At 56.4% G+C, this 43527-nt stretch carries 42 protein-coding genes and 2 tRNA genes; 16 read left to right on the top strand and 28 right to left on the bottom strand.

The genetic code is table 11. The features are described from left to right. Positions 1–148: 148 nt before the first annotated feature. Positions 149–709, bottom strand: a complete 561-nt coding sequence (locus tag AXE65_RS05605) for a peptidylprolyl isomerase (protein WP_068389274.1) — start codon at positions 707–709, stop codon at positions 149–151. A gap of 15 nt (positions 710–724) precedes the next feature. After that, positions 725–1624: a LysR family transcriptional regulator gene (locus tag AXE65_RS05600; RefSeq protein WP_068389271.1), complete on the bottom strand. Its 900-nt coding sequence runs from the start codon at positions 1622–1624 to the stop codon at positions 725–727. A 142-nt stretch (positions 1625–1766) separates the two neighbouring features. Here AXE65_RS05600 and fpr point away from each other — a divergent pair, with 142 nt between their 5' ends. Beyond that, complete coding sequence (gene fpr, locus AXE65_RS05595) at positions 1767–2546, top strand: ferredoxin-NADP reductase (RefSeq protein WP_068389269.1); 780 nt, start codon at positions 1767–1769, stop codon at positions 2544–2546. Here fpr and tsaA read toward each other — a convergent pair whose 3' ends face one another. Then, positions 2547–3284, bottom strand: coding sequence for a tRNA (N6-threonylcarbamoyladenosine(37)-N6)-methyltransferase TrmO (gene tsaA, locus AXE65_RS05590; protein WP_068389266.1), 738 nt, complete (start codon positions 3282–3284; stop codon positions 2547–2549). A gap of 56 nt (positions 3285–3340) precedes the next feature. Between tsaA and AXE65_RS05585 the strand changes: the two genes are divergently transcribed. From AXE65_RS05585 to AXE65_RS05570, 4 genes are read left to right on the top strand one after another with little or no spacing between them, the layout of a single operon-like run. Further along, positions 3341–4492 (top strand): serine hydrolase domain-containing protein, encoded by a 1152-nt coding sequence (locus AXE65_RS05585; protein WP_068389261.1) that lies wholly within the window; start codon positions 3341–3343, stop codon positions 4490–4492. Between the two features lie 18 nt (positions 4493–4510). Next, positions 4511–5146: an OmpA family protein gene (locus tag AXE65_RS05580; protein ID WP_068389258.1), complete on the top strand. Its 636-nt coding sequence runs from the start codon at positions 4511–4513 to the stop codon at positions 5144–5146. Positions 5147–5157: 11 nt separating this feature from the next. Beyond that, positions 5158–5817 (top strand): pyridoxamine 5'-phosphate oxidase, encoded by a 660-nt coding sequence (gene pdxH, locus AXE65_RS05575; protein WP_068389256.1) that lies wholly within the window; start codon positions 5158–5160, stop codon positions 5815–5817. A gap of 55 nt (positions 5818–5872) precedes the next feature. Continuing rightward, complete coding sequence (locus AXE65_RS05570; protein WP_068389254.1) at positions 5873–6346, top strand: outer membrane lipoprotein; 474 nt, start codon at positions 5873–5875, stop codon at positions 6344–6346. Positions 6347–6437: 91 nt separating this feature from the next. Here the strand turns inward: AXE65_RS05570 and AXE65_RS05565 are convergent, their stop codons facing one another. The 6 genes from AXE65_RS05565 to radA form a co-directional block, all read right to left on the bottom strand. Further along, positions 6438–6653: a bacterioferritin-associated ferredoxin gene (locus tag AXE65_RS05565; protein WP_068389252.1), complete on the bottom strand. Its 216-nt coding sequence runs from the start codon at positions 6651–6653 to the stop codon at positions 6438–6440. 117 nt (positions 6654–6770) lie between these two features. Continuing rightward, positions 6771–7403 (bottom strand): ribonuclease T, encoded by a 633-nt coding sequence (gene rnt / locus AXE65_RS05560; protein WP_239685035.1) that lies wholly within the window; start codon positions 7401–7403, stop codon positions 6771–6773. Further along, positions 7393–8445 carry a dihydroorotase gene (pyrC, locus tag AXE65_RS05555; protein ID WP_068389277.1) on the bottom strand — a complete coding sequence of 351 codons (1053 nt, stop codon included), beginning with the start codon at positions 8443–8445 and terminating at the stop codon, positions 7393–7395. Before pyrC ends, rnt begins: the two co-directional genes overlap by 11 nt. 70 nt (positions 8446–8515) lie before the next feature. Beyond that, a complete protein-coding gene (locus AXE65_RS05550; protein WP_068389248.1) occupies positions 8516–8719 on the bottom strand; it encodes a YbdD/YjiX family protein in 204 nt (67 codons plus the stop codon). Between the two features lies 1 nt (position 8720). Beyond that, positions 8721–10802, bottom strand: a complete 2082-nt coding sequence (locus AXE65_RS05545) for a carbon starvation CstA family protein (RefSeq protein WP_068389246.1) — start codon at positions 10800–10802, stop codon at positions 8721–8723. Between the two features lie 90 nt (positions 10803–10892). Continuing rightward, positions 10893–12263: a DNA repair protein RadA gene (radA, locus tag AXE65_RS05540; RefSeq protein WP_068389244.1), complete on the bottom strand. Its 1371-nt coding sequence runs from the start codon at positions 12261–12263 to the stop codon at positions 10893–10895. Positions 12264–12343: 80 nt separating this feature from the next. On the opposite strand from radA, the gene AXE65_RS05535 reads away from it, so the two are divergent. The 3 genes from AXE65_RS05535 to AXE65_RS05525 all read left to right on the top strand — a co-directional run bounded on the left by AXE65_RS05535 (position 12344) and on the right by AXE65_RS05525 (position 14016). Next, entirely contained in the window at positions 12344–12541 is a 198-nt protein-coding gene (locus tag AXE65_RS05535; RefSeq protein ID WP_068389241.1) for a hypothetical protein, read from the top strand. A 22-nt stretch (positions 12542–12563) separates the two neighbouring features. After that, positions 12564–13361, top strand: coding sequence for an enoyl-ACP reductase FabI (gene fabI / locus AXE65_RS05530; RefSeq protein ID WP_068389238.1), 798 nt, complete (start codon positions 12564–12566; stop codon positions 13359–13361). 109 nt (positions 13362–13470) lie between these two features. Continuing rightward, the gene (locus AXE65_RS05525; protein ID WP_068389235.1) at positions 13471–14016 is read left to right on the top strand and encodes a glutathione peroxidase; all 546 of its coding nucleotides are present in this window, start codon (positions 13471–13473) and stop codon (positions 14014–14016) included. Positions 14017–14064: 48 nt separating this feature from the next. On the opposite strand, the gene rne is transcribed toward AXE65_RS05525, so the two are convergent. Next, complete coding sequence (rne, locus tag AXE65_RS05520) at positions 14065–17007, bottom strand: ribonuclease E (protein ID WP_068389231.1); 2943 nt, start codon at positions 17005–17007, stop codon at positions 14065–14067. A 498-nt stretch (positions 17008–17505) separates the two neighbouring features. Here rne and rluC point away from each other — a divergent pair, with 498 nt between their 5' ends. From rluC to AXE65_RS05500, 4 genes are all read left to right on the top strand, one after another. After that, positions 17506–18486 carry a 23S rRNA pseudouridine(955/2504/2580) synthase RluC gene (gene rluC / locus AXE65_RS05515; RefSeq protein WP_068389229.1) on the top strand — a complete coding sequence of 327 codons (981 nt, stop codon included), beginning with the start codon at positions 17506–17508 and terminating at the stop codon, positions 18484–18486. A 54-nt stretch (positions 18487–18540) separates the two neighbouring features. Then, positions 18541–19536: a S49 family peptidase gene (locus AXE65_RS05510; RefSeq protein WP_068389227.1), complete on the top strand. Its 996-nt coding sequence runs from the start codon at positions 18541–18543 to the stop codon at positions 19534–19536. A 62-nt stretch (positions 19537–19598) separates the two neighbouring features. After that, complete coding sequence (ubiG, locus tag AXE65_RS05505; RefSeq protein WP_068389225.1) at positions 19599–20297, top strand: bifunctional 2-polyprenyl-6-hydroxyphenol methylase/3-demethylubiquinol 3-O-methyltransferase UbiG; 699 nt, start codon at positions 19599–19601, stop codon at positions 20295–20297. Beyond that, a complete protein-coding gene (locus AXE65_RS05500) occupies positions 20297–20956 on the top strand; it encodes an HAD-IA family hydrolase (protein WP_068389222.1) in 660 nt (219 codons plus the stop codon). Before ubiG ends, AXE65_RS05500 begins: the two co-directional genes overlap by 1 nt. 35 nt (positions 20957–20991) lie before the next feature. Here the strand turns inward: AXE65_RS05500 and AXE65_RS05495 are convergent. The 16 genes from AXE65_RS05495 to folM all read right to left on the bottom strand — a co-directional run bounded on the left by AXE65_RS05495 (position 20992) and on the right by folM (position 37718). Next, a tRNA-Asp gene (locus AXE65_RS05495) sits at positions 20992–21068 on the bottom strand. 12 nt (positions 21069–21080) lie between these two features. Continuing rightward, positions 21081–21156: transfer RNA gene (locus AXE65_RS05490), tRNA-Val, on the bottom strand. Positions 21157–21544: 388 nt separating this feature from the next. Beyond that, a complete protein-coding gene (gene lpdA, locus AXE65_RS05485; RefSeq protein ID WP_068389219.1) occupies positions 21545–22975 on the bottom strand; it encodes a dihydrolipoyl dehydrogenase in 1431 nt (476 codons plus the stop codon). A gap of 9 nt (positions 22976–22984) precedes the next feature. Continuing rightward, positions 22985–24205, bottom strand: coding sequence for a 2-oxoglutarate dehydrogenase complex dihydrolipoyllysine-residue succinyltransferase (gene odhB, locus AXE65_RS05480; RefSeq protein ID WP_068389209.1), 1221 nt, complete (start codon positions 24203–24205; stop codon positions 22985–22987). A 228-nt stretch (positions 24206–24433) separates the two neighbouring features. Beyond that, on the bottom strand, positions 24434–24751 hold the full coding sequence (locus AXE65_RS05475; protein ID WP_153015397.1) for a hypothetical protein: 318 nt from the start codon (positions 24749–24751) through the stop codon (positions 24434–24436). Between the two features lie 15 nt (positions 24752–24766). Then, positions 24767–27610 carry a 2-oxoglutarate dehydrogenase E1 component gene (locus tag AXE65_RS05470; RefSeq protein ID WP_068389203.1) on the bottom strand — a complete coding sequence of 948 codons (2844 nt, stop codon included), beginning with the start codon at positions 27608–27610 and terminating at the stop codon, positions 24767–24769. Between the two features lie 327 nt (positions 27611–27937). Continuing rightward, on the bottom strand, positions 27938–28309 hold the full coding sequence (locus AXE65_RS05465) for a hypothetical protein (RefSeq protein WP_068389201.1): 372 nt from the start codon (positions 28307–28309) through the stop codon (positions 27938–27940). A gap of 72 nt (positions 28310–28381) precedes the next feature. Next, entirely contained in the window at positions 28382–29104 is a 723-nt protein-coding gene (locus tag AXE65_RS05460; RefSeq protein WP_068389199.1) for a succinate dehydrogenase iron-sulfur subunit, read from the bottom strand. Between the two features lie 18 nt (positions 29105–29122). Then, on the bottom strand, positions 29123–30895 hold the full coding sequence (gene sdhA / locus AXE65_RS05455; RefSeq protein WP_068389197.1) for a succinate dehydrogenase flavoprotein subunit: 1773 nt from the start codon (positions 30893–30895) through the stop codon (positions 29123–29125). 3 nt (positions 30896–30898) lie between these two features. Continuing rightward, a complete protein-coding gene (gene sdhD / locus AXE65_RS05450) occupies positions 30899–31267 on the bottom strand; it encodes a succinate dehydrogenase, hydrophobic membrane anchor protein (protein ID WP_068389195.1) in 369 nt (122 codons plus the stop codon). Beyond that, positions 31261–31635, bottom strand: a complete 375-nt coding sequence (gene sdhC, locus AXE65_RS05445; RefSeq protein ID WP_068389192.1) for a succinate dehydrogenase, cytochrome b556 subunit — start codon at positions 31633–31635, stop codon at positions 31261–31263. The genes sdhD and sdhC overlap by 7 nt, the downstream gene beginning before the upstream one ends. Before the next feature lie 257 nt (positions 31636–31892). Next, complete coding sequence (locus AXE65_RS05440; protein ID WP_068389189.1) at positions 31893–33035, bottom strand: iron-containing alcohol dehydrogenase; 1143 nt, start codon at positions 33033–33035, stop codon at positions 31893–31895. Beyond that, positions 33035–34417, bottom strand: coding sequence for an aldehyde dehydrogenase family protein (locus AXE65_RS05435; protein ID WP_068389187.1), 1383 nt, complete (start codon positions 34415–34417; stop codon positions 33035–33037). Before AXE65_RS05435 ends, AXE65_RS05440 begins: the two co-directional genes overlap by 1 nt. A gap of 26 nt (positions 34418–34443) precedes the next feature. Beyond that, on the bottom strand, positions 34444–35811 hold the full coding sequence (locus AXE65_RS05430) for a glutamine synthetase family protein (protein ID WP_068389181.1): 1368 nt from the start codon (positions 35809–35811) through the stop codon (positions 34444–34446). 71 nt (positions 35812–35882) lie between these two features. Continuing rightward, positions 35883–36932: a TRAP transporter substrate-binding protein gene (locus AXE65_RS05425; RefSeq protein WP_068389179.1), complete on the bottom strand. Its 1050-nt coding sequence runs from the start codon at positions 36930–36932 to the stop codon at positions 35883–35885. A 99-nt stretch (positions 36933–37031) separates the two neighbouring features. Next, on the bottom strand, positions 37032–37718 hold the full coding sequence (folM, locus tag AXE65_RS05420; protein ID WP_068389177.1) for a dihydromonapterin reductase: 687 nt from the start codon (positions 37716–37718) through the stop codon (positions 37032–37034). 104 nt (positions 37719–37822) lie between these two features. Here folM and AXE65_RS05415 point away from each other — a divergent pair, with 104 nt between their 5' ends. Both AXE65_RS05415 and AXE65_RS05410 read left to right on the top strand, forming a co-directional pair. Further along, positions 37823–38203 carry an MAPEG family protein gene (locus tag AXE65_RS05415; RefSeq protein WP_204376521.1) on the top strand — a complete coding sequence of 127 codons (381 nt, stop codon included), beginning with the start codon at positions 37823–37825 and terminating at the stop codon, positions 38201–38203. Between the two features lie 132 nt (positions 38204–38335). After that, positions 38336–39706 carry a DUF1329 domain-containing protein gene (locus AXE65_RS05410; RefSeq protein WP_068389164.1) on the top strand — a complete coding sequence of 457 codons (1371 nt, stop codon included), beginning with the start codon at positions 38336–38338 and terminating at the stop codon, positions 39704–39706. Here the strand turns inward: AXE65_RS05410 and AXE65_RS05405 are convergent. Next, positions 39683–40411 carry a phosphatase PAP2 family protein gene (locus tag AXE65_RS05405; RefSeq protein ID WP_068389157.1) on the bottom strand — a complete coding sequence of 243 codons (729 nt, stop codon included), beginning with the start codon at positions 40409–40411 and terminating at the stop codon, positions 39683–39685. The genes AXE65_RS05410 and AXE65_RS05405 overlap by 24 nt on opposite strands. Then, positions 40408–42396 (bottom strand): LTA synthase family protein, encoded by a 1989-nt coding sequence (locus AXE65_RS05400; RefSeq protein WP_068389154.1) that lies wholly within the window; start codon positions 42394–42396, stop codon positions 40408–40410. Before AXE65_RS05400 ends, AXE65_RS05405 begins: the two co-directional genes overlap by 4 nt. 96 nt (positions 42397–42492) lie before the next feature. Between AXE65_RS05400 and AXE65_RS05395 the strand changes: the two genes are divergently transcribed. Further along, a complete protein-coding gene (locus tag AXE65_RS05395) occupies positions 42493–43158 on the top strand; it encodes a response regulator transcription factor (protein WP_068389149.1) in 666 nt (221 codons plus the stop codon). Then, positions 43158–43439, top strand: a complete 282-nt coding sequence (locus AXE65_RS05390) for a hypothetical protein (RefSeq protein WP_068389146.1) — start codon at positions 43158–43160, stop codon at positions 43437–43439. The genes AXE65_RS05395 and AXE65_RS05390 overlap by 1 nt, the downstream gene beginning before the upstream one ends. Positions 43440–43527: the final 88 nt, after the last annotated feature.

Genomic DNA, 43527 nt, shown 5'->3' with positions numbered 1-43527 from the left:
CGAACGTTTGAAGTACCTATTTTTACCAGTCATATCAGGAAGTTATCATGCCATAAAAACATGTTTGCTTCCTAAGACCCATTATTATTGTATTTAAAGACAGCTCTTCCCTCTCCCGCAAGCGGGAGAGGGCGTCAATCAATCCCGCTTATTGCAGCTTTTTTGCCGTGCGAATCAGCACGGTCTGGCTCGGTACGTCGGCCATGCCACTGCGCAAGCCGGTCGGCACTTTAGCGATTTTATCGACCACTTCCATACCGCGTATTACGCGACCAAATACCGTGTAACCCGGTTTGCCTGCTTTGCCATTGAGGTAGGCGTTATCGACCAGATTGATAAAGAACTGGCTGGTCGCTGAATGCGGGTCTGCGGTACGCGCATAGGCGATAGTGCCGCGTCGATTGGCAAGGCCGTTTTGGCTTTCATTTTGGATGGCGGCCAGCGCTTGCTTTGGTTGCAGGTTTTCGTCAAATCCGCCACCTTGCACCATAAACCCGGAGATAACGCGATGAAACTGCGTGCCCTGGTAAAAACCGCTGTCTACATAAGCCAGAAAATTGGCAACACTGATGGGCGCATCGGCGGCATTCAGTTCCAGTTCGATTTCGCCAAGGCTGGTGTCGAGCAGCACTCTGGGGTTTGCTGTGTCATCGGCAAAAGCGCTGAAGCCAAGCAGTAAAATAAGAGAAAACCATAGTTTTTTCAGCATGATAGATAGCCATTATCAGGGTGACGTAAGCGGATTGTTGCAGCTTTTAATCAGGCTGGCGAGGATTTGCGTGGCCGGCCCCAAGGTTTTGTCTTTGTGCGTGTAAAGGTAAAACAATTCCAGGTGGCTGCCACCTGCGACCAGTGGCAAGGGTTTGAGCAATCCGGCGGCGAGTTCGCCTTCAATTAAATGGTGCGGCAGCCAGGCAAAGCCAAGGCCATTGCTGACAAAAGCTTTTGCCGTGGCGAGGCTGCCCAGCGTCCAGCGTTGTTCCGCGCCCAGCCAACCGGCATCACGCGGGGCGGTGCTGCCGGTATCGCGGATAACCAGTTGCAGATGGCCTTCCAAATCCTGCGCACTGAGCGGGCGTTGTAATAAATGCAGCGGATGTTCGGGGTGGGCGACGGCGATAAATTCCACCGTGCCGATTTCCTCGCCCAGCCAGCCGGTGATGGCAACGCCGCTGATGGCAAGGTCGGCCATGCCTTCGCTTAGCACTTCTTCTACGCCGGAGAGCACTTCCTCGCGAAGCTTGACACGACAACCTCTGCTCTGCGGCATAAAGTCGCGCAGCACGCGCACCAGCGCGGCGAGCGGAAAGGCGGCATCGACCACCAGCCGAACTTCGGCCTCCCAGCCCTGCTCCATCTGCTGCGCCAGTTCTTCCAAGACACTGGCCTGTTTGACCAGTTGCCGCGAACGGCGCAACAGCATGGCACCGGCATCAGTCAACACGGCTTTGCGCCCTTCCAGGCGCAGCAGCGGCATGCCGAGCTGTTCTTGCAGCCTTGCCACGGTGTAACTCACGGAAGATTGCGAACGGTGCATCGCTTCAGCGGCTTGGGCAAAACCGCCCAAATCCACCACCGCTTGCAGGGTTCGCCATTGCTCAAGGGTGACGCGAGGGATTTTCATCGTTCAGGCAAGGATTTAAGTGTTATTCAAGATAGATATTCGCGTTATCATTAGCGTTCAGTTTTTTGGTGAACGCTGTGGATGCCAGCCGGATACTGTAAGTCCTACAATACCCTGTTTTTTTCAAAGAGAGTTTCCCTCTATGAGCAATATGAACGTTGAGCGCGTGCTGAGCGTGCACCATTGGAATGACACGCTGTTCAGCTTTACCTGCACACGCGACCCGGGCCTGCGTTTTGATAACGGTCAGTTTGTGATGATTGGTCTGCAACAAGAAAATGGCCGCCCGCTGATGCGTGCTTACTCGATTGCCAGCCCCAATTGGCAGGAGAATTTAGAGTTTTTCAGCATTAAAGTGCCAGACGGCCCTTTGACCTCGCGTTTGCAGCACCTCAAACCCGGCGATGAACTGATTATCAGTAAAAAGCCCACCGGCACGCTGGTGCTGGATGATTTAAACCCCGGCAAACGCCTGTATCTGCTCAGCACCGGCACCGGACTTGCGCCTTTTATGAGCGTGATTCAGGATCCGGAGACCTACGAGCGCTTTGAAAAAGTCATCCTCGTGCACGGCGTACGCTATGTGAACGAAGTGGCCTACCGCGAGTTCATCACCGAACACCTGCCGCAGAACGAATACTTCGGCGAGCAGCTTAAAGAGAAGCTGATCTATTACCCCACCGTGACCCGCGAGCCGTTTGAAAACCAAGGCCGCCTGACCGATTTAATGCGCAGCGGCAAACTGTTTGACGACATCGGCCTGCCGCCGATTAGCCCGGCCGAAGACCGCGCGATGATTTGCGGCAGCCCCAGCATGCTCGAAGAAACCAGCCAAGTGCTGGATGACTTTGGCCTTAAGATTTCCCCGCGCATGCGCGAGCCGGGTGACTATCTGATTGAACGCGCGTTTGTTGAGAAATAGTTAATCGTGACTCCCTCCCCCATCTGCGTCCGCGGGAGCGGGGGTGGGGAAAACCACTTCCAGCACGCAAATCAGCTCTGCCTCCGGATAGTGCCAGCGCACCTCCAAATCCCACAGCCGCACGCCGTAGCGCTGCGTGCTGAGTGGTTTTTGCCAAGCGGGTCTTGGATCTTGCGCAAGGCACTGCTCAATCAATTCGACGACCGGCTCAGCAAGGCGCAGCGCGTGCGCTTTAGCCTGTGCCAGCGCGGCGGCTGTCCATTCCACCGCAATCGCTTTGGGCGCGCTACTGGCGAGATGGTTGTAAACCGGCTCGCTGGGGCAGTCCGCCCAAGGCAAATAGGGCTTGATGTCCACCACCGGCGTGCCGTCGAGCAGGTCAATCGCCGACAAATACAGCCTTCCCGTCTCGATGCGCTCCAGTTTGACCAGCGACTGCCCGATACCATTCGGCCGCTGCGGTGCGCGGCTGGCAAATACGCCGATTTTCTTTTGTCCACCCAAACGCGGAGGACGAACGCGCAGATGGGTTTTGTCTTTAAGGCTTTGGTGGAATAAAAATAGCAGCCAAACATGGCTGACTTTTTGTAAGCCTTCGAGCGCACAAGGCGCGTTAAACGGCGGCAATAATTCCAGCACAGCACGTGCGGCTGGGGCGAGCTGCGGCTGTCTTGGGATTATTAAACGCTGCTTAAAAGCGCAGCGGATAAAGCCAATGGGCGCTATGCTGTACGACATTTTTAAGTATTTGCGGTAGATAAACGCCGCATGCTAACTCACTTAAGGAGTGCTAAGTGCAAGTCAAAGGCCGTTTGGACCTTCGTTTTGAACCGCTCAAACAAGCATTTGCCGAACTGTTTAATAACCCACAGGAACGCGGCGCGGCGCTCTGCGTACAAATCGGCGGGCAAAGCGTGCTCGATCTTTGGGCAGGCTTTGCCGATAAAGACCGCCGTCAGGATTGGGCCGAAGATACGCTGGTCAACCTGTTCTCTTGCAGCAAAACCTTCACCGCCGTCTGCGCATTGCAATTAGTCGCTGAAGGCAAGCTGGACCTAGACAGGCCTGTTGCCCACTACTGGCCGGAATTTGCCGCCGCCGGTAAAGAACACATCAGCTTGCGGCAAATCCTCTGTCATCGCGCAGGGCTTCCCGCACTGCGTGAACTACTGCCGCCCGAAGCGCTCTACGACTGGCACACGATGACCTCGCGAGTTGCCGCTGAAGCGCCTTGGTGGATACCCGGCAGCGCACAAGGCTACGCGGCCATTACTTATGGCTGGCTGGTCGGCGAACTGATCAGGCGAGTCGATGGACGCAGCCCAGGCCAATCCATTGGCGCACGGATTGCCCGCCCGCTGGGCCTGGATTTTTATCTGGGTACGCCTGCGCACGAATTTTCGCGCATTGCCCATGTTGCAAGAGCCAAAGGCAATCTGGGCGATGCCGCCGCGCAGCGCTTGCTTAAATGCATGATGACGCAGCCACAGGCGCTTTCCACCCGCGCCTTTGCCAATCCGCCGTCGATCATGACCAGCACCAACAAACCCGAGTGGCGGCGCATGGAGCAGCCCGCCGCCAACGGCCACGGCAACGCCCGCACGCTGGCGAGTTTTTTTAGCGCACTGCTCGATGATCGCCTGTTACCGGCTGAACTGCTCGCCGAAATGACCCGCGAGCACAGCCAAGGCGAAGATTTAACCTTGTTGACAGAAACCCGTTTTGCTCTGGGCTGCCTGCTCGACCAACCGATGCTGCCGAACGCCACCTATGGCGCGAGCAGCAAAGCCTTCGGCCACCCCGGCGCGGGCGGCAGCATCGGCTTTGCTGACCCTGAATATGAGCTTGGTTTTGGCTTTGTCTGCAATACCCTTGGCCCTTATATCCTGATGGATCCCAGAACACAGCAACTCGTTCGAGTGCTGATGGATTGTCTTCATTCCTAACTGAAAACGGAGTTTCTTTTGATTAACAAAACACTGCCTTTGGCACTGATTTGCGCCTTGCTGTTGGCGAGTTGCAGCAGCGGCCCCAGCGAAGAACAACTGGCCGCCGCCAGAGCCGCCGACGAGCAAGCGGCGCTGGCGCAATGGCGTTTGCTGGAACAACAGAAAACACGGACGTTTTTGGATGTCTACGAGCTGCGCTTGCGGCCACTGGTCAGTGAAAACGGTCTGGAACTGGAACGACGCGAAGAGTTGCTGTCCATCAGCATTCCGGTGGACAGCTACTTCAACGTCAAGCGGCAAGCCAATACCCTGCTGCCGGTTGCCTTGCCACGTATCAACGAGCTGGTGCGCCTGCTGCAAGAAGACGCAGAAAGCGGCGTATTGATTTTGGGGCATCTTGACCCCGAACAGGTCGAGAAAACCCCAAAACTGAGCGCCCAGCAGGCACAAGCGGTAGCGTCGATATTTCGCTTAAGCGGTTTTGGCCGCGGTCGGGCGCTGTTTAAAGGCGTAGGTGCGGACATGCCACGAGCCGCCAATGACGACTTGGAAGCGCGCAAACTCAACCGCCGGGTCGAGCTGCTGCTGACCCGGCAAAGCGTTTTGCCCCATATACTTCGCCAATACAGCCAATCCCAACTACTTGAATAAGGAACGCCGCCATGCCGCAGTCCCTCAAACCGTCCCTGGCCGACATGCGCCGCGACTACACCAAGGACGGCCTGAACGAAGCCGATGCACCCGCAGGGCCGCTCGCCCTGTTCCAGCAATGGTTTGACCAGGCTTGCAAAACCGAACAACTACCCATTGAGCCTAACGCGATGAGCCTTGCCACGGTGGACGCACAGGGCAGGCCGCACTGCCGCACCGTATTGCTTAAAGGCTTTGATAAAAAAGGCTTTAGCTTTTTTGGCAACTACCAAAGCGCCAAGGGGCAGCAACTTGTGGCAAATCCGCTGGCAGCGCTTTGCCTGTTTTGGCCGACACTGGAACGCCAAGTACGGATTGAAGGCCAGGTCGAGCGGCTAACGCCTGAGGAATCCGATGCGTATTTCCACAGCCGCCCGCTGGGCAGCCGCATTGGGGCTTGGGCTTCGCCGCAAAGCCAAATGATTGCCAGCCGCGAAGTCTTGCAAAGGCAACTGACCGAAACCGAGCAGCGCTTTGCCAGCGATGATCCACCACGCCCGCCGCATTGGGGCGGCTGGCGCTTGCTGCCTGACTGCATCGAATTCTGGCAAGGCCGCGCCAGCCGCCTGCACGACCGCCTGCGTTATCGCTTAAACGGCGAAAAGTGGCTGCGCGAAAGGCTTGCACCCTAGCGAACCAAAACGCCGATAGGCTTGTCTAATCCGCAACGTTTTAAGGAGAATTTCCATGCTTGGACTTCGCACATTAGCGGCTGGTTTTGTTGCACTACTCCTGATAACCGGCTGCCAATCCAATCTGGGTGGCGGCACGTACAGCCGAGATGACGCACGGCAGGTACAAAAAGTACAGATGGGCACCATCGTCGCCTTAAGGCCGGTAGAGATTGAAGGCACCAAAACGCCGATAGGCTCAGGTGCCGGTGCAGCCATTGGCGGTATTGGCGGCAGCACCTTGGGTGGCGGTCGTGGCAGTTTGGTGATGGCGGTTATCGGTGCAGTAGCGGGCGGTCTGTTGGGTGCAGCAGCAGAAGAAGGCTTAACCCGTGTGCACGGCGTAGAAATTACTGTGCGCGAGGACAACGGTGCAGTGCGAGCCTATGTGCAACAGGTCGAGAAAGACGAGATTTTCCGCGTCGGCGACCGCGTGCGCATCATGAGCGTGAACGGCAACAGCCGCGTGACTACGGAAGGCGCTTACTAGCTCCACCCGTCGCCCTTTTATGGAAGAAGGCAAGGTCTTAAAACGCAAAACGCCCGCTGCATGGCGGGCGTTTCAGTCTGTGACAAGTCCTTTAGGCAAGTGCAAAAAACAGGCTGCTGGAAGCCGATTGTTCGGCGGCGATTTCGCGTTGGGTTTCGCGCAGCAGCTGTTTGGCGCTGCGCGCACATTTGCCGCATTGGCTGGCAACGCCCAAGCGGCTACGCAGTTCACGAAAATTGGCGCAGCCTTGGTGCACCGCTTGGCGGATTTGGTTGTCGGTAACGCCTTGGCAGAGACAAACGTACATGGCAGTTCGCGGCTAACTAAACGGATAGCCGCGATACTAGTGATATTGCGAATGCTTGTCAAAGATTGTTTGATGCTGCTTCGTATTCTTTGCTTTGTTGTCGGTTATTGTGGTCGGTTATTCACCGTCCAGCCAGCCGCCCAATTCCTTCCAGCGATTGACCACCGCGCAGAACAGTTCGGCGGTTTTTTCCGTGTCGTAACGCGCCGAATGCGCTTGCTCTTTATCAAAAGCAATCCCCGCCGCTTCGCAGGCTTTGGCGAGCACGGTTTGCCCGTAGGCAAGACCGGCCAGGGTTGCGGTATCAAAGCTGGAAAACGGGTGAAACGGGTTACGCTTAATGGCGCAGCGCAAGACCGCCGCGTTGACGAAAGAGAGGTCAAAATGGCTGTTGTGACCGACCAAAATCGCGCGTTTACAGCCTGTGGATTTAACCGCTTTGCGCACGCTGCGAAATATCTCATTCAGCGCGTGCTCTTCGTCCACCGCCATGCGCAGCGGATGGCCTAAGCGAATACCGGTAAAGTCGAGCGCCGCCTGCTCGATATTGGCACCGGCAAAAGGCTCGACACGGAAAAACAAGCTGTGCGCCGGGCATAAAAAGCCGCTTTCGTCCATGTCCAGGCAAGTGGCGGCCACTTCTAAGAGTGCATCGGTTTGACTGTTAAAGCCGCCGGTTTCCACGTCCACCACGACCGGCAGATAGCCGCGAAAACGTGCGGCTATCGGCGATTTGAAGTCATCTGTCACAAGGCTGCTCCAACAAGCGCCAATTTAGGGTTTCCCCGGCACGCAGCGGGATAAGGCAATGGCTGTCAAAAGGCAGGATGGCGGGTGCCGTCCAGGGTTCGCGCACCAGTGTGATGGTTTGGCGATTGTGCGCCAAGCCGTAAAAATCCGCGCCAAAGCGGCTGGCAAAGCCTTCGAGCTTAGCCAGTGCAGCGCGCTGCTCAAACGCCTCGGCGTACAGTTCAATGGCCGCATAAGCCGTGTAGCAACCGGCGCAGCCGCAGGCGGTTTCTTTGGTGTGGCGGGCGTGCGGGGCAGAATCCGTGCCTAAAAAGAACTTCGGATTGCCGCTGGTCGCCGCATCCAGCAAAGCCTCTTGATGGACATTACGTTTTAATATCGGAAGGCAATAAAAGTGCGGGCGAATGCCGCCAGCGAGCATATGGTTACGGTTGTACAGCAGATGATGCGCGGTAATGGTCGCGCCGACCGTATCCGGCGCCGCGCGAACAAAAGCCGCCGCATCAGCCGTGGTGATATGTTCAAAAACGATTTTCAGGCCGGGAAAACGTTCAACCACGCGGCTTAACTGCTCGTCGATAAAGCGCTTTTCACGGTCAAAAATATCCACCTCAGCTCGGGTAACTTCACCGTGTAGCAACAGTGGCAGACCCACTTCGCTCATCACTTCCAGCACCGCAAAGATATGGTCGATTTGCGTGACACCAGCGGCGGAATGAGTGGTTGCGCCCGCCGGATAAAGCTTGGCGGCGTGGACAAAGCCGCTCGCCTTGGCGCTGCGGATTTCATCCGGCGAAGTGTTATCGGTGAGATAAAGCACCATCAGCGGCTCAAACGTACTGCCGGTGGGTCTTGCCGCCAAAATACGCTGCCGATAGGCCGCCGCCTGCTGCACAGTGCAGACCGGCGGCAGCAGATTGGGCATCACAATGGCACGGGCAAATACGCGGGCGGCATCAGCCACGGTAAAGGGCAGCAGTTCGCCGTCGCGCAGATGGATATGCCAATCATCCGGGCGCAGCAGGGTTAAGCGTTCGGTCACATCAATGATCTTAAGGCGAAAGCTACGCATGGTAGCGAAAAAGCCCCTGCTCGGGGCTTGTCCTGGATTTTTAGCAGCAACGAACTGGACTGCCCTTGCCGCCGCCGTAGCGTGCCTGCTGGCGTTCGCGGAAAAATGCCTCGCGGCTCATTACCGGCAGTTCCGGATGTTTTTCCGCCATATGCCGCAGATAGTTGTCGTAATCCGGCATGCCCACCATCAAATGCGCGGTTTGCTGTAAACCTTTGCTTAAGCTGTGCAGCAGTCCTGCCATATCAAACAGCCTCCGCTTGCGCCCGCCAAGGCAGCTCGCAATCACTGCGCTCGCTTTGCCTAAGCGCTTTGACCGAGGTTTTTACCGCGTAAATCAGCACAAACAGCACCACGGACAAAAACAGTACGGTCAATGCGGCGTTGGTGTAAGCGTTAAAAACGATGCTGTGCATTTGCGCCGCGTTCTTCGCCGGAGCGAGCAACAGGCCTTGCGACAGTGCCTCCTGGTATTTATGCGCGAGTGCGATAAAGCCCACGGCAGGATTAGTATCAAACAACTTGATCAATCCAGCGCTGCTGGTGCAAATCAACAGCCATAACGCGGGCAACGCAGTGACCCAAGCGTAGCGCTGGCGTTTGGCCTTAAACAGCAGCACAGTACCTAACATCAGCGCAATCGCCGCAAGCATCTGGTTGGAGATGCCAAACAGCGGCCACAGTGTATTGACCCCACCCAGCGGGTCGACCACGCCTTGATAGAGCAACCAGCCCCAAAGCCCGACACAACCGGCGGTCGCCAGCATATTGGCGAACCAGGATTCGGTATTGCGCAAGGCCGGAACAAAGTTGCCGAGCAAATCCTGCAACATAAAGCGTCCGGCGCGCGTGCCGGCGTCCACCGCCGTCAAAATAAACAGCGCCTCGAACAAAATGGCGAAGTGATACCAAAACGCCATGGTATTTTCCCCAGGCAGCACACTGTGGAAGATTTGCGCAATGCCTACCGCCAGTGTCGGCGCACCACCGGCGCGGGCTAGCACGGTGGTTTCGCCAATCTCGCGCGCGCTTTCAGTCAGTTGCTCTGGACTGATCACAAAGCCCCACTGGCTGATCGTTGCCGCAGCGCTGGTGACGTCCGCGCCGACCACGGCGGGCGGGCTGTTCATGGCAAAGTACAGCCCAGGCTCAATCACTGATGCAGCCACCATCGCCATAATGGCGACAAAGGACTCCATCAGCATGCCGCCGTAGCCGATGTAGGGCGCATCGCCTTCATTCGCCAGCATCTTCGGTGTCGTGCCGGAACTAATCAGCGCGTGAAAGCCCGATACCGCGCCGCAGGCAATGGTGATAAAGAGAAACGGAAACAGGCTGCCTTTCCACACAGGACCTGTGCCATCGACAAACTGGGTAAGCGCGGGCATTTTCATCTCGGGCATAACAATCAAAATGCCAATCGCCAAGCCCAAAATCGTGCCGACTTTCAAAAAGGTCGATAGGTAATCGCGCGGCGCCAAAATCAGCCAGACCGGCAGCACAGCGGCGACAAAGCCGTAACCTATCAGCATCCAGGTGATTTGCTCGCCGCTAAAGGTAAAGCGCGGCCCCCAGATGGGGTCTGCCGCCACCACGCCGCCCAGCCAGATGGAGGCAAGCAGCAGCGCAATGCCAATCAGCGAAATCTCGCCAATGCGCCCCGGCCGCAGCCAGCGCATATACAGCCCCATAAAGACCGCAATAGGTAAGGTGGCGATCACGGTAAACATGCCCCACGGGCTTTGCGCCAGCGCCTTGACCACAATCAGCGCGAGCACCGCAAGCAGCAGCACCATAATCATAAAGCAGCCAAACAGCGCGACCGTGCCGGGCACCCGCCCCATTTCCTCGCGCACCATATCGCCGAGCGAACGCGCATTACGGCGGCTGGAGAAAAACAACACGGTAAAGTCCTGCACTGCCCCTGCCAGCACTACGCCCGCAATCAGCCAGAGCGTGCCGGGCAGATAGCCCATTTGCGCGGCAAGTACCGGCCCCACCAACGGCCCGGCACCGGCAATCGCAGCAAAGTGATGACCAAACAGCACATGGCGATTGGTCGGCACATAGTCCAGCCCGTCATTGTTCAGCACAGCGGGCGTGGCGCGGGTCGGATCAATGCCCAGCACGCGCCGCGCGATAAATAACGCGTAATAACGGTAGGCGACGAGATAAATGCCGACCGCGGCAGTGACCAACCACAGCGCGTTAATCGGCTCGCCACGGCGCAAAGCAATCACACCAAGCGCTGCCCCGCCCATCAGGGCGAGCAACAACCAAGGCAGGTGATGGGTTAAGCGTTGCAGAAAACTGTTGTTTTGTTTCATAAGAGTTCTTAGGCAGAAGCAATAGATTTGTAAGGTTAATCAATCAGTTGATAAAAAACCAGCAAAGCAGGCGAACGAGCCGTGTCGCCCCTAGTCAAACAATGCTTCCAACGCCTCGCCAAGTCTTGTCACTGGTATCAGGGTAAAGCCTGGCGGGGCGGTTTTTGGCGCGTTGGCTTTGGGGATGATGGCGCGTTTAAAGCCGTGTTTGGCGGCTTCTTTTAAACGCTCCTGACCGCTTGGTACCGGGCGCACTTCACCGGATAAGCCGACTTCGCCGAACACCAGTAAATCCTGCGACAGCGGCTTAGCATGCAGGCTGGAAACCACGGCCGCGAGCAACGCCAAATCGGCGGCGGTTTCCAGCACTTTGACCCCGCCGACCACGTTTAAAAAAACGTCTTGGTCGTAGCTGGCAATGCCGCCGTGCCGGTGCAGTACGGCGAGCAACATGGCAAGGCGGTTGGGGTCTAGGCCAAGGCTGACCCGTCTGGGATTGCCCAAGTGACTGCTATCGACCAACGCCTGCACCTCGACCAACAGCGGGCGAGTGCCTTCCCAAGTCGCCATAACCACGCTGCCGGGCACATCGCCACCACTGCGCGTTAAAAAAATCGCCGATGGGTTGGCGACTTCTTTTAAGCCCTTGTCGGTCATGCCAAATACGCCCAATTCATTGACCGCGCCAAAGCGATTTTTTACCGCGCGCAACAGGCGCAGCCTGCCGTCCGCCTCGCCCTCAAAATAGAGCACGGTATCGACCATATGCTCAAGCACGCGCGGCCCGGCCAGTGCGCCCTCTTTAGTGACATGGCCGACCAAAAATATCGCCGTACCGCTTTGTTTGGCGTAGCGCACCAGCAGCGCGGTGCTTTCGCGCACTTGCGCAACGCCGCCGGGCGCGGACTGCAACTGTTCGGTAAAAATGGTCTGGATGGAGTCAATCACCATCACTCGCGGACGCTCGCGCTTGGCCGTTGCAATAATGGTTTCGATGCAGGTTTCGGTCATCACCTTAAGGCGCTCTTGTGGTAACTCCAGCCTGCGCGCGCGCATGGCGACCTGCTGCTGCGACTCTTCACCGGTGACATAGAGCGCCGCAAGCTGCTCAGCCAAAGCGCACAAGGTTTGCAGCAAGATGGTGGACTTGCCGATGCCCGGATCGCCACCAATCAGTACCACCGAACCATCCACCAAACCACCGCCCAACACGCGGTCAAGCTCCTTGGACTGGGTAGAAAATCGAGGCGTTTGTAGCACGCTGACTTCGGAAAGCGTCTTAACCTCAGCGACAGTGCCCGTCCAACCGCTGCGCTTGCCGCTGGCACCGCTTACCGGCGCGGACGTTTCCAAGGTTTCAACCAGCGTATTCCACGCACCACAATCGGGGCATTGCCCCGCCCATTTGGGAAAGGTTGAGCCGCATTCGCTACAGCCGTAAATACGTTTGGCCTTGGCCATCTTGTTTCTCAGGGATAAAAAAGGCACCAATCATAACAAGGCTGGCGTTCCCATCCTTTCTCTGCTCCCGTTTAAACGCTATGATGTGCGGCACTTTTTCTGATTTTTCGGCCAATCTCTATCAAAAAAGCAGCCGCCAGTGGGTTAAGCCCAACGCACCGACCACGCGCTTTGCGCGGGTTGCGGCGATCTCCTTGCTGGGCGGGCTGATGCTCGCCTGCATCCTTGTACTGATGCGCACTTGGTGGCGCGAAGTGACGACGCAAATTAAATCGTGAATTTAAAAAAGGAGTGTCCCTTATGGGTTTTTTAAGTGGTAAACGCATTTTGATTGTTGGCGTAGCCAGCAAACTGTCCATTGCCTCCGGCATTGCCGCCGCCATGCACCGCGAAGGTGCTGAGCTTGCCTTTACTTATCAAAACGACAAGCTCAAAGGTCGCGTGGAAGGGTTTGCCAGCGATTGGGGTTCTTCAGCAAACTTGTGCTTTCCCTGTGATGTAGCGAGCGACAGCGATATTGAGCAGGTATTTAAAGCCTTGTCGCAGCATTGGGACGGACTGGACGGCATCGTCCATTCAGTCGGCTTTGCCCCCGGCGACCAACTGGATGGAGACTTTACCGAAGTCACCAGCCGCGAAGGTTTTCGTATCGCGCACGACATCAGCAGCTATAGCTTTGTCGCCCTCGCTCGCGCCGGTCGTGATCTCATGCAAGGCAGAAACGGCAGCCTGCTGACGCTCTCCTATCTGGGCGCTGAGCGCACCATGCCCAACTACAACGTGATGGGGCTGGCCAAGGCGAGCTTGGAAGCAGGCGTGCGTTATCTCGCCAGCAGCCTTGGCCCTTCTGGCACGCGCGTCAATGCTATTTCCGCCGGCCCCATCCGCACGCTGGCGGCTTCCGGCATTAAAAACTTCCGCAAGATGCTGGCCGCCAACGAAGCGCAAACGCCGCTTAGGCGCAATGTCTCCATTGAAGAAGTCGGCAATGCCGGGGCTTTTCTCTGCTCCGATTTAGCCTCCGGCATCAGCGGCGAAATCCTCTACGTCGATGGCGGCTTTAACACGACGGCAATGGGACAAATCAGCGAGGAATAAAAGCACCCTCCCCTCGCCCATTTTTTATGGGCGAGGGCAAGCAAACCTGCTTGCCCTCGCCTTGCAGTCGGCGTAGGGTTGCCTTTTTCCTTCACACAAGAAAAAGGCCATGAAAATTCGCTCCCTGCTCGCCATGCTACTGGCCTCTATCGGCGGCCCGGTTTTTGGTGCAGACTGCCCAATTACCCTACAAGGCGAACTGCCCAAACTGCGCAGCAATGAACTCATTGACCTGTGCCAGTTTGCCGGTAAACCACTGCTTATCGTCAATACAGCAAGCCACTGCGGTTTTACCCCACAATTTGCAGGCTTGGAAGCGCTCTATCAAAAATACAAAGACCAAGGCTTGGAAGTGATTGGCGTACCGTCCAACGACTTTAACCAAGAAGACCCCGACCTTAACAAAACCGCCGAAGTTTGCTACGTCAACTACGGTGTTACCTTCACCATGACCGAACCGCAGCCCGTCACCGGCGAGTCAGCCACCCCATTGTTTAAGCAATTAACCGCACAAAGCAGCGCCCCGCGCTGGAACTTCTACAAATACGTGGTCAGTCCGCAAGGCAAGGTATTGGCGAGCTTCGCCAGCCGCACCAAGCCGGATGACGAAAAGTTGCAGCACGTGATTGAGCAGGCGATAGCGCTAAAGCCTTAGGGTCTGCTCCCCTCACCCGCTTGCGGGAGAGGGGTTGCCGGAGCGGCGCTACGATTTGACCGCTTCAGTCTCAACGCTAACCGGCATCTCAGCGGCTTCTGCCCGCACGGGTGCGGGTTCGCTGATGCTGTGCAGGGGTGGGCGGGCGCTGTCGATATGCAACACGGCTTCGGTAATCGCACGGGCCAGCGAGGCTTTTTCGGACGCTTGCAAGGGTGGCTTATTACCCTGCTCTTGGCTTAAGGAGGGGGTCGCCGGTGCATGGACGGCCTGCTTTTTGCGCTCGGCTTCCATTCGGCGGCGCACTTCGCGCGGGTCGTTGGGCGCACGTTTGGGCGCATCCCCTATGCTGTTTTGTGGCGCCGGGCGAATGGGTTCAGCTGCGACCTCCTCTTGCACGGCGGCTATCACCGCTTCTACTGGTGGCGGCGTTTGCGCTTCAACAGCAGCGGGCAACGCCTTAGCGCTATCGGTTTCAGGCTCGATAAGATCGGCGGGCGCTGGGCGCTCTATTGCGGTTTCAGCAGGCAGTTCCTCCGCCCCCCGTGGTTGCGCCGGGTTGTTTTCATCCATTACCACGGCGACCGGTGCTTGATCCGCCTGCCCTTCGAGCGGCTCAATCAGCACGGCAGATGCGGGCGTATCGTCATGTGGATTGATAATGCGCACGATAACCGGCTCGTGTTCCTGCTCGGGGGCTTCGCTGCTGGTTTGTGCTTCGGCTTGTGCGGCGGGACTTTGCCAGCCGGGCGCAGTTTGCTGGCGCTCGCTGCGGTTGCTGCGGCGGCGCTGGCCGCGGGTGCGACGCTGTGGCCGCTCGCTGGTTTCGCGATTATCCGCAACAGTACTCGCTTCGTTCGCCTCCAGCGGTTCATCCTCACTGATGGCGGCCGACGAGGATTCTACCTCCGGCAGATTACGCGGCGGGCGAGGCCCACGGGGCGGACGAGCCGGGCGCTCTTCACGTGATTTGGCTTCGCGCACGACGACTGGGGTGACCTCGCTTTCTGCGGCGGGGAGCGCTGGACGCAGTTCACGTACCGGGGCTTCTTCTCGCGCGGTGCGTTCATGACGGCGGTGGCTTACTGTTTCTTCTTGTTGCTCGCGCGCTGGACGGGGTTTGCGCGGCTCGCGTGCTTCGCGGCTATCACGCGCTTCTTCACGACGGCGAGCGCCATTTTGCGGACGTGCCGAGCGCCGCTCGGCGTTGCGCGGCCGCTCGCCGCTTGCCGGTGACGGGGTCTGTGTGCTGGATTTTGGCTGTTCTTCCGATGCAAACAGGGAGACCAGCGAACGCACCAAGCCTTTAATCAGCCCGCCCGATGCGGGTTTGCTGACAGTCTCTGGCGCGCTGCTTGGCTCGCGAGCAGGCGCTGCGCTAGTGCCGGCGGGTGGGCGCGGCACGGATTTAATCGCCGCCTCCTGGCGCACCAGCGTGCGCGTGGCGCTGACCGAATCGTCGGCCTCGACCTCCTCGCTGCCGCTGATTTCGTAGCTTAATTGGGCATTGGAAGCCTCCGGGCTGTCGTCGCGCAGACGCTGCACTTCAAAGTGCGGGGTTTCCAGTTGTTCGGTCGGCAAAATCAGAATGCGCGTGCGGCAGCGCAGTTCGATTTTGGTCAGCCCGTTGCGTTTTTCATTGAGCAAAAAAGCGGCCACCGGAATGGGCACACGCGCGCGGACTTCGGCGGTGCGGTCTTTCAGCGCTTCTTCTTCGATCAGCCGCAAAATGGCGAGCGAGAGGGATTCCACATCGCGGATAACGCCCTGCCCGTTGCAGCGCGGGCAGACAATGCCGCTGGTTTCGCGCAAGGACGGGCGCAGCCGCTGGCGCGACATTTCCAGCAAGCCAAAGCGCGAGATACGGCCAATTTGCACGCGCGCACGGTCGGCATCCAGCGCTTCGCGCATGCGGTCTTCCACCGCGCGTTGGTTGCGCGGGGCGTTCATATCGATAAAGTCGATCACAATCAGCCCGCCAATATCGCGCAGCCTGAGTTGGCGGGCGATTTCTTCGGCGGCTTCAAGGTTGGTTTGCAGCGCGGTTTCTTCAATATCGTTGCCGCGCGTGGCACGCGCTGAGTTGATGTCGATGGAAACCAGCGCTTCGGTCGGATCAATCACAATCGAGCCGCCGGAGGGCAGTTCTACTTCGCGCTGAAAGGCGGTTTCTATCTGGCTTTCAATCTGGAAGCGGTTAAACAGCGGCACGCTGTCATCGTACAGCTTGATTTTGCTGCTGTACTGCGGCATCACCTGCTGGACAAAGGCGAGCGCTTCTTCTTGCGCGTGGGTGCTGTCAATCAGCACTTCGCCGATGTCCTGGCGTAAATAGTCGCGGATGGCACGGATGATGACGTTGGATTCCTGATAAATCAGAAACGGCGCTTTTTGGCTTTCCGCAGCTTCCTTGATGGCGTTCCACAGTTGCAACAGGTAGTCCAAATCCTGCTGCATTTCATCGCTGGAGCGGCCAATACCGGCGGTGCGCACAATCAAGCCCATGTCGGCAGGCACGTTGAGGCTGTCCAGCGCTTCGCGCAGCTCGCGCCGCTCGTCGCCTTCGATGCGCCTGGAAATACCGCCGGCACGCGGGTTGTTCGGCATCAGCACCAGATAGCGTCCGGCCAGGCTGATAAAGGTGGTGAGCGCCGCGCCCTTATTGCCGCGTTCTTCTTTATCCACCTGAACGATAATCTCTTGGCCTTCGCTTAACACCTCGCGGATATTGACGCGCCCGCCATCGGGGGATTTTTTAAAGTATTCGCGCGAGACTTCTTTCAGCGACAAAAAGCCGTGGCGTTCCGCGCCAAAATCGACAAAAGCGGCTTCCAGACTGGGTTCAATGCGCGCAATGCGGCCTTTGTAGATATTGGCTTTTTTTTGCTCGCGTGCACCGGATTCAATATCCAAGTCGTACAGCCGTTGCCCGTCTACCAGCGCAACACGCAACTCTTCCGGTTGGGTTGCGTTAATCAGCATTCTTTTCATGGGGTTGTAGTTTCCTTAAAGCGACGGAAACCACAGGTGGCACACAAGACTTTCCCATCCGGTGCAGGTGCGCGTCAGAGACCGCTTGCGGCGGTTTTCTGTGTCAAGCGGCGCAGGTTTTATCAGCCGAGCCGCGACCAACGTCTCCAAGTTTTGGAGCATCAAGCACTTTTTTAAACAGGAGGAGGAATCGGCTTTTAAGTTGTGGACACTATCGACACAAACTTAAAAGCCGTGCATCTCCACCTGCACAGAATTACTGAAAATCCATTGCCACCTGCGCTATCCATTGCAGATGGTTGATAAGCCCGTGCGCACATCTTGCGCCGTGCCTGATAATCCAATCATGTTAGGCATCGCCCAAGCGCCTGATACCCATCGGTGAGCGCCGGGCTGTGCGTTTTTCAATCTTGCGTTAAATAGCGCTTACCGTCATCAACAGCAAGCTGGGGATTGTAGCCGTTTTTTGTAAATGGCTCAATGCAGTATTATTCGCCGATGACCACTGATACCCGCGTCGCGCCATCCGTCCTGTGGCTAGACATCAGCGCAGAATTTGCCGGACAACGCATCGATAACTTCCTGCTCAGCCGCTTAAAAGGCGCGCCGCGCCCATTGATTTACCGCATCTTAAGAAGCGGCGAAGTGCGCGTGAATAAAGGCCGCATCAAGCCCGAATATCGCCTTAAAGCCGGTGACAGGCTGCGCCTGCCGCCGCTGCGCCTGCCAGCAGCGGATGAACCGGCGCCCTTGGCAAAAGGGCTGCTTGAGCGCTTGGAAGCGGCCATTATCCATGAAGACAGCGGCCTGATTGTGCTCAATAAACCCTGCGGCATTGCCGTACACGGCGGCAGCGGTCTGAATTACGGCGTCATTGAGGCACTGCGCCAATTGCGCCCGGATTGCAAAGCACTGGAATTGGTGCACCGGCTTGACCGTGATACCTCCGGCCTGTTGTTGATCGCCAAAAAACGCAGCCTGCTGCGCCATCTGCACCAGGCGCTGCGCGGCGAATTGCCGAATGGGCAAGTGGATAAGCGCTATCTGGCATTGGTAAAGGGCGATTTTCCCGCTTCGCTCAAGCAAATCGCGGTGCCGCTTTTGAAAAATACGCGGCTCTCCGGCGAGCGCATGGTGCAAGTACGAAGCGAAGGCAAACCGGCACTGACGCGCTTTAACGTTATTGAGCGCTTTGCCGATTTAGCCACTTTGATTGAAGCCCGCCCGATTACTGGCCGCACCCACCAAATCCGCGTCCATGCGCAACACGCCGGACACCCGATAGCAGGTGACGATAAATACGGCGACGCGGGCTTTACCGCACAAATCCGCGCCCTGGGTGGCAAACGCCTGTTTCTGCACGCCTTTAGGCTGCGCCTGCCATTGCCGCAAGGCGGCACGCTTGAGCTTGAAGCACCGCCCGATGCGCCCTGGCAAAACGCTTTGCAGCGTCTTACCGAACAGACGAGCAGCGACTGATATTCACCGCTACAATCCGCAGTTTTAATCATCCTTATGCTTTGGGAGCAACTAATGGAAGGCGGGAAAGAGGCATGGAAGGAAGTCAAAGAAGTCAAAGATAGCAATGACAAAAGCTGGCAACTGCTGGAAAAAGTCTTGCTGGCAGGCGTGCAGGAGCAAAAGCGTTCACGCCGCTGGGGCATCTTCTTCAAATCGCTGACTTTTATTTACTTAATCGGCGTGCTGCTGGTGTTTTCCCCACAAATGAATTTGCCCAGCGGCGCAGGCGGCAAAGGCGGCGCACACACGGCGGTGATTGAACTCAAAGGCATGATTGACAGCAGTGAACAGGCCAGCGCCGACAATATCGTCGGCAGTTTGCGCAATGCCTTTGCCGACAAAAACACCAAAGGCATCGTACTGCGCATCAACAGCCCCGGCGGCAGCCCCGTGCAGTCCGGCTATATCTACGACGAAATCCGCCGCCTGCGTGGCGAACACCCGGATACCAAACTCTACGCGGTGATTACCGACCTCGGCGCATCCGGTGCCTACTATATCGCCAGCGCCGCCGATGCCATCTACGCCGACAAAGCGAGCCTGGTGGGCTCCATCGGCGTTACGGCGGCGGGCTTTGGCTTTGTCGGTGGCATGGAAAAACTCGGTATCGAGCGGCGCACCTACACTTCCGGCGAGCACAAAGCCTTCCTCGACGCCTTTAGCCCGCAGCGTGAAGATGAAACCCGCTTCTGGCAACAGGTTTTAGGCACGGTTCACCAGCAATTTATCGACAGCGTCAAAGCCGGACGCGGCGAGCGACTTAAAGCCGATGAGCATCCAGAACTGTTCTCCGGCCTGATTTGGTCGGGTGAACAAGCGCTTGAGCTGGGCTTGATCGACGGCCTTGGTAGCACCAGTTTTGTCGCCCGTGAAGTGATCAAAGAAGAAAACATCCAAGACTTCACCCGTCAACCCAGCCCCTTGGAACGCCTAAGCCGCGGCCTCGGCACCAGCGTCGCCGAACGACTGGCGCTGTGGATGGGATTTTCCGCTCCGGCGCTGCGCTAGCTTGGGACATCCCCGCCATTGCCCTATAAACTGCCGTTTTTTGTCCCGCAGAAGGAGGCGCCATGAACAATGTGGACCGTGCGGAAATCGCCAAGTTTGACGCGCTCGCGCACCGTTGGTGGGATGCCGAGAGCGAATTTAAGCCGCTGCATGACATTAATCCGCTGCGCGTGAACTGGATTGACGAACGCGCCCAGCTTGCCGGTAAAACCGTGCTGGACGTAGGTTGCGGCGGCGGTCTATTAAGCGAGGCGATGGCGCAACGCGGCGCACAAGTGAGCGGTATTGATATGGGCGAAGCGCCGCTGGCGGTCGCGCGTCTGCACCAATTGGAATCCGGCGTATCGGTTAACTACCGGCAAATCACCGCCGAAGCACTGGCGGCTGAACAGCCTGCTGCTTTTGATGTCGTCACCTGTCTTGAGATGCTCGAACACGTACCAGACCCGCTCTCGGTGGTCGAAGCTTGTGCGCAGTTGGTGCGCCCGGGCGGACAGGTATTTTTTTCCTCCATCAACCGCAACGCCAAAGCCTTTCTGTTTGCCATAGTCGGTGCGGAATACCTGCTGCGTCTGCTGCCGCGTGGCACGCACGAATACCGCAAACTCATCCGCCCGTCCGAACTCGGCACCTGGTGCCGCGCTGCCAGGCTTGAAGTCACCGACATCAGCGGTCTTGGCTATAACCCGCTGAGCCGCCGCTACAGCATCAATCAGGATGCTTCAGTGAACTATCTGCTGGCGGCACAAAGGCTAGCCTGATGCGCATCGATGCCGTTTTGTTCGATATGGACGGCACGCTCTTGGACAGTGCGCCAGACTTTATCGCCATTTTGCAAAACATGCGCGCGGAACGCGATTTACCGCCGCTTGCGGAAAATCGTCTACGTGAAGTGATTTCCGGCGGCGCACAGGCCATGCTCTGCGCCGCTTTTAGCCTATCGCCTGAAAGCGGCGAATTAGAAACCCTTCGCGCCGATTTTTTGCAGCGCTACCAAAACCAGTGCGCGCTATTGACCCGCCCGTTTGAGGGTATTGCCTCGCTACTTAAGACGATTGAGCAACGTGGTTTGCCTTGGGGCGTGGCGACCAACAAACCACTGTGTTATGCCGCACCCATTATGCAGCAACTGGCCTTAAGCCAACGCGCCGCCGTGCTGCTCTGCCCCGACCACGTGGCAAATCCCAAACCCGCGCCGGATATGCTGCTGCTCGCCTGTAAGCAACTTAAACTGCCCGCAAGAGGCGTGCTCTATATCGGCGACGACCGCCGTGATATTGAAGCCGGTATTGCAGCAGGCATGCTCACTGCCGCAGCGCTCTGGGGCTATATCCAGGCTGAAGATAACCCCGCAGATTGGGGCGCGGACTTTCAGTTTGCGGATCCTAAGCAACTGCAATACTGGCTGGAAAATCCATAGCAATAAAAAAGCCCTGCAAAGCAGGGCTTTTAAAGTGGCGCAGCGGACGGGACTCGAACCCGCGACCCCCGGCGTGACAGGCCGGTATTCTAACCGACTGAACTACCGCTGCGAGGCACTGAAATGGTGGGTGATGACGGGTTCGAACCGCCGACCCCCTGCTTGTAAGGCAGATGCTCTACCGGCTGAGCTAATCACCCCGTCCCAGTGTGGGTGCGCATTCTAGTGGGGTAATGGCACTCTGGCAAGCGTTATTTACTGTTTTTTTACGGTTTTCCCGACCAGGGTCTGTTCCCGTTTCAAACGTGGCCGCGACGAAGGCAGATTTTTCGCGCGGCAAGGCGCGAGAAGCGAAGTTTGCTATTGCAAATGAGCGACGAGCAACACAGCAGCGCGAAAAATCTGCCCCGTCCCTTCGGGCTGCGCCCAAAATTTCGCCATACGTTGTTGCAGCATTTGTCAAGGTTGTGCACATTGCCTGCATGCTGCGCCTAGTCTGGCGAAATTTTGAGCAGCAGCGCGGCTCGCGTTTGAAACGGGAACAGACCCTAATTTCGCCCGCAAGTTTTGTCTTACGGGCGAAGGCTTTTAGCGTTTTTTGCGATTGGCGATATGGATGGCACCGCCGTTTACCGCCAGCGCGGCTTCGTGCAGGGCTTCAGATAGCGTCGGGTGGGAGAACACCATCAATCCCAAATCTTCGGCGCTGCTGCCAAATTCCATGGCAATCGCGCCCTGCTGCACCAACTCCGCCGCGGACGGGCCAATAACGTGCACGCCCAACACGCGGTCGGTTTCGGCATCGGCAATGATTTTGACAAAGCCTGCGCTTTCACCGGCGGCCATTGCACGGCCACTGGCGGCAAACGGGAAGCTGCCCACATTGACCGCTACGCCTTCGGCTTTAAGCTGCTGTTCGCTTTTGCCGACCCAAGCAATCTCTGGATGGGTGTAAATCACCGAAGGAATCAGCTCGTAGTTCATCTGCGCTTTGTGACCGGCTATACGTTCGGCGACCATCACACCCTCTTCCGAGGCTTTGTGCGCCAGCATGGCGCCGCGTACCACGTCACCAATCGCATAAACGCCCGGCACGCTGGTGCGGCAGTGGTCGTCAACAAAGATAAAGCCGCGTTCATCCAGCGTGACGCCGCTGTCGGCAGCGAGCAGGTCGGCCGTCACTGGACGGCGGCCAACGGCGACAATCAGCTTGTCAAAGACTTCGCTTTGCTCGCCGTTTGCATCGGTAAAGCTGACCGTGACCTGTTTTTTCTTCACTTGCGTGCCCATCACGCGAGCGCCCAAGCGGATATTAAGCCCTTGTTTGCTGAGCACTTTTTGCGCTTCTTTGGCAACCGCTTCATCGGCGGCCGGGAGGAATTTATCCAGCGCCTCAATCACCGTGACTTCTGCGCCCAAACGCGCCCAGACCGAACCCAGCTCCAAGCCAATCACGCCTGCGCCAATCACGCCCAGTTTTTTCGGCACGGATTGAAATTCCAGCGCACCGCTCGAATCGACGATAACCTCTTGGTCAACCGGCGCGGGGGGAATTTCCACCGGTGCGGAACCTGCGGCAATAATCACGTTTTCGGCTTCCAGCACTTGACTGCTATCGCCACAAGTGACTTCGACACGTTTGCCGGACAGCAACTTGCCATGACCTTCGACCAGCGTTACGCCATTGGCTTTAAACAACCCGGCAATGCCGCCGGTGAGGTTTTTAACGATTTGCGCTTTGCGCGCAATCATGGCCGGTACGTCAATGCTTAACCCTTTGGCTTCAATGCCGTGCGCTTTAAAGGCGGTTTCGGCTTCGTGGTATTTCCACGAACTGTCCAGCAGGGCTTTGGACGGAATACAGCCAACATTAAGGCAAGTGCCGCCTAATGCGGTTTTGCCGTCCTTGTCTTGGTATTTTTCGACACAGGCGGTTTTAAGCCCCAATTGCGCGGCTTTAATCGCGGCGACATAACCGCCAGGGCCTGCCCCAATGACTACTACATCAAACTTTTTCATGACTTGTCCTCAAATATCCAGCAACAAACGCGCCGGGTCTTCCAGCAGGTCTTTAATCGTAACCAAGAACGTTACCGCTTCTTTGCCGTCAATCAGGCGGTGGTCATAAGACAGCGCAAGGTACATCATCGGCAAGATAACCACTTGGCCGTTGACCGCCATGGGCCGTTCCTGGATTTTGTGCATGCCCAAAATAGCCGTTTGCGGCGGATTGACGATGGGCGTGGAGAGCAGCGAACCGAACACGCCGCCGTTGGAGATGGTAAAGGTGCCGCCTTGCATTTCCTCAATGGAGAGCTTGCCATCGCGCGCTTTTTTGCCGAAATTGGCGATACCGCCTTCAATTTCTGCAAGGCTCATTTGCTCGGCATTGCGCAGCACCGGCACGACCAGTCCACGGTCGCTGGAAACCGCCACGCCAATATCCTGATAGCCGTGGTAGACAATATCGTTACCGTCGATGGAGGCATTAACGCCAGGCTGGCGTTTGAGCGCTTCCACCGCCGCCTTGACGAAAAACGACATAAAGCCCAAGCGCACGCCGTCGTGTTTTTTCTCGAACAAATCCTTGTATTTACTGCGCAGCGCCATAATCGGCTGCATATTGACCTCGTTAAAAGTGGTCAACATCGCCATTGAGGACTGCGCCTCTACCAGACGCTCGGCGACTTTGGCACGCAGACGGGTCATTGGCACGCGCTTTTCTACCCGCTCGCCTTGGGCAAACAGTGGCGCATCGGCGGCGGCCGCAGGCGCTTTCTCGGGGGCGGCGGGCGGCGACTTCGCGCCGGACTGGATAGCCGCGAGCACATCTTCCTTGGTAATGCGCCCGTCTTTGCCGCTGCCTTGGAGCGTTTCGGCAGACAAGCCGTGTTCTAAAACGAGTTTACGCGCGGCGGGGGAAAGCAGGGCTTCTGCTTGACCGGCACCACTTCCCGTTTGTGCCGCCGACGCGGCAGAAGCCGTGGCGGCGGGCGGCGGCGCGGCGCTCGCGCCTTCATTTAAGCTGCCCAGATGTTCGCCGCTTAACACGGTATCGCCTTCGTGCTTGTGGATTTCGCCCAGCACGCCATCGGCTTCGGCGAGCACTTCCATGACGACTTTGTCGGTTTCAATATCCACCAACAGTTCATCACGCTTAACGGCATCGCCCGGCTTTTTATACCAAGTGGCAATGCTGCCATCGGCAACTGATTCGGGAAAAGCAGGGGCTTTAATGGGAATGGCCATTTGAGTTTCAGGTTCCTTGCTATGCGGTCTTTAAGTGGGAGGGGAACGGGGTCATTATCGCAGATAAGCTACCCGTTGCAGGCTTTGCGGATGTCGGAGAAGGCAATATCAGCGCCTTCAGTGTTAAATAGAGCGGTCACTGTTTCCCCGGAGAAAAGTGTCGTGCGGGCAATATAAGGATTTTGCATGAGCCCTCTTTTTTAAGATAGGAAATAGAGACCTGATGACTCAACAATCCTTGGCGAAATAAGCGCAGGATAATTTAAACAAGGCATTGTCTTCATTGATGGGTTCGCTGCCCGCGCTGCCTACTGGTTTTTCGGCCGTTTTAAGATTTAAAGCCAGCAGGTCATAGCAGGCGAGACGTTGCTTTTCGTTTTCTTGCAAAGAACAGGCGGCGAGTTGTTGGGATAGCAGTGCCTCATCAGCAACCGCATGGGTTGTTAAGGCAAGCAGGGTGAAAAGCCCCGCGCGGACTATGCCCCTCGCCCCCTCTCCCATCAATGGGAGAGATGAGTTAAAGCACCCTTTCCTGTTCATCGTCATTGCCGGCACCTGCCGCTACAAGGTAAACGCATCCTGCAACAACTTCTCTTGCTGTTGCGCATGCATGGAAGCGTAGCCGCAGGCGGGGGCGGCGGAGCCTTCGCGGCCTGCGTATTCCAAATTGAGTTTATTTTTATGGGCACTGGCAGCGCGGCGCATATGATGCTGGCTGCAATACCAGGCACCTTGGTTCATCGGCTCTTCCTGGCACCAAATCAGGTGCTTAAGCTGAGTGTAGGGCGCGAGCACTTCGGCCAGATCGTCCGCCGGAAACGGGTAAAGCTGTTCAATACGTACGATGGCGATGTCTTCGCGGTTTTCTGCGCGGCGTTTGCTGAGCAGGTCGTAGTAGACCTTGCCGCTGCACAAAATCAGCCGTTCGACTTTTTTCGCCGGCAGCGGGTCAATCTCGCCAATCACGGTTTGGAATGCGCCTTCGGCCAATTCTTCCAGCGTGGAGACGGCAAGCGGGTGGCGCAGCAGGGATTTTGGGGTAAGCGCAATCAAGGGCTTGCGCAGCGGGCGGATGACCTGACGACGCAGCATATGGTAGACCTGCGCCGGCGTGGTCGGCATGCACACTTGCATGTTGTGCTCGGCACAGAGTTGCAGGTAACGCTCCAAACGCGCGGAACTGTGCTCTGGCCCTTGCCCTTCAAAGCCGTGCGGCAGCAGTACGGTTAAGCCGCAAAGCCTGCCCCATTTGTGTTCGCCGCTGCTGATAAATTGATCGAAGACGACCTGTGCGCCGTTGGCAAAGTCGCCGAACTGCGCCTCCCAAAGCACCAAGGCACCGGGCGTGGTGGTCGCGTAGCCGTATTCAAAGCCCAGCACCGCTTCTTCCGATAAAAACGAGTCGTACAGCGAGAAGGCCGGTTGCCCGTCAAACAGGTGCTGCAACGGCAGGTAAATTTGCCCGTCTTTTTGGCTGTGCAATTGCGCGTGACGGTGCGAGAAGGTGCCGCGGCCAATATCTTGACCGGTCATGCGTACCGGATGGCCTTCGTGCAGCAAGGTGGCGTAGGCGAGGTTTTCCGCGTAGCCCCAGTTAATCGGCAAGGCACCGGCGGTCATTTTGGCGCGGTCTTCCATCACTTTGGCGACCTGGCGCTGCAGTACGAAGCCTTCGGGCACTTGCAGCAGTTTGCCGGCCAGTTCCTGCAAGGTTTTTAGGTTAAAGCGGGTGTCGTGCCGCGCGGTCCAGGCGTGTCCCAGATAGGGCTTCCAATCGACAAAAAGCTCCTCCGAGGGCTGTTTGACCAAGCTTTTTACCACGTGCTGGCCGTTATCCAGTGCGCAGCGGTAGTCCTCAATCTTGGCGGTGATCTCATCTTCTGTGAGCGTGCCGCGTTTAACCAATAAATCGGCGTACAGTTCGCGGGTAGAGCGCTGCTTGGCAATTTGTTGGTACATAAGCGGCTGCGTGCCGGAGGGTTCATCCGCCTCGTTATGCCCACGGCGGCGGTAGCAGACGAGGTCAATCACGATGTCGCGCTTAAACTGCATGCGGTAGTCCACCGCTATTTGCGTGGCGAACAGTACCGCTTCCGGGTCGTCACCGTTTACGTGCAATATCGGCGCCTGGATCATTTTGGCGACGTCGGTTGCGTATTCGGTCGAACGCGCATCATCGGCACGGCTGGTGGTAAAGCCGACTTGGTTATTGATCACGATATGGATAGTGCCGCCCGTTTTATAGCCGCGCGTTTGCGACATTTGCAGGGTTTCCATCACCACGCCTTGTCCGGCAAAAGCCGCGTCGCCGTGAATGGCAATCGGCAGCACTTTATCGCCGACGGCGTCATTGCGGCGGTCTTGGCGGGCGCGTACCGAGCCTTCCACCACCGGTGAGACAATCTCAAGATGCGACGGATTAAAGGCAAGCGCCAGATGCACTTCGCTGCCTGAGGTCATCACATTAGAGGAAAAGCCCTGGTGGTATTTCACGTCACCGGACGTTAAACCTTCGGTTTGCTTGCCCTCGAACTCGTCAAACAGTTCGCGCGGATTTTTCCCCAGAATATTAACCAGCACATTCAGCCGCCCACGGTGCGCCATACCGATCACGATTTCGCGCACGCCGTAGCCGCCGCTGCGCTGGATGATCTCATCGAGCAGCGGAATTAAACTCTCACCGCCTTCCAGACCAAAGCGCTTGGTGCCGGGGTATTTGGTGCCCAGGTATTTTTCCAATCCTTCGGCGGCGGTTAAGCGTTCCAGCAAGTGCGCTTGGGTCGTTGCGGACAATTTGGGCGCACTGCGCACGCTTTCCAGTCGCTGCGCGAACCAGTGGCGCTGCGTGGAATCGACAATGTGCATAAATTCCGCACCCAGTGTGCGGCAGTAGGTTTCTTTAAGCGCTTGGTGAATATCGCGCAAACTTGCTTCTTTCTCGCCGATATAAAGGCCGCCGGTGCGAAATCGAGTGTCCAGATCCGCACGGGTCAAAGCGTAATGTTCGATGGCTAAATCATCCGGCGCAAGGCGCTGCCACAAGCCTAATGGGTCAAGCTGCGCCGCCTGATGACCGCGAATACGAAAGGCCTGAATCAGCCGTAGCACTTCAACCTGTTTTTTCTCGTGCTCGCTGCTGACGCTGGTGGCGGAAACCGGCTTGGCGCGGCGCTGATTTTTGGCGAGCAAAACAAATTGCTCGCGGATGGTTGAATGCGCCACATCATTGGCCGGTGCTTGCACCTCGCCGGTTTGCGCGGGCAGCTTTTGAAAGTGACTGCGCCACTCTTCCGGCACGCTGTTGGGGTCGTGCAGGTAGCGCTCGTAGAGCGCCTCGACGTAGTCCGCATTGCCGCCGGAAAGGTAAGCGCTGTCCCACAGGCGCTGCATGGTGGTTTCTTGCATGGATTTAATCTCAACTCAAACAACCAGCGCCTTGCCAAACGAAGCAAAGCGGCGAAAAATTAAAGGTGCTATCGTAAAGCCAAACAAAAGCACAAGCCACCGATAAAATCAGCGGCAAAAGCAAGGACTGGACATTTGAGTGGCTGCCGCGCTTTGCCGCAGAGTGGGGTTTGCCATCTACGAGGCTAAAAGCGTCGAGGTGGTGATTTGAACCAAGGCGAAAACAGTACCTTTGAGGAAGACCTGGCCAAGGACGTGCGCACTATCCGCACAATTACACAAGAAAGGAATCCACGACCGATTTTCACTGACCAAGGTTTGTCTTGATCAAGGAGCATTGTTCGCTAAAAATGCCATTCCGATAAAAGGCAATAACATCAGCACAGCCGAAATCAGCGTACCGGTCAGTGCAAAGGCTTTTTTACGGTTTTTCTGCATTAAACCGGTAATCCCCAATAGTAAAGCCACGGGCAGCATTAAGGGTCCAAGCAACATTAGCGCTGCTAATCCGGGTTCCCATAATCCGTCAACGATCTCTTGCAGTGCTTTTTGCCTTGGTGTGCTGGCATGTCCCATCATGATGGCGATTATCATCAAGCTGCCAATGCAGAGTAATGGAGCGAGCAGGCTTAAGACAAATGAGGCAATACCTAATCGAGAATGCCGCTTTTGTTCCTTTTGTTCAATATTATGCCTCATTATCGCAGCACCCCAAAAGCACTTAAATAAAGACAGTGAATATAAAACCAGGGTCTATTCCTCTGTCGTTATTTAAGTCCCGCTTTGCAGCAGCATATTGCGTACATGACCAATGGCTTTGGTGGGGTTTAAGCCTTTCGGGCAGACATTAACGCAGTTCATAATGCCGCGGCAGCGAAATACGCTAAACGGGTCGTCCAATGCGGCGAGGCGTTCTTGCGTTTGGGTATCACGGCTATCGGATAAAAAGCGGTTGGCTTGCAAGAGTGCCGCAGGTCCTAAGAATTTATCCGGATTCCACCAGAACGATGGGCAAGAGGTGGAGCAACAGGCGCACAGAATGCACTCATACAAGCCGTCGAGTTTTTCCCGTTCAGCCGGGGATTGCAGGCGTTCAATGGCGGGCGGCGGGGTATCGTTTTGCAAATAGGGCTGCACCTTCTCATATTGCTTGTAGAAGATGCTCATATCGACGACTAAATCGCGGATAACCGGCAGCCCCGGTAATGGGCGAATCACCAGTTTGTTGTTTTTAACCACCGAAGATAGGGGAGTAATACAAGCAAGACCGTTTTTGCCGCTGATATTCATGCCGTCCGAACCGCAAACGCCTTCGCGGCAGGAACGGCGGTAAGAAAAACCTTCATCCTGCTCTTTAATCAGTGCCAATACATCGAGCACCATTAAATCTTTGCCGCCGATTTCAATCGTGAAATCTTGCATTAGCGGCGCGTTGTCTTTTTCTGGGTTATAGCGGTAGACGCTGACGGTTAAGGTATTGCCAAGGCTAGCCATGATTTTTAAGCCACTCAATCAATAAGTGCGAACTTTAGGTTTAAACATCGGAACGGTTTTCGGCGCAAGATTAACCGCGCGTTTGCCGACCCGTTTTTCCTGCGGGAAATACAGGGTGTGGCACAGCCAATTGTCATCATCACGCGCTTCATAATCTTCGCGGGCGTGTGCGCCGCGTGATTCGGTTCGGTGTTCTGCGGCAATGGCGGTGGCTTCGGCCACTTCCAATAAGTTTTGCAGTTCCAGCGCTTCAATACGTGCCGTATTAAACGCACCCGACTTATCGGTAATTTTGACCTTTTCAATACGCGGACGTAGTTCGGCGAGTTGCTTAATGCCTTTTTGCATATATTCGCCGGTACGGAATACGCCAAAGTAGTTTTGCATGCATTGTTGCAGTTCACGTTTAAGCGGCGCTACTTCTTCGCCTTGGCTGCGCTCATTGACTCCGGCCAGACGGGCGAGCGACTGCTGCAAGTCTTCATCCGTTGCGCGGCGCACTTCAATGCCTTCTTTAATCGCTTGCTCCAAATAAAGTCCGGCTGCGCGGCCAAAGACCACCAAGTCAAGCAGCGAGTTGCCGCCCAAGCGATTGGCTCCATGTACCGATACGCAGGCGACTTCACCTACGGCAAACAGGCCGGGAACAATGCAGTCTTCGCCGGATGCGTTTTGCGTCAATACTTGTCCGTGAATATTGGTCGCCATGCCGCCCATCATGTAGTGGCAGGTCGGGATCACCGGAATGGGTGCCACCACCGGGTCGACATGGGCAAAGGTTTTCGCCAGTTCGCAGATACCAGGCAAGCGGCTGTGCAGCACTTCTTCGCCCAAATGGTCGAGTTTAAGCAGCACGTGGTCTTTATTAGGACCTACACCATTACCGGCCAGCACTTCTTTAACCATTGAGCGGGCGACCACGTCACGTCCGGCCAGGTCTTTGGCATTGGGTGCGTAGCGCTCCATAAAACGCTCGCCTTGTGCGTTAATCAGATAGCCGCCTTCACCACGACAGCCTTCAGTGACCAGCACGCCCGCGCCGGCAATGCCGGTCGGGTGGAATTGCCACATTTCAATGTCTTGCACCGGCACGCCCGCACGCAGCGCCATGCCCACGCCGTCGCCGGTGTTAATCAGTGCGTTGGTGGTCGATGAGTAAATTCGCCCGGCTCCACCGGTCGCCAGCACCACGGCTTTGGCACGAATATAGACGGTTTCGCCGGTTTCGATGCAGATGGCAATAATGCCGACTATCGCGCCGTCCTGATTTTTTACCAAATCCACCGCATACCATTCGTTAAGAAAGGAAGTGCCGTTTTTAAGATTGGCTTGATACAGGGTATGCAGCAGCGCATGGCCGGTGCGATCGGCAGCGGCACAGGTGCGCGCGGCTTGGCCGCCTTCGCCAAAGTTTTTCGACTGCCCACCGAACGGGCGCTGATAAATGCGCCCGCTTTCTGTGCGCGAAAACGGCAAGCCCATATGTTCCAGCTCAAATACCGCCTCAGGGCCGACCGAACACATGTACTCAATCGCGTCCTGGTCGCCGATATAGTCGGAGCCCTTGACCGTGTCGTACATATGCCAGCGCCAGTCGTCATTCGGGTCAGCCGAGGCAATCGCGCAAGTAATGCCGCCTTGGGCAGAGACCGTGTGCGAACGGGTTGGGAACACCTTGGTTACGCAAGCGGTTTTATGCCCACCTTGCGCCAGTTGCAGCGCGGCGCGCATGCCCGCTCCACCTCCGCCGACGATAATTGCGTCGTAAGAAAGTGTTGGTATATTAGCCATCGATTAAAACCCCCACAAAATCTGTACGCCCCAGACAAACAGGACAAATTGCAAAACGCCGCAAGCGGCCTGCACCAAAAAGCGCACGCCGGTTGCCCAACGGCCAATCGCCATGGGTGTGAGGTAGTCGGTGGTAATGGTCCACATGCCGACCCAGGCATGCACAATTAATCCGCCAAGCGCGAGCAGGCTAAAAATACGCATGGCGGTATGACTGAACAGCGCCTTCCACTCGGCATAGCCAAGGTTTGGATGACAGACCAAAAAGCCCAGCAAAAACAAAAAATAAGCCGCCAGCAGCACGGCCGAGACGCGCTGCGCCATCCAGTCATACAGGCCAGAACGGGAAAAATTGGTGACGTTGGTTACCACAGCCATACTCCTGCCAGCACAATCAAAACGGCGGAAATCACCAGCACGGCTTTAGAGCCGCGCTTGCCGCCTTCGAGCGTTTCACCCAAGCCCAGATCCATCAACAGATGACGGATACCGGCCACCAAGTGATACAAAAGTGCCGACAACAGCCCAAAGCTTACGAATTTTGCCAAGGGATGCGCCAGATACTGCTTTACCTGCAAAAAGCCTTCTTCGGAAGCCAGCGACTGCTGCAAAGCCAGCAGCAGCAAAACCAGCCCCAAAAACAGGACAACGCCGGAAATCCGGTGCAGGATGGACGTGTAAGCAGTGACCGGCAGCTTTATGGTTCTAAGGTCGAGGTTTACAGGTCGTTGGGTTTTCACGGTTATTCACGCTAAAAGAAAGCCTGCAAAACAGGCCAAATCGATACGGCGCAACCAACGCGCCCGCAACAGAAACCGGCCTCAAGAAGCTACGAAGCCGATAAATTGGCGCAGAAGTATAGGGAAATGGGCAGACAATGGCAATCTGCAGCGATCTTGCCAATAAATAGCCGCTAACGTCTGAGAATACTATGCAATCAGGAATTATTCGTCTGACGATAAAAAGCCCGTCCTTGGGCTTAGGGTGCGTGCGGTATTTAAATGCACTCCAAGTACAACTGCTGTGCGCTCTCTTGGGTGAGCGGGACGGGGTTGCCGCCTGCGGTGGGGTCAACCACGGCCATGCTGGCAAGCTCACTGATGCGGCTGTTATCTACGCCTAAAGCGGCGAGTTTGTCGGGCACGCCGACGCTTTCGCGCAGGTTTTGCATGGCACCGTAGAAGCCGTCAAAGCCGCCGCTGATGCCTAGATAGGCGGCCAGTCGGTTGATTTTGTCTTCAATCGCCGGACGGTTAAAGCGCAGTACGGCGGGCAGCACCACCGCATTGGTCATGCCGTGATGGGTGTTGTAGAGCGCGCCGACCGGGTGCGAGAGCGCGTGTACTGCGCCCAAACCTTTTTGGAAGGCGACCGCGCCCATTGCGGCGGCGCTCATCATTTGTGCGCGTGCCGTAAGGTCATTGCCGTCTTGATAAGCACGCGGCAGGTTTTGGTAAGCGAGGCGCATGCCTTCGAGCGCGATACCTTCGCCCATCGGGTGGTAGAACGGCGTGCAGTAGGCTTCCAGACAGTGGATAAAGGCGTCCATGCCGGTTCCGGCGGTAATGACTTTCGGCATGCCGACGGTCAGTTCCGGGTCACAAATCACCACCGACGGCAGGATTTTGGGGTGGAAGATGACTTTTTTGGTATGACTTTCGCTGTGCGTAATCACCGTGGCGCGGCCGACTTCCGAACCGGTTCCCGCCGTGGTCGGTACGGCAACGATGGGGGCGATAGCTTCGGGGTTGGCGCGTGTCCACCAGTCGCCGATGTCTTCAAAATCCCACACCGGGCGCGTTTGCCCTGCCATAAAGGCAATGGTTTTGCCGAGGTCCAGCCCGGAGCCGCCGCCAAAGGCAACGATTCCATCGTGTCCGCCCTCTTTATAAGCGGCAAGGCCGGCGGCGAGGTTTTTGTCGTTGGGATTGGGGTCTACTTCGGCAAACAATGCGCGGCCAAGACCTGCACTTTGCAGAATATCCAGCGCATTTTGCGTAATCGGCATGCTGGCAAGGCCGCGGTCAGTGACCAGCAGCGGTTTTTGCATGCCGATGGCCTTGCAGTGTTCGGCCAGCTCTTTGATGCATCCAACGCCGAATTTAATCGCGGTGGGGTAGCTCCAGTTAGCAGTCATCATTAGATTTTTTTCCGAAAATGGTAGGACTTGGGACGGGTTAGATTTTGAAAGCCCAAGACGGATAGCGAGCCGCCGCGGCCTGTGTCTTTAACGCCCGTCCAGCACAGTGCCGGATCCAGGTAGTCGGCGCGGTTCATAAAGACCGTGCCGGTCTCCAATTGCTGCCCCAATATAGCGGCGCGTTCGCTGTCCGCCGTCCAAACGGAAGCGGTTAGGCCGTAGCGACTGTCATTCATTAAGGCGAGCGCTTGGTCGTCGTTTTTCACTTTGATAATACCGACCGCAGGACCAAAGGTTTCCTCGCGCATAAAGTCCATTTGATGATTAACGCCCACAAGAATTTGCGGGGCGAGGTATGCGCCGCCGTCATCGGCGGGGAACAGCTTGCTATCGACCAGCGGTTGTGCGCCTTGCGCTACGGCGGCGGCGATTTGCGAGCGCACCTGAGCGGCAAAGCGTTTGTGCGCCATCGGCCCTAAGGTGGTCTCTTGGTCTAACGGATTGCCCAGTTTGAAGTTGGAAACCCAGGCGACCGATTGTTCGACAAAGTCGTCAAACAGACTTTCCTGCACGTAAATGCGCTCAATGCCGCAGCAGCATTGGCCGCTGTTGTAGAACGCGCCGTCCATCAGCGTATCGACGGCAGCGGCAAGATGGGCATCTTCCATAACATAGGCCGGGTCTTTGCCGCCTAATTCCAAACCAAGTCCTGCGAAGGTTCCGGCGGCGGCGCGTTCAATCGCGCGTCCGCCTGCGGGGGATCCCGTGAAGTTAATAAAGTTAAAGTGCCCGGCACCGATCAGGGCGCTGGTCGTGTCATGGTCTAAAAAGACGTTTTGCAGCACGTCTTCAGGCACGCCCGCCTGGTTAAAGGCCCTGACCATACGCTCGCCGACCAGCAAGGTTTGCGCCGCGTGTTTGAGTACGACCGTGTTACCGGCGATCAACGCAGGTGCGACCGTGTTGATGGCGGTCATATACGGGTAGTTCCAAGGCGCGATCACAAACACCACGCCCTGCGCTTCGCGCTCAATGCGCCGCTCGAAATCATCGCTTGCTTCAATCACCAAGGGCGACAGCGCGTAGTGGGCAATATCGGCCATATAGCCGACGCGCTCGTTAAAGCCTTTAAATTCGCCGCCGTAGCGCACCGGCCTACCCATTTGCCAGGCGAGTTCCGGCACCACTTCGCCTGCCATTTCATTAAGACGCGCCGCACCTTGTTGCACCAAGCGGATGCGCTCATCGAGCGGCCTGGCAGCCCAAGCCTTTTGTGCTTTGCGGGCGCGGATGGCAGCATCGGTGGCTTGTTCTAACGAAAGCGCGCTGCGTTCGGCGTAAACCGAACCGTCTACCGGGGATATACATTGAATCACGGTCATTTACTGCCTCTTTTTATCGTCAAAGGTTAAGCACGTTCAAAGCCGCGGGCGACTTCCCAGTCGGTAATGCGGCGGTCGTATTCTTCTTGCTCCCACTTTGCAGCGCGAACATAGTGGTCAACCACATCACCGCCTAAGGCTTCGCGCAGCATGGCTGAATGATTGAGAGCGTCCGTGGCGGCGCGTAGAGTTTTGGGGATTTCGCGCACGTTGTGCCCTTGATAGGCATCGCCAACAAAGGGCGCTTCCAGTTCCATTTGCTGGTTAATTCCGGCGATACCGGCGGCAATTAACGCGGCCATGGCCAGATAGGGATTTAGATCCGAACCGCCCACGCGGCATTCAATGCGAATGGCCTTGCCGCTGCCACACAGGCGATAACCGGCGGTGCGGTTGTCCAAACTCCAAACCGCTTTGGTCGGCGCAAAGGTATTGGCGACAAAGCGCTTGTAGGAGTTGATATAGGGCGCTAAAAAGTAAGTCACTTCGCTTGCGTGGGCGAGCTGTCCGGCCACGTATTGGCGCATTAAGCGCGACATGCCGTGCTCGGCGTTTGAGTCATAAAACAGCGGCGTTTGTCCATCCAGGCTCCACAGCGATTGGTGGATGTGCGAGGAGGAACCGGCGGCTTTTTCATGCCATTTGGCAAGAAAGGTGACGGATTTGCCCTGCTGCCAGGCGATTTCTTTACAGGCGTTTTTGATGATGGCGTGGCGGTCGGCCATTGAGAGCGCATCCGCGTAACGCACGTTGATTTCTTCTTGCCCTGGCGAGGCTTCGCCTTTGGAGTTTTCCACCGGGATGCCCGCACCTTGCAGACCGTTGCGCAGCGCTCGCATGACGTCCTCTTCCTTGGTGGTCTGGAAGATGTGATAGTCCTCGTTATAACCGCTCACCGGTGCCAGATTGCGCCAGCCGTTTTTGCGCACGGTATCGAAGCTCTGTTCAAACAGATAAAACTCCAATTCGGTGGCCATTTGTGCGCTAAAGCCCATGGCTTGCAGGCGTTTTAGCTGCTTTTTAAGCACCGCTCGCGGCGAATGGGCGACTTCATGCTCGCCGTGATGGTCGAGTACGTCGCAAAGTACCAGCGCCGTTCCATCAAGCCAGGGTAGCTTGCGCAGCGTGCCAAGGTCGGGCTTCATCGTGTAATCGCCGTAACCGGCCGCCCAACTGGTCGCCTGGTAGCCGGGGACGGTTTCCATCTCAAGGTCAGTCGCCAGCAGGTAGTTGCAACTGTGGGTTTCCTGCCAGCCGGAATCGATAAAAAATTCGGCGTGAAAACGCTTGCCCATCAGCCGACCTTGCATATCGACAAAGCAGGCAATCACAGTATCAATGCGCCCTGCAGCAACATCCTGTTTGAGCGCGTCAAAAGGGTAGGTTTGGGTCATAAGGCACTTGTTATCAAGAAGTTAAAAACACCGGACATAAGCCCGGTGTATCGGAGCCATACGGATTATCTTCAGCCAAATACGTAAGGCGCACCGGCTTTTTCGATAACCGCGTTGTAGTCTTCAAAAATTTTGACGACTTTGGCGGCGGTTTCGCTTTGCTGGGCGATTTCCTTCCAGAAGGTTTTGGCGGCATCTTCGACCGTCTTCCATTCGGCCATTGGCACGCTGGTTAATTTGAGCTTGTCGCCACCGGCGCGCAGTTTGGCTTCACCGCCCCAGTACCATTGGTCGCGGTAGTTGTTGCCCGCTTCAATGGCGGTCATCAGTAGCGATTTTAAGTGCGGCGGCAGCTCCGCCCATTTTTTCTCGTTGACAAAGAACGAGCCAATCCAGGCACCGGAAATATTGTTAATCAAGAAATGGTCTGTCACATCCGCCCAACCGACGGTGTAGCTTTCGGTAATGCCGCACCAGCACATGCCGTCCAGCTCGCCGGTCTGTACCGCCACTTGCGCATCTTCATAAGGAATACTTACCGGCACCACGCCAAATTGGCCCAAAAAACGACCCGCAGTGGGGAAGGTATAAAGGCGCAGTCCGTGCAAGTCGGCAAGCGAACGAATCGGCTTTTTGGTGACGAAGTGACAAGGGTCTTGCCCCGATGCCGCCAACCAAACCACACCACCGACTTTGCGGTAGGCTTCGCGCCAAATATCGGCCAAACCGTACTGCTTAAACAGTACCGGCACGTCCAAAATCTGCTTGGTGGCGAGTGGGAAGTAACCGCCGAAGGTAGCCACTTCCGCTGGCGATGCCATCGAGTCATCATCCGAATGCACCGCGTCAATGGTGCCCGCTTGCAGTGCGCGGAACAGCTCGCTGGTCGGCACAATCTGGTCGGCGTAGTACAAATCGATATGCAGCTCGCCTTTGGCCGCAGTGTTGATGGCATCGATGATCGGCTTGGTCACGTGCTCACCCAAAGCCGCGCCAGCGTAGGTTTGAAAGCGCCAGCGGATGGTATTTTGTGCCTTGGCGATAGCCGGAGCGGCCAACGCGCCAGCACCGGCAACGGTAGCAACGCCCGCTTTTCGTAAAAAATCACGTCTATTGCTCACTTTGTTGTACTCCCTTGTTGTTGTGCTTCACGCCCGAATGGGCAGAGTTTTCTCGGTTTGCAGCAGGGTATCTTACCGCTTCATTCAATGCCATCAAAATCATATCGACTGCTTTAAATGCCGCCCGCCGTTGACCACGATATTGCTGCCGGTGCTGTAGCTCGCTTGCAGCAGGTAATCCACCGCCTCCAACAAAGGCGCAGCGCCCGGCTCAAAGCGTAGCGCCGCTTTAGCCAGCGCTTGCTGTTGATAGGCCGCATCGCTGCCTTCTTTAAACAGCAAAAGCCCGGGTGAAATGGCATTAACGCGCACCGAAGGCGCATAACGCTCTGCAAAGGACAAGCTCATATTCAGTAGTGCCGCCTTGGTTGCGGCATAAGCGATATGATTTTTGCTGCCGCGCGAGGCGCTCTCGTCGCAGATATGGATGATGTCGGCGCGCGGTTCATTGAGCAGTAGCTCGCCCAATTCCAGATTGAGATAAAAAGGCGCTTCGATATGCAGCCGATACATTTGCTCAAGGCTGGCTAAATCGTCATCCAGCCAAGCGGAAGCATTGTGAATAATCCCGCGCAGGCCCTGGTAACGACTGCGAATAAAGCCTATCAGCGCCTCGCGCTCATCGTGCCTACAAAGGTCGGCCTCGACCTGCTCGATACAAGGATGCGAAGCCGCAAGCGAGCGGCGATTAACCGCAAGCACAGAAAACCCGCTTTCGGCCAAATGCAACGCCAGCGCACGCCCTACCCTTCGACTGGTACCGCTAATCAAAACAGGCGCTGACATGCTGTTTTCCATACGAACAAAAGCAGCACAATAACGCCAGATGGCACGCAGTACAAAACCCCGCCTCGCGACAATGTCCTTAAGTTGATAGAGCAAGGAGATAAATGATGAACCGCACCGCTGTACTGCTGCTGATAGCAGCTTGTTTACCCTATGTCTGCGCGTTGATAGCCAAGGCAGGCGGTAAAGGCTTTAATAACAACCACCCGCGTCCTTGGCTGGAACAGCAACAAGGCTGGCGCGCCCGCGCCCATTTTGCACAGAACAATCTGTTTGAAGGCTTGCCGCTGTATTTTCTTGCCGTGCTCTGGGCGCTGCTCTATCGGCAGATAGGCGAGCAAACGCTTACTCTGTGGATGCTGGCTTGGCTGCTTTTGCGTATCGGCTATATCGGCGCGTATCTGGCCAATTGGGGTGCGCTGCGCTCGGTGCTTTGGTTTTTGGCGCTATTGGTTACTCTGTGGCTGGGCTTTGTTGCTACTTAAGCCCCCCTCGCCTGCCTACTAAAGGCTGTGTTAGGCTTGTCGGCCTTCAGTTAACCAATTCCTCCCATCATCCTAGGACAATCAATGACGTAAAGCTTGCCCCGGATAAATGACACTTTTCGGACATCAACCATGCACAGCGCAACTACAAATACATTAATTGCCGCCGTCGTGGCTCTGGTATGTGCGGTACAGACACAGGCAGCAGTCTCCCCCCAACAAGCCGCAAGGCTTGAGCAAGATTTAACCCCATTAGGTGCCGAGCGTGCTGGCAATGCCAGTGGCAGCATTCCGCGCTGGGAAGGTGGCATTACCGCGCCCCCACAAGACTATCAGGAAGGCGGCTACTATCTTAACCCGTTCCCCGCAGACCAGCCGCTGTTTACCATCACCGCCGCCAATGTGGAGCAATTTAAGGATTACCTGTCCGCCGGGCAGCTTGCCTTGTTTGCCGCCTACCCCGAAACCTTCAAGATGAATATCTACCCCAGTCGGCGCAGCGGTTCAGCACCACAGTGGCTGTACGACAACACCGCCAAAAACGCCGTCACCGCAAAGCTGGTCAATGATGGCAATGGCTTTGTCGATGCTTATGGCGGCGTGCCTTTTCCCATTCCACAAAGCGGCGTGGAAGTGGTTTGGAATCACATCACCCGCTATCGCGGCACCTATCTGACGGCACAGACTTCATCTGCAGTAGTGCAACGCAACGGTCGTTTTGCGCTGACTACCGGCCAGATCGAAGTGTTGTTCAAGTATTACCAACCGAACAGTAGTTTTGCCGAACTGAACAACCTGATGTTTTATTACATGATATTTGTTAAATCTCCGGCGAGGCTGGCAGGTGGGGCGGTACTGGTACATGAAACCATTGACCAGACCAAAGAACCGCGCAATGCCTGGATTTACACCTCCGGACAACGCCGCGTGCGGCGTGCGCCCAATATTGCCTACGACACGCCGATTATCGACTCAGAAGGTCTGCGCACCGCCGACGATACCGACATGTACAACGGTGCCCCCGACCGTTATGACTGGGAGCTGGTCGGCAAGCAGGAAGTCTATATCACCTACAACAACTACCAGATTGGCAGTGGCAAACTCAAATACAAAGACATCCTGCAAACCGGCCATATCAATCCCGACTACGTACGCTACGAGCTGCACCGCGTTTGGGTGGTGGAAGGTCGCTTAAAACCCGGCGCACGGCATATCTATGCGCGGCGAACCTTTTATTTGGACGAAGACAGTTGGCAGATTGCCATTGCCGACCAGTATGACTCGCGCGGCGAACTGTGGCGGGTATCCATCGCGCACCTGACCAATCTGTACAACCTGCCGACTACTTGGTCATCACTGGAGGTTTACCACGACCTGCAATCGCGCCGTTATCTGGCGCTTAACCTGACCGATGAAGAACCCAAGGTCATCAGCTTTACACAGAAAATCCCAAGCGACAGCAACTTCACCTCAGCCGCTTTAATACGACGAGGTGGGCGCTGACGCGAGCGGTTCGGCAGCGGCGGGCGGACGATACAATAGCAAGCGGTAGGCGAGCACACCAATCACCCAGTCGAGCAGCAGCGTCCACAGACTGTGCGAGAAAAAGTGTGCACCTTGCATCATCCTTCCTGAAGCCAGCAGGCTGCCTAGCGCCAGTGCGCCCACCAAGGCCACGCGGGCGCTGCGCGGGTAGCGGTCACGCAGCAGGGAAAACAGCGCCAGCCAGCTAAAACCGGCGCTGGCGTGCCCAGCCGGCCAGCAGCGGCCGGGTTTATTGCTCTCAATGGTTTTACCCAGCAATGGGCGAAACTGCTGGTCGCCGCCAAAAACTTGCAAACTCCACGGGCAGTGCACATTGGTAGCGGCTTTGAGCGGGGTGACGATGCTGCTGCACAGGGTAAGCGCCAGCACCAAATAACTTAAGTCTCTGCGCCAAGGCTTAAGCCGAGCGATAAAAAGGCTTAGCACAAAACCCGCCAAAGCGCACAGACCAAAACCGATCAGCAGCTGCTTGACCTTGGTATGCAGAATGCTTTCCAGCAAAAAACTGTGCCGCCCAATAAAGCCTTCGCCGGGCTGATAAAACAGGTGCGCCAGTGCAAAATCCAGTCGGTGCGGCTCAAACACGACCAATAGCGCCATCATCAGCAATGGCAAACCCAGCGCGAAGCGAAAATCGAATGACCGCGATAGAGACTGCGTCATGGCCTAAGCGCTACCTGTTGAGGATGCTGCAAAGCGGCGTTCTGCGGGTGCGGCAGGTTATCGGCCTGCCAAGCCAGCAGTCGATGCGAGAAGGCATAACTTGCGCCCTGATACCAAGCAATAGCACGCTGTATCAGTGGGTCTTTTGTATCGACTTTGACTTCAACGCTGGCGGCGAGCGCTTCATTGTGGCGGCGCATGCCTTTGCCGGGACTCAGGATGGCTAGATTTTCGCCATCGAACAGGCCAAGGTGCTGATAATTGCCAATCAGCGCCCGCCCGGGCAAGGTGCTTTCACGCAGCAGGTCACGGCCAAAAAAGGTCGAGACATAATCCATATTCAGCAAGCCAAGCAGCGTAGGCGCCAGGTCTATTTGGCTGGAAACCCCGCTAAATTCCCGTGCGGCCACATGCTTGGGGGCGTAGATAAATAGCGGAATGTGATAGTTCTCGACCGGTAAATCCTGCCTGCCCGCGCTGCCGGCGCAGTGGTCGGCGAGAAACACAAACAGCGTGTCGTCAAACCACGGCTTTTGCTGCGCCGCTTTAACAAACTCGCCAATGGCGTAGTCGGTGTATTTGACCGCGCCCTCGCGCCCGCTGCCGGAGGCGATGTCGATACGTCCGTCGGGATAACTGTAGGGGCGATGGTTGGAGGTGGTCATGATGTGGAAAAAGAACGGCTTGGCGGCCTGATAATCCTCATCAGCGACTTTCAGCGCCTGCTGGTAGAGGTCTTCATCGGCCATTCCCCAAGCATTTTTAAAGCTTATTTGGCTTTCTGGCACACTGCTTTGGTCAACAATGCGGTAGCCGTTGCCGCTGAAAAAAGCATTCATATTGTCGAAATAACCGCGCCCGCCGTAGAGAAACACGCTGTCATAACCCCGCGCGGCCAGTTGCTGCCCCAAACTCGCGTAGCCGGTTTCACGGCCAATCCGTTTGACGATGGAACGCCCAGGCGTGGGCGGTATGGATAAAGTGACCGCTTCCAAGCCACGGTCGGTGCTCGTGCCGGTGGCGTAAAAATGGGTAAAAAACAGGCTCTGCTGGCGCAGTTCGTCAAGATTGGGGGTCAATCCGCGCTTATCGCCAAAACTGCCCAAATACTTGGCGCTTAGGCTCTCGACTGTGACCAGCACGATATTCAGATGTTTCTCTGCACCGGGGTTTTCCACCACACGGCGGATGGAAAGCGGATCGGTGCCGATAAAACGCACGCCCTTTGGAGCGACCTGTTCGCGCAGCAGCTTGGCGACTTGCACATCATCCAACGTTGTGTAGAGGCCACGATAATCCAGTTCATTATTGCGAAAGGCGGCAAAGAACTGATAAGGCCCGTTGCTGGAAAGTTCCCTCAGATAACTGTTACCGCCACTGGCACGTGGGAAATCCTGCCCTACGCCAAACAGAACCGCGCCGTTCAATAGCGCCAGCACCAACAGGGCGAAAAACGCGCCGCTTTTTGGCAATAACGGCGCAGCCAATGCACGACGCAGCAATGGCCTTAACAGCCAAGTGAGTAAAACGGCGAGCAGCGCCAATAACGAAAGCAGCGGCACAATCGGGTAGGACTGCATGATGTTATCCACCACTTCTTTGGAATACACCAAATAATCCACTGCAATAAAGTTAAAGCGCACGCCAAATTCATCCCAAAACAGCCATTCGGCGGTGGCGGTAAATAACATGACAAAGAAACTTAACGTCGCCAGTGCCAGCAAAAACCATCGATGAAAACGCGTGTGCCATAACTTTTTGGGGCAAAACAACAAATAAAGCGAAAGCGGCAAACTGACGTAGAGCAAAAACACCAGGTCATAAAAAAGCCCCGTGCCGTAAAGCTTGGGGAGTTCGCTTAAATGAATACCGGTGCCGGCAAAATCTGTGGCGAGCAACAGCGTGCGCGTTGCCAAAAACAACAAAAGCCAAACGCCAAGCAGTACAGCAAGGTAGGCAGGTTGTGCATAACGAAACTTTGACATTTTTCATTCACTCAAGGAATACACTGCTGCCAGTCTGTTCGCAGCACCGTTAGCGCCCCGTGATGGCCGAATGAAAAAATCGTCAAGGAATGGGTTATGCGTTTACTCGTTATCGAAGATAACCGTGACATCCTCGCCAATCTGCTTGACTATTTGCAGCTCAAAGGCTTTACCGTCGATTGTGCGCAGGACGGCCTATCCGGCCTGCATCTGGCCGCCAGTCAGCATTACGACTTGATTGTGCTGGATATCATGCTGCCTGGCATCGACGGCTATCAGCTTTGCCAGCGCCTGCGTATCGACGCGCGCAATGAAGTGCCCATCCTGATGCTGACCGCCCGCGATACGCTCGATGACCGCTTGCAAGGCTTAAACGCCGGAGCCGACGACTATCTGGTCAAACCCTTTGCGCTGGCCGAACTGGTCGCCCGCATTCACGCCATCTTGCGGCGCAGTCAGCGGCGCGGGCGGCTGTTGCAAGTGGGCGATCTCTGCTATGACCTGGATACTCTGGATGTCACCCGCAGCGGGCAGACGCTCAAACTCAACCCCTTGGGGCTGAAACTGCTCGCCATCCTGATGCAAAAAAGCCCGGCCGTAGTGCGCCGCGAAGTGCTCGAAGAAAGCCTGTGGGGCGATGACTGCCCAGACAGCGACAGCCTGCGCAGCCATATTCACCAACTGCGCAAAACCCTCGACAAACCCTTTGCCAGACCGCTGCTGCATACGGTGCACGGCATTGGTTATCAACTGACTGAATAATGCTCTCCAAACAACCCTTTGCCCGCCGTATCCTGATTGCCTTTGTGCTGATGACGGCGCTAATTAGCGGACTGTTTTCGCTATCCATTGTGTTGCTGGTGCACTCCATCGAAGAGCAGTTAATGTCCGAGGAAATGCAGCGCAGCCTCGATACCGTTATCCCTGCTTATCAACAAGGATTGCCGCTGCGTCTGGATGGGCAAAGCCATTTTTTTGCCTCGAACTCAACCGACTTCCCCATTCCGCCCAAGCTGCAAAAACTGCCCGCAGGTTTTTACTGAAGGGTCTTAGGAAGCAAACGCGATCAAAGCGGCTGTTCACGCAGTAATTTTAGCAAGGCCAGATAGATGTTTTCATGTCGATGATTGA

This window comes from Ventosimonas gracilis, assembly GCF_001580025.1.
In the GTDB taxonomy this organism is placed as follows: domain Bacteria; phylum Pseudomonadota; class Gammaproteobacteria; order Pseudomonadales; family Pseudomonadaceae; genus Ventosimonas; species Ventosimonas gracilis.
Note: the sequence above shows the minus strand (reverse complement) of the source record. Positions and strands in the feature narration are given on the sequence as shown.

Coding starts and splice junctions, on each gene's coding strand:
- AXE65_RS05605 (WP_068389274.1), bottom strand. CDS start 709: ATGCTGAAAAAACTATGGTTTTCTCTTATTTTACTGCTTGGCTTCAGC.
- AXE65_RS05600 (WP_068389271.1), bottom strand. CDS start 1,624: ATGAAAATCCCTCGCGTCACCCTTGAGCAATGGCGAACCCTGCAAGCG.
- fpr (WP_068389269.1), top strand. CDS start 1,767: ATGAGCAATATGAACGTTGAGCGCGTGCTGAGCGTGCACCATTGGAAT.
- tsaA (WP_068389266.1), bottom strand. CDS start 3,284: ATGTCGTACAGCATAGCGCCCATTGGCTTTATCCGCTGCGCTTTTAAG.
- pdxH (WP_068389256.1), top strand. CDS start 5,158: ATGCCGCAGTCCCTCAAACCGTCCCTGGCCGACATGCGCCGCGACTAC.
- AXE65_RS05570 (WP_068389254.1), top strand. CDS start 5,873: ATGCTTGGACTTCGCACATTAGCGGCTGGTTTTGTTGCACTACTCCTG.
- AXE65_RS05565 (WP_068389252.1), bottom strand. CDS start 6,653: ATGTACGTTTGTCTCTGCCAAGGCGTTACCGACAACCAAATCCGCCAA.
- AXE65_RS05550 (WP_068389248.1), bottom strand. CDS start 8,719: ATGGCAGGACTGCTGCACAGCTTAAGCAAAGGTTTACAGCAAACCGCG.
- AXE65_RS05545 (WP_068389246.1), bottom strand. CDS start 10,802: ATGAAACAAAACAACAGTTTTCTGCAACGCTTAACCCATCACCTGCCT.
- radA (WP_068389244.1), bottom strand. CDS start 12,263: ATGGCCAAGGCCAAACGTATTTACGGCTGTAGCGAATGCGGCTCAACC.
- AXE65_RS05535 (WP_068389241.1), top strand. CDS start 12,344: ATGATGTGCGGCACTTTTTCTGATTTTTCGGCCAATCTCTATCAAAAA.
- fabI (WP_068389238.1), top strand. CDS start 12,564: ATGGGTTTTTTAAGTGGTAAACGCATTTTGATTGTTGGCGTAGCCAGC.
- AXE65_RS05525 (WP_068389235.1), top strand. CDS start 13,471: ATGAAAATTCGCTCCCTGCTCGCCATGCTACTGGCCTCTATCGGCGGC.
- rne (WP_068389231.1), bottom strand. CDS start 17,007: ATGAAAAGAATGCTGATTAACGCAACCCAACCGGAAGAGTTGCGTGTT.
- rluC (WP_068389229.1), top strand. CDS start 17,506: ATGACCACTGATACCCGCGTCGCGCCATCCGTCCTGTGGCTAGACATC.
- AXE65_RS05510 (WP_068389227.1), top strand. CDS start 18,541: ATGGAAGGCGGGAAAGAGGCATGGAAGGAAGTCAAAGAAGTCAAAGAT.
- ubiG (WP_068389225.1), top strand. CDS start 19,599: ATGAACAATGTGGACCGTGCGGAAATCGCCAAGTTTGACGCGCTCGCG.
- AXE65_RS05500 (WP_068389222.1), top strand. CDS start 20,297: ATGCGCATCGATGCCGTTTTGTTCGATATGGACGGCACGCTCTTGGAC.
- lpdA (WP_068389219.1), bottom strand. CDS start 22,975: ATGAAAAAGTTTGATGTAGTAGTCATTGGGGCAGGCCCTGGCGGTTAT.
- odhB (WP_068389209.1), bottom strand. CDS start 24,205: ATGGCCATTCCCATTAAAGCCCCTGCTTTTCCCGAATCAGTTGCCGAT.
- AXE65_RS05475 (WP_153015397.1), bottom strand. CDS start 24,751: ATGACGATGAACAGGAAAGGGTGCTTTAACTCATCTCTCCCATTGATG.
- AXE65_RS05470 (WP_068389203.1), bottom strand. CDS start 27,610: ATGCAAGAAACCACCATGCAGCGCCTGTGGGACAGCGCTTACCTTTCC.
- AXE65_RS05465 (WP_068389201.1), bottom strand. CDS start 28,309: ATGAGGCATAATATTGAACAAAAGGAACAAAAGCGGCATTCTCGATTA.
- AXE65_RS05460 (WP_068389199.1), bottom strand. CDS start 29,104: ATGGCTAGCCTTGGCAATACCTTAACCGTCAGCGTCTACCGCTATAAC.
- sdhA (WP_068389197.1), bottom strand. CDS start 30,895: ATGGCTAATATACCAACACTTTCTTACGACGCAATTATCGTCGGCGGA.
- AXE65_RS05440 (WP_068389189.1), bottom strand. CDS start 33,035: ATGATGACTGCTAACTGGAGCTACCCCACCGCGATTAAATTCGGCGTT.
- AXE65_RS05435 (WP_068389187.1), bottom strand. CDS start 34,417: ATGACCGTGATTCAATGTATATCCCCGGTAGACGGTTCGGTTTACGCC.
- AXE65_RS05430 (WP_068389181.1), bottom strand. CDS start 35,811: ATGACCCAAACCTACCCTTTTGACGCGCTCAAACAGGATGTTGCTGCA.
- folM (WP_068389177.1), bottom strand. CDS start 37,718: ATGTCAGCGCCTGTTTTGATTAGCGGTACCAGTCGAAGGGTAGGGCGT.
- AXE65_RS05415 (WP_204376521.1), top strand. CDS start 37,823: ATGATGAACCGCACCGCTGTACTGCTGCTGATAGCAGCTTGTTTACCC.
- AXE65_RS05410 (WP_068389164.1), top strand. CDS start 38,336: ATGCACAGCGCAACTACAAATACATTAATTGCCGCCGTCGTGGCTCTG.
- AXE65_RS05405 (WP_068389157.1), bottom strand. CDS start 40,411: ATGACGCAGTCTCTATCGCGGTCATTCGATTTTCGCTTCGCGCTGGGT.
- AXE65_RS05400 (WP_068389154.1), bottom strand. CDS start 42,396: ATGTCAAAGTTTCGTTATGCACAACCTGCCTACCTTGCTGTACTGCTT.
- AXE65_RS05395 (WP_068389149.1), top strand. CDS start 42,493: ATGCGTTTACTCGTTATCGAAGATAACCGTGACATCCTCGCCAATCTG.
- AXE65_RS05390 (WP_068389146.1), top strand. CDS start 43,158: ATGCTCTCCAAACAACCCTTTGCCCGCCGTATCCTGATTGCCTTTGTG.